This is a genomic window from Streptomyces sp. NPDC058864 (assembly GCF_042742985.1).
Taxonomy (GTDB): domain Bacteria; phylum Actinomycetota; class Actinomycetes; order Streptomycetales; family Streptomycetaceae; genus Actinacidiphila.
The window spans coordinates 1-57,671 of the sequence record NZ_JBHYMQ010000018.1 but is presented as its reverse complement, the minus strand read 5'-3'; the positions used below and the strand labels follow the sequence as shown (position 1 = coordinate 57,671).

48 protein-coding genes and 1 riboswitch (1 of these 49 running past the window's edge) are annotated in these 57,671 nt (G+C 72.4%); of the genes, 32 read left to right on the top strand and 16 right to left on the bottom strand.

The features are described from left to right. The 4 genes from tsf to ACFW3D_RS16695 form a co-directional block, all read left to right on the top strand. A protein-coding gene (tsf, locus tag ACFW3D_RS16710) for a translation elongation factor Ts (protein ID WP_500504880.1) crosses the window boundary here: on the top strand, nt 1-585 show its 3' portion. Its footprint begins 252 nt before the window's first position; only the last 585 of its 837 coding nucleotides appear in the window; the start codon falls outside the window, past its left edge; it ends in the stop codon at nt 583-585. A 161-nt stretch (nt 586-746) separates the two neighbouring features. After that, nucleotides 747-1,511: a UMP kinase gene (pyrH, locus tag ACFW3D_RS16705; RefSeq protein WP_500504879.1), complete on the top strand. Its 765-nt coding sequence runs from the start codon at nt 747-749 to the stop codon at nt 1,509-1,511. 134 nt (nt 1,512-1,645) lie between these two features. After that, nucleotides 1,646-2,203, top strand: a complete 558-nt coding sequence (frr, locus tag ACFW3D_RS16700) for a ribosome recycling factor (RefSeq protein ID WP_326581127.1) — start codon at nt 1,646-1,648, stop codon at nt 2,201-2,203. Between the two features lie 118 nt (nt 2,204-2,321). Beyond that, on the top strand, nt 2,322-3,323 hold the full coding sequence (locus tag ACFW3D_RS16695) for a phosphatidate cytidylyltransferase (RefSeq protein WP_500504878.1): 1,002 nt from the start codon (nt 2,322-2,324) through the stop codon (nt 3,321-3,323). 36 nt (nt 3,324-3,359) lie between these two features. On the opposite strand, the gene ACFW3D_RS16690 is transcribed toward ACFW3D_RS16695, so the two are convergent. Beyond that, nucleotides 3,360-4,199, bottom strand: coding sequence for a sulfurtransferase (locus ACFW3D_RS16690; protein ID WP_500504877.1), 840 nt, complete (start codon nt 4,197-4,199; stop codon nt 3,360-3,362). Nucleotides 4,200-4,383: 184 nt separating this feature from the next. Between ACFW3D_RS16690 and ACFW3D_RS16685 the strand changes: the two genes are divergently transcribed. Continuing rightward, a complete protein-coding gene (locus ACFW3D_RS16685) occupies nt 4,384-4,761 on the top strand; it encodes a DUF6233 domain-containing protein (RefSeq protein ID WP_500504876.1) in 378 nt (125 codons plus the stop codon). A 105-nt stretch (nt 4,762-4,866) separates the two neighbouring features. Here the strand turns inward: ACFW3D_RS16685 and ACFW3D_RS16680 are convergent, their stop codons facing one another. The 3 genes from ACFW3D_RS16680 to ACFW3D_RS16670 form a co-directional block, all read right to left on the bottom strand. Beyond that, entirely contained in the window at nt 4,867-5,367 is a 501-nt protein-coding gene (locus ACFW3D_RS16680) for a hypothetical protein (protein ID WP_500504875.1), read from the bottom strand. Between the two features lie 216 nt (nt 5,368-5,583). Further along, nucleotides 5,584-6,981 (bottom strand): vanadium-dependent haloperoxidase, encoded by a 1,398-nt coding sequence (locus tag ACFW3D_RS16675; protein ID WP_500504874.1) that lies wholly within the window; start codon nt 6,979-6,981, stop codon nt 5,584-5,586. 252 nt (nt 6,982-7,233) lie between these two features. Beyond that, nucleotides 7,234-8,067 carry a hypothetical protein gene (locus tag ACFW3D_RS16670; RefSeq protein ID WP_500504873.1) on the bottom strand — a complete coding sequence of 278 codons (834 nt, stop codon included), beginning with the start codon at nt 8,065-8,067 and terminating at the stop codon, nt 7,234-7,236. Between the two features lie 342 nt (nt 8,068-8,409). Between ACFW3D_RS16670 and ACFW3D_RS16665 the strand changes: the two genes are divergently transcribed. Further along, entirely contained in the window at nt 8,410-9,876 is a 1,467-nt protein-coding gene (locus tag ACFW3D_RS16665) for an APC family permease (RefSeq protein WP_500504872.1), read from the top strand. Nucleotides 9,877-9,936: 60 nt separating this feature from the next. Here the strand turns inward: ACFW3D_RS16665 and ACFW3D_RS16660 are convergent, their stop codons facing one another. Further along, nucleotides 9,937-10,659, bottom strand: a complete 723-nt coding sequence (locus tag ACFW3D_RS16660) for an SMI1/KNR4 family protein (RefSeq protein WP_500504871.1) — start codon at nt 10,657-10,659, stop codon at nt 9,937-9,939. 109 nt (nt 10,660-10,768) lie between these two features. On the opposite strand from ACFW3D_RS16660, the gene ACFW3D_RS16655 reads away from it, so the two are divergent. The 3 genes from ACFW3D_RS16655 to ACFW3D_RS16645 all read left to right on the top strand — a co-directional run bounded on the left by ACFW3D_RS16655 (nt 10,769) and on the right by ACFW3D_RS16645 (nt 12,639). Continuing rightward, nucleotides 10,769-11,329 (top strand): GNAT family N-acetyltransferase, encoded by a 561-nt coding sequence (locus ACFW3D_RS16655; RefSeq protein WP_500504870.1) that lies wholly within the window; start codon nt 10,769-10,771, stop codon nt 11,327-11,329. 232 nt (nt 11,330-11,561) lie between these two features. Beyond that, nucleotides 11,562-11,984 carry a hypothetical protein gene (locus ACFW3D_RS16650; RefSeq protein ID WP_500504869.1) on the top strand — a complete coding sequence of 141 codons (423 nt, stop codon included), beginning with the start codon at nt 11,562-11,564 and terminating at the stop codon, nt 11,982-11,984. Nucleotides 11,985-12,129: 145 nt separating this feature from the next. Beyond that, nucleotides 12,130-12,639 carry a DUF6841 family protein gene (locus tag ACFW3D_RS16645; protein WP_500504868.1) on the top strand — a complete coding sequence of 170 codons (510 nt, stop codon included), beginning with the start codon at nt 12,130-12,132 and terminating at the stop codon, nt 12,637-12,639. A gap of 147 nt (nt 12,640-12,786) precedes the next feature. Here ACFW3D_RS16645 and ACFW3D_RS16640 read toward each other — a convergent pair whose 3' ends face one another. Further along, the gene (locus ACFW3D_RS16640) at nt 12,787-13,731 is read right to left on the bottom strand and encodes a DUF4396 domain-containing protein (protein ID WP_500504867.1); all 945 of its coding nucleotides are present in this window, start codon (nt 13,729-13,731) and stop codon (nt 12,787-12,789) included. Nucleotides 13,732-14,157: 426 nt separating this feature from the next. Between ACFW3D_RS16640 and rlmN the strand changes: the two genes are divergently transcribed. The 4 genes from rlmN to ACFW3D_RS16620 all read left to right on the top strand — a co-directional run bounded on the left by rlmN (nt 14,158) and on the right by ACFW3D_RS16620 (nt 19,226). Beyond that, a complete protein-coding gene (gene rlmN / locus ACFW3D_RS16635; RefSeq protein ID WP_500504866.1) occupies nt 14,158-15,264 on the top strand; it encodes a dual-specificity RNA methyltransferase RlmN in 1,107 nt (368 codons plus the stop codon). Between the two features lie 67 nt (nt 15,265-15,331). Beyond that, nucleotides 15,332-15,436: riboswitch (TPP riboswitch) on the top strand. Further along, entirely contained in the window at nt 15,428-16,519 is a 1,092-nt protein-coding gene (locus tag ACFW3D_RS16630; RefSeq protein ID WP_500504865.1) for a thiamine ABC transporter substrate-binding protein, read from the top strand. It overlaps the preceding riboswitch by 9 nt. 68 nt (nt 16,520-16,587) lie before the next feature. Next, entirely contained in the window at nt 16,588-18,201 is a 1,614-nt protein-coding gene (locus ACFW3D_RS16625; RefSeq protein ID WP_500504940.1) for an ABC transporter permease, read from the top strand. After that, nucleotides 18,201-19,226, top strand: coding sequence for an ABC transporter ATP-binding protein (locus ACFW3D_RS16620; RefSeq protein WP_500504864.1), 1,026 nt, complete (start codon nt 18,201-18,203; stop codon nt 19,224-19,226). The genes ACFW3D_RS16625 and ACFW3D_RS16620 overlap by 1 nt, the downstream gene beginning before the upstream one ends. Before the next feature lie 735 nt (nt 19,227-19,961). On the opposite strand, the gene ACFW3D_RS16615 is transcribed toward ACFW3D_RS16620, so the two are convergent. From ACFW3D_RS16615 to ACFW3D_RS16595, 5 genes are all read right to left on the bottom strand, one after another. Beyond that, nucleotides 19,962-21,083 (bottom strand): LOG family protein, encoded by a 1,122-nt coding sequence (locus ACFW3D_RS16615; protein WP_500504863.1) that lies wholly within the window; start codon nt 21,081-21,083, stop codon nt 19,962-19,964. A gap of 46 nt (nt 21,084-21,129) precedes the next feature. Further along, nucleotides 21,130-22,284: a hypothetical protein gene (locus ACFW3D_RS16610; protein WP_500504862.1), complete on the bottom strand. Its 1,155-nt coding sequence runs from the start codon at nt 22,282-22,284 to the stop codon at nt 21,130-21,132. Continuing rightward, nucleotides 22,266-22,991: an ABC transporter ATP-binding protein gene (locus ACFW3D_RS16605; RefSeq protein ID WP_500504861.1), complete on the bottom strand. Its 726-nt coding sequence runs from the start codon at nt 22,989-22,991 to the stop codon at nt 22,266-22,268. The genes ACFW3D_RS16610 and ACFW3D_RS16605 overlap by 19 nt, the downstream gene beginning before the upstream one ends. A 256-nt stretch (nt 22,992-23,247) precedes the next feature. After that, on the bottom strand, nt 23,248-24,609 hold the full coding sequence (locus tag ACFW3D_RS16600) for an aspartate aminotransferase family protein (protein WP_500504860.1): 1,362 nt from the start codon (nt 24,607-24,609) through the stop codon (nt 23,248-23,250). Between the two features lie 2 nt (nt 24,610-24,611). Next, nucleotides 24,612-25,055: an Lrp/AsnC family transcriptional regulator gene (locus tag ACFW3D_RS16595; RefSeq protein WP_500504859.1), complete on the bottom strand. Its 444-nt coding sequence runs from the start codon at nt 25,053-25,055 to the stop codon at nt 24,612-24,614. 225 nt (nt 25,056-25,280) lie between these two features. On the opposite strand from ACFW3D_RS16595, the gene ACFW3D_RS16590 reads away from it, so the two are divergent. Then, the gene (locus ACFW3D_RS16590) at nt 25,281-26,717 is read left to right on the top strand and encodes a gamma-aminobutyraldehyde dehydrogenase (protein WP_500504858.1); all 1,437 of its coding nucleotides are present in this window, start codon (nt 25,281-25,283) and stop codon (nt 26,715-26,717) included. A gap of 83 nt (nt 26,718-26,800) precedes the next feature. Continuing rightward, the gene (locus ACFW3D_RS16585) at nt 26,801-27,301 is read left to right on the top strand and encodes a hypothetical protein (protein ID WP_500504857.1); all 501 of its coding nucleotides are present in this window, start codon (nt 26,801-26,803) and stop codon (nt 27,299-27,301) included. 68 nt (nt 27,302-27,369) lie between these two features. On the opposite strand, the gene ACFW3D_RS16580 is transcribed toward ACFW3D_RS16585, so the two are convergent. Together ACFW3D_RS16580 and ACFW3D_RS16575 are read right to left on the bottom strand one after the other, a co-directional pair. After that, nucleotides 27,370-28,032: a glycerophosphodiester phosphodiesterase gene (locus tag ACFW3D_RS16580; protein ID WP_500504856.1), complete on the bottom strand. Its 663-nt coding sequence runs from the start codon at nt 28,030-28,032 to the stop codon at nt 27,370-27,372. Then, complete coding sequence (locus ACFW3D_RS16575) at nt 28,020-29,054, bottom strand: adenosine deaminase (RefSeq protein WP_500504855.1); 1,035 nt, start codon at nt 29,052-29,054, stop codon at nt 28,020-28,022. The genes ACFW3D_RS16580 and ACFW3D_RS16575 overlap by 13 nt, the downstream gene beginning before the upstream one ends. A 114-nt stretch (nt 29,055-29,168) precedes the next feature. On the opposite strand from ACFW3D_RS16575, the gene ACFW3D_RS16570 reads away from it, so the two are divergent. Further along, nucleotides 29,169-30,758: a DUF4190 domain-containing protein gene (locus ACFW3D_RS16570; RefSeq protein ID WP_500504854.1), complete on the top strand. Its 1,590-nt coding sequence runs from the start codon at nt 29,169-29,171 to the stop codon at nt 30,756-30,758. Between the two features lie 21 nt (nt 30,759-30,779). Here ACFW3D_RS16570 and ACFW3D_RS16565 read toward each other — a convergent pair whose 3' ends face one another. Beyond that, on the bottom strand, nt 30,780-32,477 hold the full coding sequence (locus ACFW3D_RS16565; RefSeq protein WP_500504853.1) for a PucR family transcriptional regulator: 1,698 nt from the start codon (nt 32,475-32,477) through the stop codon (nt 30,780-30,782). 282 nt (nt 32,478-32,759) lie between these two features. On the opposite strand from ACFW3D_RS16565, the gene ACFW3D_RS16560 reads away from it, so the two are divergent. The 9 genes from ACFW3D_RS16560 (at nt 32,760) to ACFW3D_RS16520 (ending at nt 43,019) form a co-directional block, all read left to right on the top strand. Then, nucleotides 32,760-34,277 carry a gamma-aminobutyraldehyde dehydrogenase gene (locus ACFW3D_RS16560; RefSeq protein ID WP_500504852.1) on the top strand — a complete coding sequence of 506 codons (1,518 nt, stop codon included), beginning with the start codon at nt 32,760-32,762 and terminating at the stop codon, nt 34,275-34,277. Between the two features lie 90 nt (nt 34,278-34,367). Next, nucleotides 34,368-35,597, top strand: coding sequence for a polyamine ABC transporter substrate-binding protein (locus ACFW3D_RS16555; protein ID WP_500504851.1), 1,230 nt, complete (start codon nt 34,368-34,370; stop codon nt 35,595-35,597). A gap of 29 nt (nt 35,598-35,626) precedes the next feature. Further along, a complete protein-coding gene (locus ACFW3D_RS16550) occupies nt 35,627-36,811 on the top strand; it encodes an ABC transporter ATP-binding protein (protein WP_500504850.1) in 1,185 nt (394 codons plus the stop codon). Further along, nucleotides 36,811-37,746 (top strand): ABC transporter permease, encoded by a 936-nt coding sequence (locus ACFW3D_RS16545; protein ID WP_500504849.1) that lies wholly within the window; start codon nt 36,811-36,813, stop codon nt 37,744-37,746. Before ACFW3D_RS16550 ends, ACFW3D_RS16545 begins: the two co-directional genes overlap by 1 nt. Next, nucleotides 37,746-38,546 (top strand): ABC transporter permease, encoded by an 801-nt coding sequence (locus tag ACFW3D_RS16540; protein WP_500504848.1) that lies wholly within the window; start codon nt 37,746-37,748, stop codon nt 38,544-38,546. The genes ACFW3D_RS16545 and ACFW3D_RS16540 overlap by 1 nt, the downstream gene beginning before the upstream one ends. Nucleotides 38,547-38,580: 34 nt before the next feature. Continuing rightward, the gene (locus tag ACFW3D_RS16535) at nt 38,581-39,975 is read left to right on the top strand and encodes an NAD(P)/FAD-dependent oxidoreductase (protein WP_500504847.1); all 1,395 of its coding nucleotides are present in this window, start codon (nt 38,581-38,583) and stop codon (nt 39,973-39,975) included. A gap of 131 nt (nt 39,976-40,106) precedes the next feature. Next, nucleotides 40,107-40,577, top strand: a complete 471-nt coding sequence (locus ACFW3D_RS16530) for a hypothetical protein (RefSeq protein ID WP_500504846.1) — start codon at nt 40,107-40,109, stop codon at nt 40,575-40,577. 153 nt (nt 40,578-40,730) lie between these two features. Next, the gene (locus ACFW3D_RS16525) at nt 40,731-41,423 is read left to right on the top strand and encodes a nucleotidyl transferase AbiEii/AbiGii toxin family protein (protein WP_500504845.1); all 693 of its coding nucleotides are present in this window, start codon (nt 40,731-40,733) and stop codon (nt 41,421-41,423) included. A gap of 90 nt (nt 41,424-41,513) precedes the next feature. After that, nucleotides 41,514-43,019, top strand: coding sequence for a CoA-acylating methylmalonate-semialdehyde dehydrogenase (locus tag ACFW3D_RS16520; RefSeq protein WP_500504844.1), 1,506 nt, complete (start codon nt 41,514-41,516; stop codon nt 43,017-43,019). On the opposite strand, the gene ACFW3D_RS16515 is transcribed toward ACFW3D_RS16520, so the two are convergent. After that, nucleotides 42,991-43,614: a phosphatase PAP2 family protein gene (locus tag ACFW3D_RS16515; protein WP_500504843.1), complete on the bottom strand. Its 624-nt coding sequence runs from the start codon at nt 43,612-43,614 to the stop codon at nt 42,991-42,993. The genes ACFW3D_RS16520 and ACFW3D_RS16515 overlap by 29 nt on opposite strands. Before the next feature lie 352 nt (nt 43,615-43,966). Then, nucleotides 43,967-45,298 (bottom strand): 4-aminobutyrate--2-oxoglutarate transaminase, encoded by a 1,332-nt coding sequence (gene gabT, locus ACFW3D_RS16510; protein ID WP_500504842.1) that lies wholly within the window; start codon nt 45,296-45,298, stop codon nt 43,967-43,969. A gap of 287 nt (nt 45,299-45,585) precedes the next feature. On the opposite strand from gabT, the gene ACFW3D_RS16505 reads away from it, so the two are divergent. The 7 genes from ACFW3D_RS16505 to ACFW3D_RS16475 form a co-directional block, all read left to right on the top strand. Next, on the top strand, nt 45,586-47,796 hold the full coding sequence (locus ACFW3D_RS16505; protein WP_500504841.1) for a type IV secretory system conjugative DNA transfer family protein: 2,211 nt from the start codon (nt 45,586-45,588) through the stop codon (nt 47,794-47,796). A gap of 725 nt (nt 47,797-48,521) precedes the next feature. Next, a complete protein-coding gene (locus tag ACFW3D_RS16500) occupies nt 48,522-50,075 on the top strand; it encodes a PucR family transcriptional regulator (protein ID WP_500504939.1) in 1,554 nt (517 codons plus the stop codon). A 90-nt stretch (nt 50,076-50,165) separates the two neighbouring features. Further along, nucleotides 50,166-51,611, top strand: a complete 1,446-nt coding sequence (locus ACFW3D_RS16495) for an aldehyde dehydrogenase family protein (RefSeq protein WP_500504840.1) — start codon at nt 50,166-50,168, stop codon at nt 51,609-51,611. Between the two features lie 648 nt (nt 51,612-52,259). Then, nucleotides 52,260-54,197: an acyl-CoA dehydrogenase family protein gene (locus tag ACFW3D_RS16490; RefSeq protein WP_500504839.1), complete on the top strand. Its 1,938-nt coding sequence runs from the start codon at nt 52,260-52,262 to the stop codon at nt 54,195-54,197. A gap of 88 nt (nt 54,198-54,285) precedes the next feature. Then, nucleotides 54,286-55,554 (top strand): 1-deoxy-D-xylulose-5-phosphate reductoisomerase, encoded by a 1,269-nt coding sequence (gene dxr / locus ACFW3D_RS16485; RefSeq protein WP_500504838.1) that lies wholly within the window; start codon nt 54,286-54,288, stop codon nt 55,552-55,554. Beyond that, nucleotides 55,551-56,876, top strand: coding sequence for a M50 family metallopeptidase (locus ACFW3D_RS16480; RefSeq protein WP_500504837.1), 1,326 nt, complete (start codon nt 55,551-55,553; stop codon nt 56,874-56,876). Before dxr ends, ACFW3D_RS16480 begins: the two co-directional genes overlap by 4 nt. A 101-nt stretch (nt 56,877-56,977) precedes the next feature. Continuing rightward, the coding region (locus tag ACFW3D_RS16475; RefSeq protein ID WP_500504836.1) for a flavodoxin-dependent (E)-4-hydroxy-3-methylbut-2-enyl-diphosphate synthase at nt 56,978-57,671 on the top strand (694 nt) is incomplete at its 3' end.

The following is a 57,671-nucleotide window of genomic DNA, read 5'->3' as shown; positions in this document are numbered from 1 at the left end:
GTCGCCAAGGGCGACAAGTTCATCGCCACCGCCGACGCGATCGCCGCCCACGTCACCGCCACCAAGCCGGCCGACCTGGAGACGCTGCTCGCCTCCGAGATCAAGGACGGCCAGACCGTCCAGGCCTACGTCGACGAGGCCAACGCCACCCTCGGCGAGAAGATCGTCCTGGACCGCTTCGCGCAGTTCACCGACGGCTACGTCGCCTCCTACCTGCACCGCACCAGCCCGGACCTGCCCCCGCAGGTCGGCGTCCTGGTCGAGCTGGACAAGGAGAACGCCCAGGTCGCCAAGGACGTCGCGCAGCACATCGCCGCGTTCGCCCCCACCTTCCTGTCCCGCGAGGAGGTGCCGGCCGAGACCGTCGAGAACGAGCGTCGCGTCGCCGAGGCCACCGCCCGCGAGGAGGGCAAGCCCGAGGCCGCCCTGACGAAGATCGTCGAGGGTCGCGTCAACGGCTACTTCAAGGAGAACGTCGTTCTCGAGCAGGCCTTCGCCAAGGACAACAAGAAGACCGTCCAGAAGGTGCTCGAGGAGGCCGGCGTCTCGCTGAAGCGCTTCGCCCGCTTCCGCGTCGGCGTCTGAGCGACCAGCCGCGCAAGCGTTTGACCGACGGCCCCGCTAGGGTCGTACGCAGCCGGCCGCTCACCGGCAGGCCGCAGTTGTGACGAGGAGGCCATTGCCCACAGGGAACCATCACGGACCCTCGGCAATGGCCTTCTTCGTACGTGCACGAGGAGATCTCCATGGAACAGGACGCCGACAAGGCACCCACCGCCACCGGCAGCACGCACAAGGGCCGGTACCTGCTCAAGCTCTCCGGCGAGGCCTTCGCCGGCGGAGGGGGGCTCGGAGTCGACCCCGACGTCGTGCACACGATGGCCCGCGAGATCGCCGCGGTCGTCCGCGACGGCTACGAGATCGCCGTCGTCATCGGCGGCGGCAACTTCTTCCGCGGCGCCCAGCTCCAGCAGCGGGGCATGGACCGGGCCCGCTCCGACTACATGGGCATGCTCGGCACCGTCATGAACTGCCTCGCGCTCCAGGACTTCCTGGAGAAGGAGGGCATCCAGTCGCGGGTGCAGACGGCGATCACCATGGGCCAGGTCGCTGAGCCCTACATCCCGCTGCGCGCCGTGCGCCACCTGGAGAAGGGCCGTGTGGTGATCTTCGGCGCCGGCATGGGCATGCCGTATTTCTCCACCGACACCACCGCCGCGCAGCGCGCCCTGGAGATCCACGCCGAGGCGCTGCTGATGGGCAAGAACGGGGTCGACGGGGTCTACGACTCCGACCCCCGCTCCAACCCCGACGCGGTGATGTTCGACGCCCTGGAGTACGCCGACGTCATCTCCCGCGACCTGCGCGTCGCGGACCTGACGGCGATCACGCTGTGCCAGGACAACAAGCTCCCGATCCTCGTCTTCGAGCTGCTCGCGGAGGGCAACATCGCGCGGGCCGTGAAGGGTGAGAAGATCGGCACGCTCGTCAACGACACGGGCGCCCGCTGACGGAGGGCGCCGGCCGCAACCCGGCCGGCGATCCGCCCGGAACGGGGATGGACAAGACGCTGCCGGTCGGACACCGTGCAGGAAAGACGCGCGCAAGGGCCGAGGCTCTGCCTTCTGAATACCAGGAGCACATGGTGATTGAAGAGACCCTCCTCGAAGCCGAGGAGAAGATGGAGAAGGCCGTCGTGGTCGCCAAGGAGGACTTCGCCGCGATCCGCACCGGCCGTGCCCACCCGGCGATGTTCAACAAGATCGTGGCCGACTACTACGGTGCCCCGACCCCGATCAACCAGCTCGCCTCCTTCGCGGTGCCCGAGGCGCGGATGGCGGTGATCACCCCGTTCGACAACTCGGCGCTGCGCAACATCGAGCAGGCGATCCGGGATTCGGACCTGGGTGTCAACCCGACCAACGACGGCCGTATCATCCGGGTGGTCTTCCCGCAGCTCACCGAGGAGCGGCGCCGGGACTACATCAAGGTCGCCCGCGGCAAGGCGGAGGACGCGCGGATCTCGATCCGCAGCGTGCGCCGCAAGGCCAAGGAGACCCTCGACAAGCTCGTCAAGGACGGCGAGACGGGCGAGGACGAGGTGCGCCGCGCGGAGAAGGAGCTCGACGACACGACCCACAAGTACGTGGCGCAGGTCGACGAGCTGCTCAAGCACAAGGAATCCGAGCTGCTGGAGGTCTGATCCGGCGCTCCGCCGGAACCGCTCCACCGCAGCCCGGTCCGTCCGCGGCTGAGCCACCCATCCACCCGACCACCCATCCGACCGACCCGGACCGGACGAAAACGCGAGGCGAAACTCCGTGAACGACTCTTCTTGGGGGCCCTCGCCACATGCCGGTTCCTGGGGAGGCGAGGACGAGGCGGGCACCCGGATGGGCGGCCCCCTGTTCCGCGACGACGCCCCCGAACCCGAGCGGCAATCCGCCCGGCCCGACCGTTCCGTGCCGCCGCCCCCGGCGGCGGGCGGGAACGGCGGCCGGGCGAAGAAGAGCGCGGGGCGCAATCTGCGCGCCGCGATAGGGGTCGGTGTCGGCCTCGGCGTCGTCATCATCGCCTCGCTCTTCATCGTCAAGGCCGTCTTCGTGGGCGTCGTCGCCGCGGCGGTCGTGGTGGGCCTGTGGGAGCTCACCTCGCGCCTGGCCGAGCGCAAGGAGATCCGGATCCCGCTGGTGCCGCTGGCCGTCGGCGGCGCCGCCATGGTGGTCGCGGGCTACGTGCGCGGCGCCGAGGGCGCCTGGGTGGCGATGGCGCTCACCGCGCTCGCCGTCCTGGTCTGGCGGATGACGGAGCCCCCGGAGAACTACCTCCGTGACGTCACGGCGGGTGTCTTCGCCGCGTTCTACGTGCCGTTCCTGGCCACGTTCGTGGTGATGATGCTCGCTGCGGGCGACGGCCCGTGGCGGGTCTTCGTCTTCCTGCTCCTCACGGTGATCAGCGACACCGGTGCCTACGCCGTCGGGTGGCGCTTCGGCACGCACAAGCTCGCTCCCCGCATCAGCCCCGGCAAGACCCGTGAGGGCCTGGTCGGCGCGATCACCTTCGCGATGGCCGCGGGCGCCCTGTCCATGCAGTTCCTGATCGACGACGGCCAGTGGTGGCAGGGGCTGCTGCTGGGCCTCGCGGTGGCCGCCAGCGCCACCCTCGGCGACCTGGGCGAGTCCATGATCAAGCGGGACCTCGGCATCAAGGACATGGGCAAGCTGCTGCCCGGCCACGGCGGCATCATGGACCGCCTCGACTCGCTGCTGCCGACCGCGCCCGTGGTCTGGCTGCTGCTCGTCGTCTTCGTCGGCTCGGGCTGATCCTCACCGCCCCCACAGGGCCGGGCCGCCGGGCGCTCAGCCCGGCTGCGGACCCGTCGCCACGGGCCGGGCGGGGTCGGAGCTCCACTCGCTCCACGAGCCGACGTACAGCGCGGCGTCGATCCCCGCGACGGCCAGGGCCAGCACCTGCTGCGCCGCCGAGACCCCCGAGCCGCAGTACACGCCGATCCCGCCGCCGTCCGCGGTGACGCCCAGGGCGGCGAAGCGGCCGGCCAGTTCGGCGGCCGGACGAAAGGTGCCGTCGGCGGTGACGTTCCCGGCGGTGGGAGCCGACACGGCTCCCGGGATGTGGCCGCCCACCGGATCCAGCGGCTCGACCTCCCCGCGGTAGCGCTCGGCGGCACGTGCGTCCAGCAGCACCCCCGTACGGGCCAGGGCCGCGGCGTCGTCCGCGCTGAGCACCGGCAGTGTGCCCGGCACGGCCTGGAAGTCGCCGGGCTCCGGTACCGCGCCCCGTGTGGTCAGTCGGCCTCCGGCGGCCGTCCAGGCGGGCAGCCCGCCGTCCAGCACGCGTACGTTCCCGTGGCCGGCCCAGCGCAGCGTCCACCAGGCACGTGCCGCGGCCCAGCCCTGGCCGCCGTCGTGGACGACGACCCGGCTGTCCCCGCGTACCCCGGCCCGCCGCATCGCGGCGGCGAACACCCCTGCGTCCGGCAGCGGATGCCGGCCGGCCGGGCCGGCCGGTCCCGCGAGGTCGGCCTCCAGGTCGACGTACACCGCGCCCGCGATGTGTCCCGCCTCGTGGGCCGCCCGGCCGGACGGCCCGCCGCGCTCGTACCGGACGTCGAGGATGACGGGCGCTGCGCCCTCGCGCAGGGCGGCGGCGAGCTCCGCGGCGCTGATGATCGTGTCCACCGGCCCATCCTGGCGCAGCGCGGCCGCGCCGGGAAGCCGGCCGTGCGCGCCACGGCGGCCCGGAGGGGCCCGCGGTCGGCCACGTCCCCGACCTGCACCGTCGCCGCTTGGCGTGACGGCGGTCGCAGGGCGCGGGGAGCCGCGACGCTGGTCGGCGGTCCGTCCGCCGCATACACTCGAACGTGTGTACGAGCTTCCTCCGGATCCGCAGCGCCTGCGGGTGATACGCCTCTATCTGCAGATGCAGATCGCCGCAGTCGACGCCAAGATCCAGGAGGCGGAAGCCGGTTCCGCGGCCGCGGCGGAGGCGGCCGCGGAGGCCGAAGGAGGCGCTCCGCGGCGGGGTGAGGGGAGGGGTGGAGTCCACACCCCGGTCCGCGCCTGGCGGCTGCAGAGTGTGCCCGATCCGCGGGGCGGCGCGGGCCGGGGCGTCCTCCATCGTGACGACTGCCGCGTCCCCGGGGGCGGCCGGCTGAACCGGCAGGAGTTCGAGGTGGCGCTCGGCATGCCGGATGTCACGCCGTGCGGGATCTGCAACCCGCAGCCGGAGCGCACCCCCTGAGGTCCGGCACACCCAGGACCATGCCCGCCCCGACGTACCACGCCATGGGACCGTCCCCCTTCCCCCGCTGGAGAGGCCGGCCTTCCGGCCGGCCGAGACGGCACTCTAGTACCCGGAACCGCTCGGGGCGCCGGCCGGTTCCTGCAGGGCCCGGCGCTCCGATTCGAGCGCGGCCGCGCCGGCGCACACGACCGCGGTCAGGGCCAGGCCCAGTACGGCCGGGTTGACGTAGCCGGGGACGGTCGCGGAGGTGTGGGAGCTGCCGTCCGACGCCGTGCAGACGAACCGCAGGGGCACGTAGTCCACGGCGTAGTCGACGACGCCGACCGTCTGTCCCCACCGGTCCGGTGCACTGCAGGGCCGCAGCGGTGCCGAACCGGCGCCCCCGTCCTCCGCCTGTATGACCGCCCCGGCGACGTGGAGCAGCCCCCACGTGTACAGGGCCACGGAACCGGCCCCCAGCAGGGCCGCCAGGGTGCGGAGCCGCACGTCACGTCCGCTGCAGCGGACGTCCGGCCGGCGGAGCGCACCGAGGGCGTGACCGGTGAGCGCGATGGCGGTGACCAGCCCGGTCAGGAGCAGCACGAGGGGGAGCAGGAACAGCATTCGCCGAGTCCACCAGGGCAAGATCGCCCGGGCTGTGGCGGAACCCACAGTTCCGGCAACAGGACTGTCACACCCTCCGCGCGGACCGGGTACGTGCCCGAACCCCCGGAGAAGCACGTGGGGAGCTTCCGGCGGGACTGATCGGGGCCCCGCCGGCCGGCTGCCGGGCGCCCTCCCGGGGTGCGCGGTGGGAGGTCGCCCGGCGGTGAGGGTGGGTCAACTCGCCGCTTCCTGCGGGCACGTTCGCGGGAGGGGCGGTGAGGAGTGGGGCCGCGCCGGGTGGAGCGGCCGGAAGTAGTGCGCGAGGGTCCAGCGGGCGACGCGGGCTCCCGCGAGACAGCCTTCCGTGTCCGCCGTGCGGGTGTGGATGCCGGCCCAGACGCGGGCGTCGATCATGTCCTGGTTGAACCGCACGGCGTCGTCGTAGTGCCGTGTGGTGCCCGTGAGATCGGAGGGGAAGGTGAGGTCGAGACGGGTCGTGCCGAAGAGCCCCGCCAGGGTCTGGGCCACCGCGCCGGCGACCGCCGCGTGCCCGCTGATGTGGTCGGGGTGCGGAGGCGTGACGAGCAGCGGCTGCCACTGCGGATCCGGCTCGGTCGCCGGGTTGCCGTCGGTGCCGGCGAGGTGGACGGCCGTGATCGGCCGCCAGGCCCCGTAGTGCAGCTTGGCGTCCCACGCGGTGATGACGGCGTCGGTCGCCGCCGTGTTCGCCGCGGCGAACAGGCGTGCCGTGTCGGCGATGTCCAGGCGGTGGCGGGCGCTGTGGTCGCGGAACGCGGACTGGAGCTGTACGGCCAGGTTGCCCCCGAAGAACAGGGCCGTCTCGGTCTGCTGCGCGGTGCGCGGCGAGCCCGTCCGTGCGCCCATGATCCGCACCTCGTCCACGTCCCGGGCGTAGCGGGCCGAGGTCAGGGCGGGCGGCGGACCGGGCCGGAACTGGGAGGGCGAGGTGAGCGCCAGCGGGCGCAGCCGGGCGAGCCAGGTGTCGATGAAGGGCAGGTTCCCCGGCGGGGTGGGCCGCCATACGCCGGGTGCGGGCGGGGTGGTGAACTCCACGGTCGCGAACCGGCCGTCTCCCGCACGCAGTCGGATGACGTGGTCGGCGGCGCGCGCCCCGAACGCCACGCCCTGACGCTTGGCGGTGCCGTCGGGGATCCGGGCGAGGGAATCGGCGTACGCGGCGTCGAGCAGCTCCCGAGAGGCGGGGAAGTCGGAGAGCAGGACGTCGTGCGCGGCGGTCACGGCCGCCGCTTCCGATGATGCGCCGGCGGGCCCGCGCGCGTGCCACTTGTACGGCGCGTAGCGGCCCTCGATGCCGACCACGGCGTTGTGGACGGCGACCGAGACGAACCCGTGCCAGACGACCGCCTGCCCGGAGGGCCGGGTCGTGCCGAGGTTGGTGCCGATGACGTCCGTGGCGATGGCGTTCCACTCGCGGACGGCGGCCGGATCCGCCGCGGGCTGCCGCTCCCTGCCCGAGGCGTGCGCCGGGGCGAAGGCGGCGGCCGATACCGCGCCGGCCACGAGGGCCACGGGCACGACCGTGCCGGCGAGCCGCCGGTACCACCGCGAGAGCCGTCCGGGGGGCGGAGCGGTCCTGTCTGAAGGGCTCATGGGGAGACTCCTCGTCGACGTCGGGCCCGAGCCGGACCGGAGGGAATTCCCGCCCGGTTCGGGCCACATCGACGTCGTTCCTACCCATGGCCGGCCGGGACCGCCGCCCGGTTCGTCAGGTGCGCGGCCGGTTCCCGCTCTCCGCCTCACACGCGGGACCCGTCCGAGGACCACGGTCCCTCGTACGGCCGGCCACACCGGTGCCCGCCGTCCGGCGGGCGACCACTGCGACGGGCCGTCGACGCGGACCGGTCAGGGGATGGAGATCGGCGGCGGCGGAGGCTGCAGGGGCCCCTGCAGCGGGTTCCAGGAACCGCAGACCGGGAGGGTCCCGGCGGTGGTGCAGCGGTTCTCCGCCACGTCGCCACGGAAGGTGACGACCTTGACCGACACTTCCGTCGTCGAGGAGGCGCTCACGCTCGCGCCGCACACCCCGGTGACGGGGTATCCGGGGAGCCCGCTGAGGTCCTGCCAGGTGTAGGTGCCGCCGCCCACCGGGGTGGTGTCGCGCTGCCCGACGAACGTCCGCCCGCGGAGGACGGCGACGGAGAAGTCGCGGCTGGTCGCGTTGGCCTCACCGGCCGAGTCGATGTCGCACCCCGAGAGCCTGCCGGGGCCGGGGAAGGGGGCCACGAAGGGTCCGCGGCCGGGGCCGAGGAGAGGAGCGGCGGGGTCGAGGACGGGACCGGCACCGGAGTCGACGATCGGACTGGTGCCGGGGCCCAGGAGGGGCCCGCGACCGGGGTCGAGGAGGGGGCCGGAACCCAGGAGGGGGCCGGAACCGAGGAGAGGCCCGAGACCCAGCCCGGGGCCGGTACCGGGGTCTCCGCCGGGGTACCCGTACGGGTAGTCGTCATACGGGTAGTCGTCGTACGGGTAGTCGTTGTACGGGTCGGGCCACGGGAAGCTCGACGCCGATGCCGCAGGGGCGCTCCCGCCGTCCGTGTCGGCGGCCTGAGCCGTCGTCAGGGACGCCGCGGATATCGCGGTGGCGATCAGGGTCGCCGGCACCACCGTGCCCGCGAGCCGTCCGAACCGTCGAAGGGACCGCCCTGAGGGCGGCGGGGTCCTGTCTGCAGGACGCATGGAGACTCTCCTCGTCGATCTCTGGCCGGCACCGAACCGGAGGGCCTTCCGGCACGGCTCGGGCCCCTGTCGACGGGATCCGTACCCGCGCCCACCGGCGTCCGGCGCCAAGGTCATCCCAGTGGCGCAGCCCGTTCCCTCCCGCCGGGCCGCGCTCACCCGATCGACACCCCGTGTCTCGACAGACCTGACCCTCCGTGAGCCGTACAGCGCTGGCCAACGTTCGCGGAGTGCCGACAGCCGAGAGGGCCTCAAAGTGCAGTATGGGCAACATTTATGACATACATGTGGAAAACGGATGGGATCGCGGTACGGGTCCGGAGCGGGGACGAGGTGACCGAGGTGGCGGAAGCCCCGGCGGACGAGTCGGCCGGCGAGAGGTCCGTCGAGGAAGGGGGCTACCAGCAAGAACTGAAACGGACGCTCGGCTCCTTCCAGGTGTTCGCGATCTCGTTCGCGTTCATCTCCGTGGCCGTCGGCATCTTCTCGACCTACGACGACGTGCTGCAGAACGCGGGCCCCGTGGGCATCTGGCTCTGGATCCTCGTCGCGGTCGGGCAGTCCCTGGTGGCCCTGGTGGTCGCGCAGCTCGCGGGGCGCATCGCCCTCAGCGGCTCCTCGTACCAGTGGGCCTCACGGCTGGCCGACCCGAAGGTGGGCTGGGGGTTCGGCTGGCTGACGTTCTGCTATCTCGCGATCGCCGTGGTCGCGATCGACAACGCCCTCGCGAGCCAGGCCTTCATGCCGCTCGCGGGCATGAGGCCGGACGAGGACACGGCGCGGGTCATCACGCTCGTGGTGCTGCTCGTCCAGGCCGTGCTCGCCGTGGCCTCGACCCGCCTCGTCAGCCTGATCAACACCGCGGCCGTCGACCTGGAACTCGCGCTCGTCGTGGTGATGGCGGTCGCGCTCGTCATCGCCGCGGCGGTCACGGGGAACGGCGCCGCCGGCAACCTCACCTCACGCGGCATCACCGAGGACGCCCCGCACTACTTCGCCCTCGGCGGCGGGCTCATGATCGCGATGATCATGGGTCTGGCCACGCTCGTCGGCTTCGACTCCGCCGCGAACCTCGCGGAGGAGGCCAAGGACCCCTACCGCAGCGTCCCCCGCGCGATCGTCGGCTCGGTCGTGGCCGCGGGACTGCTGGGCATGCTCTTCCTGATCACGCTCACCGTCGCCATCGAGGACGTCCCCCGGATCAGCCGCGACGGCTCCCCGGTCGCCACGATCATGCGGGACCAGCTCGGTCCGGTCATGGAACGGACGCTGCTGGTCGCGATCACCTTCGCCTTCTTCGGCGCGGGGATGGTGGTGATGGTCGCGTGCTCGCGGATCATCTTCGCGATGTCGCGCGACGGGCGCTTTCCCGCGCACCGGCTGATGCGCCGGGTCAACCCGCACACCCGGACCCCGGTCCCGGCCACCGTGCTGATCTTCGCCATGGGCGTCGTCCTGATGGTGGCGCTCCCGGGTGCCGCGCTGCTGGAGCTCATCACGGCGTCGACGATCCTCCCGGCACTCATCTACGGCTCGACGATCGTCCTCTACCTCGCGGTCCGCAAACGCCTGGGCCGCCGCAAGGGCGCCTTCGACCTCGGACGCCTGGAACTGCCCGTCGCCCTCGCCGCCCTGGTGTGGACGGTCGTCGCGCTCGTCGCCCTGGTGACACCGGAGGAGGCGGTGGTGCCCCTGGTGATCGTGGTGGGGCTGCTCGTCGTGGGCGGGCTGTTCTTCCTCGGCATGCTCATCTTCGACCGCCGGTCCCTGGAGGCGGAGCCCGGCGGGGTGGACGTCTTCAAGCACTGAGCCGCCGCGAACGCGTCCGCGGTGACATGCGGTTCCGCACGACGCGGCTCGTCACCACGGTCAGCCGACCCATCGGGTCGGCAGGTCCTCGCGGATCCGCTCGAGATCCGCGGCCGTGCGTCCGCGGGCGTGGAGCCAGCAATGGTCGAGCACGCCGTCGCGGCGCAGCAGACGGCCGGGGGCCGCGTACCAGCGCAGCGGTGAGTCCTCCGCGCCGACCCACATCGGGTGGTCGGGCAGGTCGACTCGCGAGTAGCGCGCCTCGAGGTCCGGCACGAGCGAGTCAGGCAACTCGCAGGCGTCGTACAGGCTTTCCGCCCCGAGCAGTGACTCGCTCAGCACCGGTTCCACCCAGGCCACGGACATGTGGTCGAGGAAGGGGATCCATCCCTCGTGCGACTCCACCACGACGGGGGGATCGTCCTGCTCGACCCCGTCCAGTGGGATGCCCCACGCGGCGCAGTCCTGGTTCTCGACGCGGAAGACCAGGACGCCCCCGAAGCCGTCGTCCACATGGAGCCCCATCGGCGGCACCAGTGGGTCCTGCTGCATGGTCAGGTCGTCGCGCCGGCCGAGCAGCGCGTAGCCCTCGCGCAGGGCGACGGGGAGCTCGAAGCCCAACTCGGCCTCGACGGCGTCCAGTTCGGCGGCGGTGCAGCCGTCCTCGGGCCGCAGGGGGCGGCCCGTCCACTCGTCGGCGAACCGGCGCAAGAAGTCCCAGGCCTGGGAGCGGCTGGTCACGCCGCCCCGCAGGGCCGCTGCCACGTCGAGGGCGTCGGACATGACGCAGACGCTACCGCCCGCGTTCCCGGCGCCGGCGAGGGTGGGCGCGGCCGGCCCGGCAGGGAAAAATGCCGGGCCTGCGTCGCCGCCGCGTTCCTATACTCGGCCCGTGATCCGTGTTGCCGTTCCCGGGGACGCACATGCCATCGGCTCCCTGAAGGTCCACGCGTGGCGGGCTGCGTACGCCGGGTTCATGAGCCCGGAATTCCTCGACGGGCTCGACCCCGTGAGCGACGCAGAGAACTGGGCCGAATATCTGGCCGAACTCCCGGGCGAGCACCGTCTGTGGGTCGTGCAGGAGGGCGACTCCGTGGCCGGATTCTGCCGCACCGGCCCGGCCGATCGGGCCCAGGACCCGGATCTCGGCCCCCGCGCCGCGGAGGTCTTCGGCCTGTACGTGGAACCCGGTCGCATCGGCACGGGCCTGGGCCGCCGGCTCTTCGCCCACGCGGTGGCCGACCTCGAAGGGCGCGGCCACGCCCCGCTGTGCGTCTACGCGTACGTTCCCAACGCTCAGGCGCTGCGGTTCTACGAACGGGCCGGTTTCGTGCGCGACGGCACGACCCGCACGGCCGACGAGGGCGGCACCGGCCTCGTCGAAGCGCGGCTGGTGAAGCCGGACAGCGCCGGAAATTCCCGGGCGGCCGTGGCCTCGATGCGCCGTGAGTGACGTTCCGTACGCTTGACGTCGCCGAGGAGGCGCGCCGGAACCGGCAACCTCCGGGGCTCGTTCACTTCGGGGTGCGGGCCTGTCGGTCACGTGAGCACGATCGTAGGGTCCTGCCATGCGATCCAGGAGCACGGCCAGAGGTCCCGCCCGGGCCGGTGCGTACTGGGACACGTCCGCGTTCCCGAACAGCGGCCCCGACGACGGCGATTGGTTCTGGCGCAACCCGGCCGCCGTGCTGGTGGTCGGCTTGCTGATCGCGACTGTCGGAGCGTGGCTCACGGCCACTGCGGCACCGATCGCGGTCGAACTGCGACACGGCGTCCACACCACCGGGACCGCACAGGACCGGGGAACGGGCGGCGACGCCGAGTGGTGGGTGACCTTCACAGCCGCCGGGAGGACCGAGACCCACCGTCTCCTGCCGGAGAACGCCGGCCGCAGACCGCTCGGCGACGGTGATCGGACCGAGATCGTCTACAACCCGGCCGACCCCTCGCATGTCGCGACAGAAGAGGTAACCGGGTTCCGTTACCTCTTGGTGCCCTTCGGAATCCTGGTCGTCGGGCTGATCTTCCTGGTGATCTCCGGTGTCACCTGGTTTCGCCACCGCGATGGCCGCCATGTGCGCGCACCGCGGTCCGGGCCGGCTTCGTGAGCATCATGGTGGATCGCGACGACCCGGTCCACGTGGAGTCTCCCGACCGCGTCGCCGGTGTGCGGCCGGTACGGCGGCGATCGGAGAAACGGAAGGCGTCGGCGGGTCGGGTCCCTCAGGTCTGACGCCTTGTCAGAATGGAGTCGTGGACGACGAAGTGGACCTCGAGCGGTACAAGGACGACGTGGCGCGTGCGGCCCTGGAGGCCCGCGACTGGTTCTTCCACCAGTACCTCCCCGCCTGGACCGCCGCGGCGGCGGACCCGTCCGTCGGTCCCCGGTCCGTTCTGAGCTACTGGGTCCCTCCGCTCAGCGTCTCATCGGACGACCCCGACCCGGCTCGCGGCATGCACGGCTGGTGCCCCGACCCGGACGCGGTACTGGGCTACCTCGCCGCGCAGCAGGAGCCGTTGAAGGCCGCCGGATACACCCACACCGATGTGCCCGACAGCCGAGTGACCGCCTACAGCTCGCACTCCGCCGGGATCGACGTGATCTGGTCGCGTCGCACCGCCGACGACACCGAGATCGAGCGCCGCGGAGTCCACTTCGAGGTCCGCCGTGACGACTCCGGTACCTGGCGCATCATCGCCATCGCCGCCCACCCGACCGACGCCGACCGCATCGCGGACACCTTTGTCACCGTGACCCCCTGATCCGCGGTGCGCGGTGCGCCTGACATAGACGGCAGGCCCGCAATCGCCGCGGGCCCTTCATCTCGTACCGCCCCTGACCGGCGACTTCGCCCATGGTGGCGGTCAGGGCCGTGGACCCGTCGCGCCGAGGGCACCGGCGGTCGATCACTACGTCATCGCCAGGTCTCCGAACAGACCCGCGATGAGGAAGCCCGCACCGAAGATCGCAAAACTGACCAGGGTCATCATGGCGAGTCGGCCCCGGCTGATCCCCGGTTCCATCTGGTGCGTGCTGCCGGTGGACGGCGCTGTGGCATCGTGCTCAGGGGCTGGTTCTGCGGAGCCGTTCGCATCGTGGCCAGGCGTCGGAGTGCGGTGGACGAGCGCGGGCGAGTGCTGCTCGCGGCCGCTGAGCGTGGCGCCGGCAAGGGCGAGTGCCGCGACCTGGGGGACCGGGCGGGTGTCGTCGCGGACCGTCATCATGCCGTGTTTGAGACCGTGGCCAACCAGCCACCAGTTCATCGGCAGCGCGACGAGGAACCCCGCGCACAGCGCGATGGACATGACGAACCAGAGCCGTGGGCTCGTCGGGTCCGTGGCTGCCATGTCGTGTGACAGCCACGGGACCATGACTGCCGTCATCCCGCCCATTACGGCGTTCATGGACAACAGCTCTGCGATGAAGGTCTTGGACAGGGACCTGCGGTACGAGCCGAACATGCTCTTCATGAACAGTGCCTGGAACACGGTCCAGCCGAACAGGAATCCGAGTGCGTACTCGCACAGGACCTCGGCCCACATCGCCAGGCCGGCCCCCGACGTGAGGGCCTTCGCGGCGAGGATGCCGATCCCGTCGCCGGCCACGCAATGCATCGTGGAACCCACCACCTGCCGCCACTTCGCAGAGACGTACTGCTCATGGGTGCCCGGCAGCGGTTCCCGGCAGCTCAACACGTACAGCAACGCCCCGAACAGCCCGCTGAATGCGGTGACGATCACAAAGCCCCACTTCATGACCGTGGACTCCGGTGTCGTGCGGATGTCGATGGCCACGAACAGCACACCGATCGCGACCTGGATGAACCACAGGAGCATGACGCCCTCGATGAGCATCGTCGCCTCCTCCCGAGCTGTCCTCGGCGCTTCATCTCGCGGAACGGCCGAGCACTGCCCGGGCCGATTCCGGCCTTCGTCAGCAGCTCCGGGTCACCGGACAGCTCATGCCGTTCCGAGTCCTCTTTGCACGCTTGCACGCGTACACAGCTCGCGCCACGCGGCATCCGACCCGGGACCCCCGGCCTCTTCATTTGCCGTCGTGCAGAACGCGGAGATCACGACGCCGATGTTCGTGGAAGCCTGCCCACGTGAAAGGCGACGGTGGCGGCAGCCTGCCGCCGTCAGGTCCGGGAAAGCGCACGAGGCCGGGCCGTACCCGGGCCGTGGACGGGTGCCGGCGTCGCCAGGGGACGTCTGAGGGTGACGGGAGCCTCACGCATCCGACCTGGGGCCGCCCAATCGATCTGCGACACTGGACGCACCATGCCTGCACCCGGAGAACTCACATTCGTCGCGCCGCGCGGAGCCAAGAGGCCGCCGCGGCACCTTGCCGATCTCTCGCCCGAGGAGCGCCGGGAGGCGGTCGCGGAGCTGGGGGAGAAGCCGTTCCGCGCCAAGCAGCTGTCGCAGCACTATTTCGCGCGGTACGCGGACGACCCCGCCGCCTGGACGGACATCCCGGCGGCGGCGCGGGGGAAGCTGGCGGAGGGGCTGCTGCCGGACCTGATGTCGGTGGTGAGGCACAGCAGCACCGACAACGACACGACGCGCAAGACGCTGTGGCGGCTGTTCGACGGGACCCTGGTCGAGTCGGTGCTGATGCGCTACCCGGACCGGGTGACGATGTGCATCAGCTCCCAGGCGGGCTGCGGCATGAACTGCCCGTTCTGCGCCACCGGCCAGGCCGGGCTGGACCGGAACCTGTCGACCGGGGAGATCGTGCACCAGATCGTGGCGGGCATGCGCTCGCTGCGGGACGGGGAGATCCCGGGCGGCCCGGCGCGGCTGTCGAACATCGTGTTCATGGGCATGGGCGAGCCGCTCGCGAACTACAAGCGTGTCGTCGGCGCCATCCGCCGGCTGACCGACCCGGAGCCGGACGGGCTGGGGCTGTCCCAGCGGGGCATCACCGTGTCGACGGTCGGGCTGGTCCCGGCGATGCTGCGCTTCGCCGACGAGGGCTTCAAGTGCCGGCTCGCGGTGTCGCTGCACGCGCCCGACGACGAGCTGCGCGACACCCTGGTGCCGGTGAACACCCGCTGGAAGGTGCGCGAGGTGCTGGACGCCGCCTGGCACTACGCGGACGTGTCCGGGCGCCGGGTCTCCATCGAGTACGCGCTGATCAGGGATATCAACGACCAGGCGTGGCGGGCCGACCTGCTGGGCCGGCTGCTCAAGGGTCGCCGGGTGCACGTCAACCTGATCCCGCTCAACCCGACCCCCGGCTCGAAGTGGACGGCCTCGCGGCCCGAGGACGAGCGGGCGTTCGTGGCGGCGCTGGAGGCGCACGGCGTGCCGGTGACCGTCCGGGACACCCGGGGGCAGGAGATCGACGGCGCCTGCGGTCAGCTGGCGGCTTCCGAGCGCTGACCTGCGCTTGCTATGGTGACGGTCGTTTGCGGCCGTTTGCCGCGACATCACGCACATCACACAAAAGAACATCCGACAGGGGAGCGCACAGAGCGCTGAGAGTGCGGCACGGCCGCAGACCCTCGGACCTGATCCGGGTCATACCGGCGTAGGGAGTCACCACATGAGCACCACCCGTCGGCGTGTGGCCGGCACCGCACTGGCCGTCGCGCTCGGAGCGAGCGCGCTCGCCGCCTGCGGCAGCGACAGCGGGGACACCGCCAAGGACAAGGGCGGTGCCACCTCCAAGACCGTCACCCTGGTCAGCCACGACTCCTTCGCCGCGTCGAAGGACGTGCTGAAGGCGTTCACCGAGCAGACCGGCTACACCGTCAAGGTGCTGCGCGGCGGCGACGCCGGCGCCGCGGTCAACCAGGCCGTGCTGTCCAAGGGCAACCCGCAGGGCGACGTCTTCTTCGGCGTCGACAACACCCTGCTGTCCCGGGCCCTCGACAACGACCTGTTCGAGCCCTACGAGGCCAAGGACCTCGACAAAGTGCCCACCGCGCTCCAGCTGGACGCCGCGAAGCACCGCGTCACCCCGATCGACTTCGGCGACGTCTGCGTCAACTACGACCGGAAGTACTTCACCGAGCACAAGCTCCCCGTGCCGGAGAGCCTCGACGACCTCGTCAAGCCCGCGTACAAGGACCTGCTGGTCACCGAGAACGCCGCCACCTCCTCCCCGGGGCTCGCCTTCCTCCTCGCCACCACCGCGAAGTACGGCGACGGGGGCTGGGAGGACTACTGGAAGAAGCTCAAGGCGAACGGCGTCCAGGTCGTCGACGGCTGGGAGCAGGCGTACTACGACACCTTCTCCGGCGCCGGCGGCGGCAAGGGCGACAGGCCGCTGGTCGTCTCGTACGCCTCCAGCCCGCCCGCCGAGGTGCTCGGGCTGAAGACGCAGCCCGAGCAGGGGCCGACCGGTGTCGCGACCGGCACCTGCTTCCGGCAGGTGGAGTTCGCCGGGCTGCTGAACGGCGCGAAGAACACCGAGGGCGGAAAGGCGCTCGTCGACTTCCTGCTGAGCCGCGCCTTCCAGGAGGACATGCCGCTCAACATGTTCGTCAACCCCGCCCGCGGCGACGCCAAGCTGCCCGAGGTCTTCACCAAGTACGCGCCGGTCGTCGCGGAACCGGCCACCGTCGCCCCGGAGAAGATCGCCGGGAACCGGGAGCAGTGGGTCAAGTCGTGGTCCTCGCTCGTGCTGAAGTAACGAAGACCGCCGGGGGCAGGCGCGCCCGGGCCGCGGCCGTCCGGCCGCTCGCCGTACGGCTCGGCCTGATGGCCGTGCCGGTCGCGTTCTTCGGGCTGTTCTTCGGGTACCCGGTCGCCGCCATCGTCGCCCGCGGGCTTCGCGAGGGCGGGCGGTGGCGGTTCGGCCGGTTCGCTGAGGTCCTGGGCGACCCCGACGTCCTGCACGTGCTGTGGTTCACCTGCTGGCAGGCGGCCGCCTCCACCGCGCTCACCTTGGTGATCGCACTGCCCGGCGCGTACGTCTTCGCCCGCTTCGACTTCCCCGGCAAGCAGCTGCTGCGCGCGGTGGTGACGGTGCCCTTCGTGCTGCCGACGGTGGTCGTCGGCTCGGCCTTCCTCGCCCTGCTGGGGCGCGGAGGGCTGCTCGACGAACTGTGGGGGGTGCGCCTGGACACCACGGTCTGGGCGATCCTCCTCGCGCACGTCTTCTTCAACTACGCCGTGGTCGTACGGACGGTGGGCGGCCTGTGGGCGCAACTCGACCCCCGGCAGGAGGAGGCCGCGCGGGTGCTGGGCGCCGGACGCCTCGCGGCCTGGCGGAAGGTGACGCTGCCCGCCCTCGCCCCGGCGGTCGCCGCGGCCGCGCTGATGGTCTTCCTCTTCACCTTCACCTCCTTCGGCGTCGTCCAGATCCTCGGCGGCCCCGCCTTCTCCACCCTGGAGGTGGAGATCTACCGCGAGACGGCGCAGTTGCTGGACCTGCCCACGGCGGCCGTGCTGACCATCGTCCAGTTCGCCGCCGTCGCGGCGATCCTCGCCGTGCACGCCGGGACCGTGCGGCGCAGGGAGAGCGCGCTGCGACTGGTGGACCCGGCCCGCACCGCGCGGCGGCCGCGCGGCGCCGGCGAGTGGGGTCTGCTGGCGGGCGTGCTCGGCGTGGCCGCGCTGCTGATCCTGCTGCCGCTGGGTGTGCTGGCCGAGCGCTCGCTGCGCGGACCCGACGGCTACGGCCTCGGCCACTACCGGGCGCTGGGCTCGGTGGCCGGCAGCGGCGGGACCTTCCTGGTGGCGCCGGTCGCCGCGATCTGGAACTCGCTCGAGTACGCGGCCGCCGCCACCGCGATCGCCCTGGTCGTCGGCGGTCTTGCCGCCGCCGCCCTCACCCGGCGGGCAGGGCGTCTCGTGCGGGGCTTCGACGCCCTGCTCATGCTGCCGCTCGGCACCTCGGCGGTGACCATCGGCTTCGGCTTCCTCATCACCCTCGACGAGCCGCCGCTCGACCTGCGCTCCTCGTGGATCCTGGTTCCGCTCGCCCAGGCGCTGGTCGGCGTGCCCTTCGTGGTGCGCACCATGCTGCCGGTGCTGCGCGCCGTGGACGACCGGCTGCGCGAGGCGGCGGCGGTGCTCGGTGCCTCCCCGCTGCGGGTGTGGCGAGAGGTGGATCTGCCGATGGTGCGGCGGGCGCTGCTGGTGGCGGCGGGCTTCGCCTTCGCCGTGTCCCTCGGCGAGTTCGGCGCCACCGTCTTCATCGCCCGCCCCGACAACCCCACCCTGCCGGTCGCGGTCGCCCGCTTCCTCGGCCGGGCCGGGGAGCTCAACTACGGCCAGGCGATGGCGCTCAGCACCGTGCTGATGCTGGTGTGCGCGGGTGCGCTGCTGGCGCTGGAACGTATCCGCATCGACAGGTCGGGGGAGTTCTGATGACCCTGCTGCGCCTGGACGGCGCCACCGTGCGCTTCGGCGGGCACACCGCCCTGGACGCCGTGGGCCTGGAGGTCGCCGAGCACGAGACGGTCTGCGTGCTCGGGCCCAGCGGCAGCGGCAAGTCCACGCTGCTGCGGGTCGTCGCCGGGCTGCAGCCGCTGCACGCCGGGCGCGTCCTGTTGGGCGACCGCGACCAGACGGGGGTGCCGGCGCACCGGCGCGGCGTGGGCCTGATGTTCCAGGACCACCAGCTCTTCCCGCAGCGCGACGTGGCCGGGAACGTCGACTTCGGTCTGCGCATGCGCGGCGCCGGTCGAGCCGAACGGGAACGCACGGTCGAGGAGTTGCTGGAGCTCGTCGGGCTGCCCGGCGCGCAGCGGCGCGCCGTCGCGTCCCTGTCCGGCGGTGAGCAGCAGCGCGTCGCCCTGGCCCGGGCGCTGGCACCGGGACCGCGGCTGCTCATGCTCGACGAGCCGCTCGGCCAGCTCGACCGGGGCCTGCGCGAGCGCCTGGTGGTCGAGTTGCGCGGGCTCTTCCGGCGGCTGGGCACCACGGTGCTGGCCGTCACGCACGACCAGAGCGAGGCCTTCGCGCTGGCCGACCGTGTCGTCGTCATGCGCGACGGCCGTGTCGAGCAGGCCGGCACGCCGCTGGAGGTGTGGCAGCGGCCCGCCTCCGAGTTCGTGGCGCGTTTCCTCGGCTTCGACAACGTGGTGCAAGCCACCGTCACCGGCGACACCGCAGACACCGCCTGGGGCAAGGTCCCCGTCCCCCTGGGCTCCCCGCAGGGCGCCGGGCGGCTGCTCGTCCGGCCCGCCGGCGTACGGCTCGTCCCGGCCTCCGACGGGCTGCGCTGCGACGTCGTCGCCCGCACCTTCCGCGGCGACCAGGTCACCCTGCTCCTGCGCCCCGACGAGGGCCCGCGGCTGGAGGCGGGTTGCGCCCTGCGCGACGCCCCCGCCGAGGGAGACACGGTCGGCGTCTCCTTCACGGCGGACGAAGTAGTGGTGCTGGGCGGGTAGACCCCGTTGAGCGGCGGGGGCCGGCGGGGCGGGGCGCGGTGGTACGGGTGGGCTGACGGGTGCGGGCGGGTGGTTCGGCTGTTCCGCCGTCTCGCGCCCTTGGGCGCAAAGCGGCGGGCTGCGGACGGGGAGGGTTGGGGCCGCTCTCGTCGGCGCGGTGCGGTTCGGTTCGTGGCCGGGGTTCAAGCGCCGGAGCGGTTCGCCTGCTCGGTGGCGGGGTCTCGTTGCAGTCCGCGGGTGCAGATGGCCGGTGGCCACGCCCACTCATGGTGGGTGGCGCGCCTGCCGTAACCTGCGTCTGCGGGTGCTTCCCCGACATCGGGCTCTGTTCCGCTGACATGTTCGGCGAAAGCAGGCCCGATCTGCCCCCGTTCGAAGACCGGGCTCTGTTCCGCCGACTATGTCGGCGAAAGCGAGCCCGATCTCTCGCAGACCGCCCAACAGCACCCCGAATCAGCCGCAGACGCCGGTAACGGCGGGCGCGCCCACCACTCACCGAAGGCGTGGAAGCGGCCATCTGCACCCGCGGACGGCGACGAGACCCGCGCCATCCCCGAGGCAACCCGCTCCGGCGCCTGAACACCGCCGACAACCGGCCCGCACACCGCCGAGGAGAGGCGCCCCCGCCCTCCCCGTCCGCAGCCGGCATCCTTGCGCCCGAAGGGCGCGAGACGGCACGACAGCAGACCGCGGTGGGAGCCCCGCCCCGGTGCCGTGCGGACCCCCGAGTACGCCCTAACCCCGCGTCAGACGTTCCAGGGCCTCCGGGGCCTCCTCGACGGAGTCGACGAGCGCGATGCGCGACTCCATGGAGCGGCCTTCGGCGAGCGCCTGGAGGAGGGGCCACGCCGGCAGGCGCCGGGTCCAGTGGTCGCGGTCGACCAGCACCATGGGGCGCGGGGTGCCGTTGGACTCGTAGTAGTTCGGCGTGGTGTTGTCGAAGATCTCCTGGACGGTGCCCGCGGCGCCCGGCAGGAAGACGACCCCGGCGTTGCAGCGGGCCAGCAGCCCGTCCTCGCGGGTGGCGTTGGCGAAGTACTTGGCGATGTGCGCGGCGAAGGCGTTCGGCGGCTCATGGCCGTAGAACCACGTCGGCACACCGATGGAGGCGCCGCCGTTTCGCCAGCGGTCGCGCACGTCGAAGGCGGCGCGCGCCCAGTCCGTGACGGAAGGGCGGAAGGAGGGGACCTTGGCCACCGTCTCCAGGGCCTCGGCGAGCATCGCGTCGTCGAAAGGCGCGGCGTAGGCGCCGAGGTTGGCCGCCTCCATCGCGCCGGGCCCGCCGCCCGTGGCCACGGCCAGGCCCTTGCGGGCCAGCGCCCGGCCGAGGCGGGCGGCGCCCGCGTACGCGTCGGTGCCGCGCTCCATGGCGTGACCGCCCATGACGCCCACGACGCGGGCGCCCATGACGAGTTCGTCGAAGGCGTCGGAGACCGCGTCGTCGTGAATGCTGCGGAGCATCGACGCGTAGATGTCGCGGCTGCCCCGGGTGCGCAGGAACCACTGGTAGGCACGGGCGTCCGGCGTCGCCTCGTAGCCGTCGTCGAGGAGGCCCTCGAACAGCGCGTCGGGGCTGTAGAGCGAGCCCCGGTACGGGTCGAAGGGCAGGTCCGGCACCGGGGGGAAGACCGTGGCGCCGGCGGCGCGGACGTGGGCGGCGGCCTCGGGTTCCATCGGGCAGCCCAGGAAGACGGTCTCGGCCGTGTCGGCGGACGTCAGGTCGGGCGTACGGGTCGTCAGGTCGACGGACTGGACGCGGTATCCGCGCAGCGAGCCCGACGCGGCGACGCGGTCGAACTCCTCGAGGGTCTCTATCTCGTGATCGTTCGGATCGTTCGGCGACAGCACGCCCGTCACCCTAGCGCCCGCGGCGGGGGCCGCCGCCGCGGGGTTCCGCAGGGAGCTACGGCAGGGGCAGGGTGCCCAGGTGGGCGACGAGCAGGGTCAGCGGCAGTACGACGCCGAGGATCGCGAGGGACCGAACGGCGGCCGCGTTGCGCAGAAGGGCGGCGGGTGCGCCGAGCCGGGTGAGGGCGGCGGTGGCCGGACGGCGGGCGCGCTTGGCGTCCACGGTCGCGGTCAGGGCGGTCGCGACCGCCGACAGGACGACCAGGACGGCGCCCAGCGCGGTGAGCGGTCCGACGGGGTGGGCCACGGCCCCGAGCCGGTCGCTGCCGGCGAGGGCGGTGGCGGCCACCGCGCACAGCGCGCCCAGCGGACGGCCCACGAGCGTCGCCTCCTCCTGGAGCGCGCGGCCCGCCAGCAGCCGCAGGGCACCGGGCCGGTACGCCGCCAGCAGCCGTCCGCACAGGTGGACCAGGCCCGGCATGGCCAGCACCATGCCGGTGGCCGTCAGCAGCCAGCCGCCGACGACGGGCGCGGCGGCGTGGCCGAGGCCGCCCGGCAGCGGGAGCGTGCCGCCGGCAACGGGGGCGCCGGAGTCCCCGGCCGAGGAGATCTGCACGGCCAGGCCGATCGACACGAGCGCGACCCCCCACGGCAGGCCGACCGGCGTACGGCCTTCACGGGCGGCGGACTCCTTCTGACGGGATCGCCGCGGCCGCAGCACGACCGCGGCCGAGACCGCCGCGGCCAGCGGCAGCGTGGCCAGCAGCGTCAGCGCGCCCGCGAGCGGCAGCTCCCGGTCCGCGCCCAGCGCCTCGGCGGCACCGGTGACGTGCGGGCCGGGCAGGTCACCGCGGAGGAAGAGGAAGCCCGCGAGCGCGATCAGCACGCCCAGGCCGCAGTTGAGGGCGGAGCTCGCCGCGGCCAGCAGGGGCAGCCCGTGCCGGCCGAGCCCGGCGGCGGCCAGGCCCGCGTGCAGCCGTCCGCTCGGCTCCGTACGGGCCACGAGCACCGACAGGTGCACGGTGGCGGCGAACGGCACAGCGCACCACAGCAGCCGCAGCAGGCCGTCCGGGGCGTCCTCGGGGTGCGCGAGGGCGTGCCCGAGCACGGCGAGCAGCAGGAACCCGCTGCCCGCGGCCGCGGCCACGACCAGCAGCCGGCGCAGCAGCACCTCCGGCCGGGAGCCGAGGGCTACACGGAGGCTGAGCACGAGTCGGCGTCCTCCCGCTCCTGTTGGGGCATGCCGGCGACGAAGCGGCCGTCGACGAGGCTGACGACCCGGTCGGCGAGGGAGACGACCTCGGGTTCGTTGGAGGCCAGTACGACGGTGATGCCGTGCGAGCGGGCGGCGCTCGTCAGCATGCGCAGCACCTGGGCGCGGTCGGCGCGGTGCAGCGGCGCGGTCGGCTCGTCGGCGAAGACCACCGACGGCCGGTTGACCAGGGCGCGGGCGATCGCCACCCGCTGCCGCTCGGCCTGCAGCAGCCGGCCGGGCCGCTTGCGGGCGGCCCCGCCGATGTCCAGCCGGTCCAGCCACTCCTGCGCTTCTGCCCGGGCCGTGCGGTACGGGACGCCGCACAGCAGGAGCGGCAGCGCGGCGTTCTCCCGGACGGTCAGTTCGGGCAGCAGCTGCGGGCTGCTGTCGATCCAGCCGAAGCGCTCACGGCGCAGCCGCTCGCGGGCCGTCACGCCCAGGGTGTGCACGGGGGAACTGTTGAACCACACCTCGCCCTGCTCGGGGAGCAGTTCGCCGGACAGGCAGCGCAGCAGGGTGGTCTTCCCGGCGCCGTGCGGGCCGAGGACGCCGAGGATCTCGCCCTCCCGCACGCCCAGGGACACACCGAGCAGGGCGGGTGAGCGGTCGTGCGTGTGGCGCAGGCCGCGGGCCCACAGCACGTCGTTGTCGGGTGGGTTCACGTTGGCCTCTAACGAACGCGGGGAGTCCGGGTCACTGCGGCACCGTACGTGCCGCGGGGCCCCCGTCCGCGGTCACCGGGGCGCGTTTCCCCGCCGCGGCCACTCGTGCGGCGTAGCGCACGAGGCGCGTCGTCCGGGGTTCCCGCCCGCCTCGCCGGGAACGCCGGCGGGCCGGGGCACGCGGTGTGCGTGCCCCGGCCCACAGGTGCTTTCGGCGAGCGGCCCGCAGGCGAACCGAGCCCTCACACAGGAAGGCTCAGAGCTTGGTCCAGGCCTCCGTGAGGACGGTGCGCAGGACGCCCTCGATCTCGTCGAACGTCGACTGGTCGGCGATCAGCGGCGGCGCGAGCTGGACGACCGGGTCGCCGCGGTCGTCGGCGCGGCAGTAGAGGCCGTTCTCGAAGAGCGCCTTGCTGAGGAAGCCGTACAGGACGCGCTCGGTCTCCTCGTCGGTGAAGGTCTCCTTGGTGACCTTGTCCTTCACCAGCTCGATCCCGTAGAAGAAGCCGTTCCCGCGGACGTCGCCGACGATCGGCAGGTCGTGGAGCTTCTCCAGGGTGGCGCGGAAGGCGCCCTCGTTGTCGAGAACGTGCTGGTTGAGCTGCTCGCGCTCGAAGATGTCGAGGTTGGCCAGGGCGACCGCCGACGACACCGGGTGGCCGCCGAAGGTGTAGCCGTGCAGGAAGGTGTTGTCGCCCTTGTAGAAGGGCTCGGCGACGCGGTCGGAGATGATGCAGGCGCCGATGGGGGAGTAGCCCGAGGTCATGCCCTTGGCGCAGGTGATCATGTCCGGGACGTAGCCGAACTTGTCGCAGCCGAACATCGTGCCGAGCCGGCCGAAGGCGCAGATGACCTCGTCGGAGACGAGCAGCACGTCGTACTGGTCGCAGATCTCGCGGACCCGCTGGAAGTACCCGGGCGGGGGCGGGAAGCAGCCGCCGGCGTTCTGCACCGGCTCCAGGAAGACGGCCGCGACGGTGTCGGGACCCTCGAAGAGGATCTGCTGCTCGATCTGGTCGGCGGCCCAGCGGCCGAAGGCCTCGGGGTCGTCGCCGAAGAGCGGAGCGCGGTAGATGTTGGTGTTGGGCACCTTGTGGGCGCCGGGGACCAGCGGCTCGAAGGGGGCCTTCAGGCCCGGCAGGCCGGTGATGGACAGGGCGCCCTGCGGGGTCCCGTGGTAGGCGACGGCGCGCGAGATGACCTTGTACTTGGTCGGCTTGCCCTTGAGCTTGAAGTACTGCTTGGCGAGCTTCCAGGCGGTCTCGACGGCCTCGCCGCCGCCGGTGGTGAAGAAGACCTTGTTGAGGTCGCCGGGGGCGTAGTCGGCCAGGCGCTCGGCGAGCTCGACCGCCTTCGGGTGGGCGTAGCTCCACACCGGGAAGAAGGCGAGCTCCTGGGCCTGCTTGTAGGCCGTCTCCGCGAGCTCCACGCGGCCGTGGCCGGCGTTGACCACGAACAGCCCCGCGAGGCCGTCGATGTACCGCTTGCCCTTGTCGTCGTAGATGTACGTGCCCTCGCCGCGCACGATGGTCGGCACAGGGGCGTTCTCGTACGACGACATGCGGGTGAAGTGCATCCACAGGTGGTCGTACGCGGTCTTGGAAAGGTCCGCGCTCATGGCTATCTGGTTCCCCAGGTGTAGGTCTGCTTCCGGAGCTTGAGGTAGACGAAGCTCTCGGTGGACCGCACGCCGGGCAGCGTGCGGATCCGCTTGTTGATCGTCTCCAGGAGATGGTCGTCGTCCTCGCAGACGATCTCGATCAGCAGATCGAAGGAGCCCGCGGTCACGACGACGTACTCGACCTCCGTCATCTCCGCGAGAGCGTCGGCGACGTGTTCGATGTCGCCCTCGACGTTGATGCCGACCATCGCCTGTCGCCGGAACCCCACGGTGAGCGGGTCGGTGACGGCGACGATCTGCATGACGCCCTGGTCGAGCAGCTTCTGGACGCGCTGGCGCACGGCCGCCTCCGACAGGCCCACGGCCTTGCCGATGGCGGCGTACGGACGCCTGCCGTCCTCCTGGAGCTGTTCGATGATCGCCTTGGAGACGGAATCGATCACGAAGGCACCGTTGGCGCCCCTGTGATCCGGAGTACGAGTGGCCACGCACCCCACTGTGCACGAGAGGTCAGCCGTCACGCAACCCCCGATCGATGAAATCCGTGGTTTGGGGGCCTGAATCTCACGGAATCCATTGTTTCGGAGTTTCGGCTATGTCGAATACGGCAGTGCTGCAGGTAGGCTGGTGGCCGTCTCACACATCGGACAGGAACAGGGAGAGGTGCAGTGAGCGAGCTCCGTACCTTGCGCAACCACATCAACGGAGAATTCCGCGACGCCGCCGACGGGCGCACCACCGACGTGGTGAACCCCGCCACCGGCGAGGTCTACGCGACCGCGCCGCTCTCCGCCGCCGCCGATGTCGACGCGGCCATGGCCGCGGCCGCGGCCGCCTTCCCGGCCTGGCGCGACACGACGCCCTCCGAGCGCCAGAAGGCGCTGCTGAAGATCGCCGACGCCTTCGAGGCGCGCGCGGACGAGCTGGTGGCCGTCGAGAGCGAGAACACCGGCAAGCCGATCGGGCTGACGGCCAGCGAGGAGATCCCTCCGATGGTCGACCAGATCCGCTTCTTCGCGGGTGCCGCCCGCCTGCTCGAGGGCCGCTCGGCCGGCGAGTACATGGAGGGCATGACCTCGATCGTGCGCCGCGAGCCGGTGGGCGTCTGCGCCCAGGTGGCCCCGTGGAACTACCCGATGATGATGGCCGTGTGGAAGTTCGCGCCGGCCATCGCCGCGGGCAACACGGTCGTGCTGAAGCCCTCGGACACCACCCCGGCCTCCACCGTGCTGATCGCCGAGATCATCGCCGGGATCCTGCCCAAGGGCGTCTTCAACGTCGTCTGCGGCGACCGCGAGACGGGCCGGCTGATGGTCGAGCACCCGACCCCGGCGATGGCCTCCATCACCGGCTCGGTCCGCGCCGGCATCCAGGTGGCCGGCAGCGCCGCCAAGGACGTCAAGCGGGTCCACCTGGAGCTCGGCGGCAAGGCCCCGGTCGTGGTCTTCCAGGACACCGACATCGCCAAGGCGGTCGAGGACATCGCCGTCGCCGGCTACTTCAACGCCGGCCAGGACTGCACCGCCGCCACCCGCGTCCTGGTGCACGAGTCCATCCACGACGAGTTCGTCTCCCAGCTCGCCAAGGCCGCCGCCGACACCAAGACCGGCGCCGCGGACGACGAGGACGTGCTGTACGGCCCGCTGAACAACGCCAACCAGCTCGCCCAGGTCACCGGCTTCATCGAGCGCCTCCCGGCGCACGCCAAGGTCGAGGCGGGCGGCCACCGGGTCGGCGAGAAGGGCTACTTCTACGCCCCGACCGTCGTCTCCGGCCTCAAGCAGGACGACGAGATCATCCAGAACGAGGTCTTCGGGCCGGTCATCACCGTCCAGTCCTTCTCCGACGAGGACCAGGCCGTCGAGTGGGCGAACGGCGTCGAGTACGCCCTGGCCTCCTCGGTGTGGACCAAGGACCACGCCCGTGCGATGCGCATGTCCAAGCGCCTCGACTTCGGCTGCGTGTGGATCAACACCCACATCCCGCTCGTCGCCGAGATGCCGCACGGCGGCTTCAAGAAGTCCGGTTACGGCAAGGACCTCTCCGCCTACGGCTTCGAGGACTACACCCGCATCAAGCACGTCATGACGTCCCTGGACGGCTGACGCCGCAGGGCGCGAGCCCACGCCACGGCCCCGGCGCGACCCCCGTGTCCGGGGCCGCGGCATGCGCGCGTACGCTCCGGACCATGGAGGATCGAAGATCTCTTGAACAGCGCATTCGCGCCTGGCTCGTTGTCTTCGTGGTGTGCCTGGTGCTGAGCGGCGCGACGGCGTTCCCGCTGGTGCACGAGGTGCGTTGGGTGGACGGCTGGGGTCTGCCCGGGGCCGTCGGCGACTGGATCTCCCGCGTGCGGGAGGGGCTGGACGCCACCGACGCGAAGTACCCGTTCATGCTCTACGGCACGGACTGGCTCGCCTTCGCCCACCTGGTGATCGCCGTCGCGTTCTACGGCGTCTGGCGCGACCCGGTGCGCAACGTGTGGATCGTGGAGTGGGCGATGATCGCCTGCGTCGGGATCATCCCGCTCGCCGCGATCTGCATTCCGCTGCGCGGCCTGCCGCTGTGGTGGATGCCGGTCGACATGGCCTTCGGCGTCTTCGGGATCGTGCCGCTGCTGGTCCTGCGTCGGATGATCAAGAGGCTGGAGCGTTCCGGTACGGTGTCGGCCGTGCCGGCCGGGGCCTGACGGGCCGTCGGCCACGACGTCGAGGGGGTGCGGCCCCGCGGCCGGACCCCCCGCCGTGTGCCGGAGGCTCAGCGGGCGCCGAGCTCCGCGCGCAGCACGTCGATGCGGTTGCTCGTGACCGCGTCCACGCCGAGCCGCTCCAGCCGCCGCATCGTCCGGCGCAGGTCCACCGTCCACGCGCCGACCAGCAGCCCCTCGCCGCGCGCCCACTCCACCAGGGGCGCGCGCACCAGCCCGAAGCGCAGGTTGATCCAGCGCGGCCGCAGCTCCGCGAGCAGCAGCGGGGGCACGGGCGCCGAGGTCTTCCAGGTCAGCGCGATCTCGGCGGCCGGGTCGCGGTCCCGGACCGCCAGCACGGCGGCCGCCTCGCCGCAGTAGTACGTACGGTCCCCGGCGCCCGCGTCCCGGACCGCGGAGAGCACCGGGCCCGCGGACTCCGGCAGGGTGAGGTCGACCAGGGCGCGACAGCCGTCGACCGCGGCCAGCGCCTCGTACAGCGTCGGGACGTCCGGCGGCAGCCGGTCGGCGGCGAGGCCCGCGACGGCGGACTCCACCCCCCACAGCCGCTTGAGCGTGGGGTCGTGGAGCAGCACCGGCACCCCGTCGCGGGTCAGGCGCACGTCCATCTCCACCGCGTCCGCCCCCGCGCGCAGCGCGCTGCGCAGCGAGGGCAGGGTGTTCTCGCGGTGGCGGTACGGGTCGCCCCGGTGGGCGATCGCTAGCGCTGCCATCCCGCCAGGTACGAGTCGATCTCGGCGGTGAGCTTCGCCTTGCCGGGGGCGTCGAGGAAGGATGCCTCGACGGCGTTCCTGGCGAGCTGGGCCAGGCCGCCCTCGTCGAGCTGCAGCAGCCGCGCGGCCACCGCGTACTCGGTGTTGAGGTCGGTGCCGAACATCGGCGGGTCGTCGCTGTTGACGGTGACGAGCACGCCCGCGGCCACCATCTCCTTGATCGGGTGCTCGTCGAGCGTGGCCACGGCGCGGGTGGCGATGTTGGAGGTCGGGCAGACCTCCAGCGGGATGCGGTGCTCGGCCAGGTGGTCCAGCAGGCGCGGGTCCTGGGTGGCGCTGGTGCCGTGGCCGATGCGCTCGGCGCCCAGCTCACGCAGGGCGTCCCAGATCGTCTGCGGGCCGGTGGTCTCGCCCGCGTGCGGCACGCTGTGCAGGCCCACGGCGCGGGCCCGGTCGAAGTACGGCTTGAACTGCGGCCGCGGCACACCGATCTCGGGCCCGCCCAGACCGAAGCTGACCAGCCCGTCCGGCTGCAGCTCGGTGGCGATGCGCGCGGTCTCCTCGGCGGAGGCCAGCCCGGCCTCGCCCGGGATGTCGAAGCACCAGCGCAGCACGATGCCGAACTCCGCCTCGGCCGCCTTGCGGGCGTCCTCGATCGCCTCCACGAACGCCCGGTCCGGGATGCCGCGGCGGACCGAGCTGTACGGGGTCACGGTCAGCTCGGCGTAGCGGATGTTCTGCCGCACCATGTCGCGGGCGACCTCGTACGTCAGCAGGCGCACGTCCTCCGCGTCGCGGATCAGGTCGACGACGGAGAGGTAGACCTCGATGAAGTGGGCGAAGTCCCGGAAGCTGAAGTACTCGGCGAGGGCGGCGGGGTCGGTGGGCACCTTGGAGTCCGGGTGCCGCGCGGCCAGCTCCGCCACGATGCGGGGTGAGGCCGAGCCGACGTGGTGCACGTGGAGCTCGGCCTTCGGGAGCCCCGCGATGAAGGCGTCGAGGGGTGACGCGTTGTCGGACATGTGGTGATCCTCCTGCGGGCTGGTCGGCGACCGCCATCGTAAACACGAAATTGCCTCTGTCCGGTGTCTTCGCAGGCCATAGCATTGCCCGACGTAGCCACCAGGAAGGCAGCGATGTCCCACGACCCCGAGAACCCGACGCCGCGCGATGCCGCGAGCGACACCCCCGCAGCGGCGGCCCCGTCGTCCTCGGCGGCCCCGGCGGCGGACGCACACCCCGCCTCCGACTTCGAGCTGCCCGCCCCGGCGCCTGTGGCGCCGCACGACACCCCGGTGCCGGGGCCTGCGGACGCCTCGCCCGCGGACGCCGTGCCTGCGGAGGACGGCGTGGCGGTTGCCGACGACGGCGGCACGGAGGTTTCGGGGAGCGTGGCTCCGGCGGATGCCGCGCCGTCCGCCGGCGCGACGGTTGCCGACGTACCGGTCGCGGACGCCGGGGACGAGGGAACGAAGGCGCCGGGAACAGCGGCTCCCGCTCCCGTGGATGCCGCCCCCTCCGCTGACGTGCCCGGCGCCGCCGCGGCGGTGACCGATCCTTTCGCCGCCCAGGCCGCCCAGGCAGAGCCTGTCGTGCCGCCCGTGGCGGTGCCCGGGCCGCGCGATCCGTGGGCGCCGCCGGTACCGGTCGCTCCCGGGTACGGGCAGCCCGGTGCGCCGGCCGGGTACAACCCCTGGGCGCCGCCCGTCCCGCAGCCGCCGCAGGAGAACGTGACGCTGACCAAGCGCCCGGTGCCCGAGGACGCGCCCGCGCCCGGTCCGGCGGATCAGCCGCGCGATCCATGGGCCCCGCCCGCCCCGGACGCGGCGGCGACCGTGCCCCCGCAGCCGCCCCACACCACCTTCCCCGGTTACGCCGGACCCCCCGGGCCGCCCGGTTACCCGGCATACCCGGCGTACCCCGGATACCCCGCGCAACCCGGATTCCCCGCGCAACCGGGCTACCCCGGATACCCCGCCCACCCCGGCTACGCGATGGGCCCGTACGGCGGATGGGCGCCGCCCGTCGCCCGCAACGGCATCGGGCTGACGGCGATGATCCTGGGCATCGTGGCCGCCGTCCTGGCCGTCTCCTGCTTCGGGTCCTTCCTCGGCCTCCCGCTCGGCATCGCGGCCCTCGCCTGCGGCATCGTCGGTCTGCGGATCGCCCGCCGCGGCGAGGCGACCAACCGGCCGCAGGCGATGACCGGTCTGATCCTCGGGATCATCTCCGTCCTCCTGTCGGGCGCCATGATCGCCCTGCTGGTCGGCGGGATCGACGACGGCTGGTTCGACGGACGGGGCGACGACCTCATCACCTCGCGGAACGGCGACTGGGAGGAACCGCTGGACGTCGACGGCACCGCGGTCTACGACGACGGGGTCCACGTCACGCTGACGGACGTCGAGCGGACGACCGTCCTCCCGAACAGCGAGCTCGAGGGCGGGGCCGCCGTCACCTTCTCCATCGAGCTGGAGAACACCGGCGACGTCACCGCCGACCTGGGCGACAGCGAGATCTCGGCCTACGCGGACGACTCCGGGGAGGAGACCCTGCGCGACCTGACCACCGGCGTGGGCCTGCCCGAGGAACTGGAGCCGGGGGAGCGCGCGACGAGGGAGATCACCGTGGTCGTGCCGGAGGACGACGAGGACGGCACCTTCCAGGTCGAGGTCGCCCCCGGTTTCGACTACGACTACACCTACTGGAACCTGGACGTGCCGTAGGCCCCGCACCGCCGTGCGGGCTCAGCGCCGCACGGCGTCCAGCGCCAGCAGGGCCACGTGCAGCGACAGGCAGGACTCGACCTGGTCCAGGTCGATGCCGAGGACGCGCTCGACGCGGTGCAGCCGGTCGTAGAAGGAGGGCCGCGACAGGTGCGCCGCGTCGGCCGCGGCCGACTTGTTGCGGCCGGCGTCCAGGTAGACGGTGAGGATCCGGACCAGGTCCGTGCCGTGCTCGGCGTCGTACGCGAGCAGCGGCCCGAGCTCGCGCTCGACGTACGTCTGCAGCCGCGCGTCGTCGCGCAGCAGGTGCAGCAGGCCGCGCAACCGGACGTCCGGCAGCCGGTAGTAGGCCCGCCCGCCGCCCGCCACCATCCTCTTCTCGGAGGGCTGCGCCCTGCCGCCCTCGCCGCGGCCGCCGTGCATCGCGGCGTCCGCGACCTGGGCCGCCTCCAGCAGGGTGCGGCGGGCGTCGCGCAGCGAGCCGACCGAGGAGCCGGCCGCCATGACGAAGGCGGGGCCGCCGTCGGGGGCGGGCTCGGTCAGCCGGGTGAGCGCGGCGGCGAAGTCCTCCAGCGCCGTGTGCTCGTGGTCGGACGGGCCGAGGGAGACCAGCACCCCGACGCCGCCGTCGTCGAGGGTGCCGGTGAGCGCGGTCAGCCCCCGCTCGCGTACGGCCTGGGCCGCCGTCTCGGTGAAGTCCCGCAGCCGGGCCTGTGCCTCCAACGCGGCCGAGACCGGACCGCCGCGCAGCCGCAGCATGACGCCGACCAGCCGCCTGCCCTCCAGCGGCACGCCCAGCGCCCGGGCGCGCAGCGCCACGTCGGAGACGGTCAGGGCGTGGGTGAGGATGCCGGAGAGCAGGGTGCGGTGGGTCTGCCGTTCCAGGGACTCCCGGTCGCGTTCCAGCAGCCGGTTGAGCGCGAGGGTGGCCGCGCCCCGCTCCAGCAGCACGCTGTGCCGGTGCGGGCGTTCGTCCGGTGCAGGCCCGTCGTCGGGCGCGGGCTCGGCGACGATCACCAGCCTGCCCCAGTCCCGGCCGCGCGCCCCGACGGCGGTGACCAGCCAGCCGGTTCGCGGGTCGTGGCCGGTGCGCCCGGCCGGGTGGACGCCGCGGCTGCGCCGCTCCCAGCCGTCGAGCAGGGCCTCGGGGTCGTGGCCCGCCGGGTCGAAGGCGAGCACCTGGTGGGAGAGGTTCTCCAGCACGACGGGCGCGCCCGCCATCCGGGCCACCTCGCGGACGACCTCGTCGGGCTCCGCGCCCTCGACGGACAGTTCGTTGAAGGTCTGGTGCACCGCCTCCGAGGCGCGCAGCTCGGTCAGCTGGGCGTCGACGACGTGGGCGTGCACGGCCTCGGTCACCGCGACGAAGCGCACCTCGGTACGGAGGGCCACCAGCGGCAGCCCGCGCCGTTCCGCGGCGCGGACCAGGGGGCGGGGGAGGACGTCCGCGTAGCGCCGGCCGAGCTCGACGACGAGGCCCGCGGCGCCGACGTCGGCGAGGCCGTCGATGTAGTGCGCCAGGGACTCCTTGTCGTCGGGCAGCATCACGCCCGTGGTGAGGACCAGCTCGCCCCCGCGGAGCATGCCGGCGATGTCGGCCAGCTCGCTGATGTGCACCCAGCGGACCGGGCGCTGCAGCCCTTCGGAGCCCGCGACGACCTGCGGCGAACCGCGCCTGAGCACGTCCAGTTCCAGGACCTCGGCGACGGTGGGGAACACGGGTGACCTCCGGGGCGGAACGGGGCGGTACGTCGTGCCACCGTAACTCCAGGGTGTAAAGGCCCCCGTGGCACGGCATGCGATGTGTCGGTTGCCCCGCGTACGCGGGGCCCGGCATCGTCCATCGTGACGATGTGGTGCGTGCCGCCAGGCGAACACAGAATTCGTCGCGTAACCAAAAGGCAACAACGGAATCACTTGTTGGGGCGAGCCTACTCTGTCAGGATCGTCCACCAATCCAAGCTTTGGCCACGCCGCCGAGCGGAGTGCGAGGAGAAGACGATGGACCTCAGCGCGAACGGCGAGTTCGATGTGCGGGAGCGTTTCGCCGAGGGGGCCCAGTACATCGGCGGAACCCTGCGGAGCGGCACTTCGGGCCGGCCGCACCCCGTGGTCGACCCGGCCACCGGCGGGACCGTGTACTCCTTCGAACTCGCGGGCACCGCCGACGTGGACGCCGCCGTCGCCGCCGCCGCGCGGGCACTGCCCGGCTGGGCCGGTGCCACCCCCGGTGAGCGCTCCGACGCGATGCACCGCTTCGCCGCCGTCCTCGCCGGGCGGGCCGCCGAGTTCGCGTACGCCGAGTCGCTGCAGTGCGGCAAGCCGCTCCGGCTGACCACGGAGTTCGACGTGCCGGGCACGGTCGACAACACGGCCTTCTTCGCGGGCGCCGCCCGCCACCTGGAGGGCAGGGCGGCGGGGGAGTACTCCGGCGACCACACCTCCTACGTGCGGCGCGAGCCCGTCGGCGTCGTGGGCTCCATCGCGCCGTGGAACTACCCGCTGCAGATGGCCGCCTGGAAGGTCCTCCCGGCGATCGCCGCGGGCAACACCATCGTGCTCAAGCCGGCCGAACTGACCCCGCTGACCTCGCTGATGTTCGCCCAGGCGGCGACCGAGGCGGGCATCCCGGCGGGCGTGGTCAACGTCGTCACCGGCGCGGGGAAGGAGGCGGGCGAGCACCTGGTGGGGCACCCGGACGTCGCGATGACCTCCTTCACCGGCTCCACGGCGGTGGGCAGGCGCGTGGCGGAGATCGCCACCGCCACCGTCAAGCGGCTCCACCTGGAGCTCGGCGGCAAGGCGCCCTTCGTCGTCTTCGACGACGCCGACCTGGAGGCGGCCGTCCACGGCGCGGTCGCCGGCGCCCTGATCAACACCGGCCAGGACTGCACCGCCGCGACGCGCGCCTATGTGCAGCGTCCCCTCTACGAGGCCTTCGTCGCCGGTGTCGCCGACCTCTTCGCCGGTATCCGGGTGGGCGACCCGTTCGACGCCAAGACCGATCTCGGGCCGCTCATCTCCCACGTCCAGCGCGACCGCGTCGCCGGTTTCGTGGAGCGCGCCCGCTCCTACGCCACCGTCGTCACCGGCGGCGAGGCCCCCGCCTCGCCCGGCGCGTTCTACCGGCCCACGCTGGTGACCGGCGCCGCGCAGGACAGCGAGATCGTCCAGTCCGAGATCTTCGGGCCGGTACTGGTCGTGCTGCCGTTCGACAGCGATGATGAGGGCCTGGCCCTGGCCAACGACACGCCGTACGGCCTGGCCGCGTCCGCATGGACCCGTGACGTCTTCCGCGCGGGCCGTGCCACCCGGGAGATCAAGGCGGGGTGCGTCTGGGTCAACGACCACATCCCGATCATCAGCGAGATGCCGCACGGGGGGTACAAGGCCTCCGGGTACGGCAAGGACATGTCGGCGTACTCCCTGGAGGAGTACACGCAGGTCAAGCACGTGATGTACGACAACACCGCGGTCGCCAGGAAGGCCTGGCACCGCACGATCTTCGGCGACCGCTGACCCCTCGGCCGCTCGCCCCTCCGGGACCGCCCCCACCGGCCCGACAGTCCGTCCGTCCCACGCACCACCGCCCCTGGAGGCCGCACCGCAATGGAGATGTTCGAGGGCCTGTCCGAGCCCGTACGCAAAGCGTGGGAACGCAGCCTGACCAACGGGAGGGCCTCCCTGAGCCGGCGCCGGGTGCTCGGCGCCGGTCTCGGCGTCGCGGGCGCGGGGGCGCTGTCCGCCTGCGGCATCCCGGCCGCGACCAACAACCAGGGCGGTGTCAAGAGCGACGACCTGTCCGACAAGGACAAGTCGCTGGTCTTCTCGAACTGGCAGCTCTACATCGACATGAGCGACGACGAGAAGCACATGCCGACCCTGGAGGCCTTCGAGAAGAAGACCGGGATCAAGGTCAAGTACAGCGACGACATCACCGACAACGTCGAGTTCTTCGCCAAGATCAAGCCGCAGCTCGCCGCCGGCCAGTCCACCGGCCGCGACCTGGTCGTCCTCACCGACTGGATGGCCGCCCGGATGATCCGCCTGGGCTGGGCCCAGCCGCTGGACCCCACCTACCTGCCGAACGCCTTCACCAACCTGGAGCAACGTTTCCGAAACCCCGACTGGGACCCCGGACGCGCCCACTCCTACCCCTGGCAGGGCATCGCCACCGTCATCGCCTACAACGAGAAGGCGACCAAGGGGAAGAAGGTCGGCAGCGTCTCCCAGCTGCTGGACGACCCCGACCTCAAGGGCCGCGTCGCGATGCTCAGCGAGATGCGCGACACCATAGGCATGACCCTGCTCGACATGGGCAAGCGGCCGGAGTCCTTCACCGCGGACGACTTCGACGCGGCCGTGGCCCGCGTCCAGAAGGCCGTGGACGGCAAGCAGATCCGCCAGTTCACCGGCAACGAGTACACCGACGGCCTCGCCTCGGGGAACATCGCCGCCTGCGTCGCCTGGGCCGGCGACCTGGTCCAGCTCCAGGCCGACAACCCCGAGATCAAGTTCGTGATCCCGCCTGCCGGATACATCTACTCCACGGACAACATGCTGGTCCCGGCCGGTTCCAAGCACCGCAAGAACGCCGAGCGGCTGATCGACTGGTACTACCAGCCCGCGATCGCCGCCGAGCTCGCGGCATGGGTCAACTACATCACGCCCTGCGCGGGCGTCTACGAGGAACTCCTCAAGATCGACAAGGACGTGGCCAACAACCCGCTGATCATTCCCAACGCGGAGATGAAGGCGAAGGCCCATCCCTTCCGGTCGCTCTCCGCCAAGGAGGAGACCGCCTTCGAGGACAAGTTCGCCAAGCTCATCGGCGCCTGACCGGCCACCGCAGTTAGGGATCTGACGACATGACCCAGCAGACCGCACCCCGCACCGACGAGCCGGCCGGAGCCAAGAACCCCGCCTCAGCGGGCGGCGCCGTGACCCTCACCGGCATCGGCAAGGACTACGGCGACTTCACCGCCGTCCACCCGCTCGACCTGACCATCCCCGAAGGCTCCTTCTTCGCGCTCCTCGGTGCCTCCGGCTGCGGCAAGACCACGACGCTGCGCATGATCGCGGGCCTGGAGGACCCCAGCAGCGGCACCGTCCGCATCGGCGACCAGGACGTCACCGGACTGCCGCCGTACAAGCGCCCGGTCAACACGGTCTTCCAGAACTACGCGCTCTTCCCGCACCTGGACATCTACGAGAACGTCGCCTTCGGCCTGCGCCGCCGCGGCATCAAGTCCGTCAAGGGCCAGGTCGGTGACATGCTCGACCTCGTCGAGCTCGGCCACCTCGCCCGCCGCAAGCCGCACCAGCTCTCCGGCGGCCAGCAGCAGCGCGTCGCCGTCGCCCGAGCCCTGATCAACCACCCCAAGGTGCTCCTCCTCGACGAGCCGCTGGGCGCCCTGGACCTGAAGCTGCGGCGCCAGATGCAGCTGGAGCTCAAGCGCATCCAGACCGAGGTAGGCATCACCTTCGTGCACGTCACGCACGACCAGGAAGAGGCCATGACCATGGCCGACACCATCGCCGTGATGAACGCCGGCCGCATCGAACAGCTTGGCGCGCCCACCGACCTGTACGAGAACCCGCGCACCACCTTCGTCGCCAACTTCCTCGGCCAGTCCAACCTCATCGAGGCCGAGGTCGCCGGCACCGGCGGCGACGACCTGCTGCTCAGCGTCGGCGACGGCCGCCTCGCGATGCCCACCGCGCGCTGCGTCCCCTCGGTGCGGGCCGGGGACAAGCTGCTCGCCGGGGTGCGGCCGGAGAAGATATCCATCGTCCACGCCGACGACGCGGCCGAGGTCCCCGAGGGCCGCAACAAGATCACCGGGCGGATCGTCGACGCCAGCTTCATCGGCGTCTCCACCCAGTACGTCGTCAACAGCCCCTGGTGCCCCGAGCTCGCCGTCTTCGCGCAGAACGTGGAGCGCGACGGCCGCCTCGTCCCCGGCGCCGAGGTGGTGCTGCACTGGAGCCCCGCGCACACCTTCGGTCTCGACGCCGCTCAGGACATCGAGGCCGGGGAGGTCAACGCGTAATGGCCGCCCTCTCCACCGCCCCCACCGGGGCACCGGCGCAGACCCCGCCGGTGCCGCCCGGCGCCGCCGCCCGGCGGCGCAGACTCGTCCCGTACTGGCTGCTGCTGCCCGGCATCCTGTGGCTGCTCGTCTTCTTCGCCGCCCCGATGGTCTACCAGGCGTCGACCTCCGTGCAGACCGGCTCCCTGGAGACCGGCTACCGCGTCACCTGGCACTTCGCCACCTACTGGGACGCGTTCAAGGAATACGACGTCTTCTACCTGCGGTCGCTGATCTACGCCGGCATCGCCACCGTGCTGTGCCTGGCGATCGGCTACCCGCTGGCGTACACCATCGCCTTCAAGGCGGGCCGCTGGCGCAACGTGCTGCTGGTCATGGTCATCGCGCCGTTCTTCACCAGCTTCCTGATCCGCACCCTGGCCTGGAAGACCATCCTCGCCGACGACGGCTACGTCGTGAGCGTGCTCGACAAGCTGCACATCCTGAACGTCACCGCGTCCCTGGGCATCACCGCCGACGACCGCGTGCTCGCCACCCCGCTGGCGGTGGTGTGCGGTCTGACGTACAACTTCCTGCCCTTCATGATCCTGCCGCTCTACAGCTCGCTGGAGCGCATCGACCCGCGGCTCCACGAGGCGGCCGGCGACCTGTACGCCCGGCCCTTCACCACCTTCCGCAAGGTGACGTTCCCGATCTCGCTGCCCGGCGTCGTGGCCGGCACGCTGCTCACCTTCATCCCGGCCTCCGGCGACTACATCAACGCCGAGCTGCTGGGCAGCCCGAGCGAGCAGATGATCGGCAACGTCATCCAGTCCAAGTTCCTGACGGTGCTCGACTACCCGACCGCCGCCGCGCTGTCCTTCATGCTCATGGCCGCGATCCTGGTGATCGTGTCCGTCTACATCCGCAAGGCGGGGACGGAGGAACTGGTCTGATGCCCGTGCTGAACTGGGTGCGACGGCACCTCGTCGTCTTCGCCGGCGTGGCCGCCCTTGCCTACATGACGATCCCCAACGTGATCGTCCTGATCTTCTCCTTCAACCAGCCCAAGGGCCGCTTCAACTACTCCTGGAACCACTTCTCGCTCGACGCCTGGGCCAACCCCTGCGGCGTCGGCGACATGTGCGACTCCGTGTCGCTGTCCCTGGAGATCGCCGTCCTCGCCACCCTCGGCGCCACGATCCTAGGCACCATGGTCGCCTTCGCGCTCGGCCGCCACCGCTTCCGCGGCCGCGGCCCGGTGACCGGCCTGATCTGGCTGCCGATGGCGATGCCCGAGATCGTCATGGGCGCCTCGCTCGGCACCCTCTTCCTCAACATGCGCATCCAGTTCGGCTTCTGGACCATCCTCATCGCGCACATCATGTTCTGCCTCAGCTTCGTGGTGACGGCGGTCAAGGCGCGCGTGATGAGCATGGACCCGCGACTGGAGCAGGCCGCCCAGGACCTCTACGCCACGCCGTGGTCGACGTTCTGGCGGATCACCTTCCCGATCGCCGCGCCCGGCATCGCGGCGGGCGCGCTGCTGAGCTTCGCGATCTCCATCGACGACTTCATCATCACGCAGTTCAACGCCGGCCCGGCCACCGTGACCTTCCCGATGTTCGTCTGGGGCGCCGCCCAGAAGGGCCTGCCCGTCCAGGTGAACGTCATCGGCACGCTGATGTTCGTCGCGGCGGTGCTCTGCGTCGTCGTCGGACAGCTGCTAAGCCGCCGCAGGAAAGCCCATAGTTAACCCGCCGACCGCATCCGCAAAGGTGTGAGACCCCATGGACCCAGCCCGTTCGCTCGCCGACGCGCAGCCGACACCGTTCTGGCTGGAGGACCCCGGCAGGCCGCGGGCGGGGTCCGCCCTCGTCGGCGACGAGCACTGCGACCTGCTGGTGGTCGGCGGCGGTTACACCGGACTGTGGACCGCGCTGCTGGCCAAGGAGCGCGACCCGGGCCGCGACGTCGTCCTGGTCGAGGGCAAGGAGGTGGGCTGGGCGGCGTCCGGACGCAACGGCGGCTTCTGCTCCGCCAGCCTCACCCACGGCCTGGCCAACGGACTCGCCCGCTGGCCCGAGGAGTTCGGGCGACTGGAGGAGCTGGGCAACCGCAACCTCGACGGCATCGAGGAGGCGGTCGCCCGCTACTCCATCGACTGCGACTTCGAACGCTCCGGCGAGATCGACGTCGCCACCGAGCCGTACCAGCTCGACGGCCTCCGGGAGTCCGCCGAGGAGGCCGCCCGGCACGGCGTCGAACTGGAGCTGCTCGACCGCGACCAGGTCCGCGCCGAAGTCGACTCGCCCACCTTCGTCGGCGGCCTCTGGGACCGCCGCGGCGTCGCCATGCTGCACCCCGCCAAGCTCGCCTGGGGGCTGCGGCGGGCCTGCGAGGAACTGGGCGTACGCGTCTACGAGCACACCCGCGCCACCCAGCTCGCCCGCAACGGCTCCGGCATGGCCGTACGCACCCCGTACGGACGTGTCTTCGCCCGGCACGTCGCGCTCGGCACCAACGTCTTCCCCTCGCTGGTGCGCCGGGTGCGCCACTACATCGTCCCCGTCTACGACTACGCGCTGGTGACCGAACCGCTGACGCCGCAGCAGCTCGGCGCCGTCGGCTGGAAGAGGCGCCAGGGACTGGGCGACAGCGCCAACCAGTTCCACTACTTCCGGCTCACCGCGGACAACCGCGTCCTGTGGGGCGGCTACGACGCCATCTACCCGTACGGCGGCCGCCTGGACGCCGCCCGGGACGAACGCCCGGAGACCTACCTGAAGCTCGCGGAACACTTCTTCCGCTGCTTCCCGCAGCTGGAGGGTGTGCGCTTCACCCACTCCTGGGGCGGCGCGATCGACACCTGCTCGCGCTTCTCCGCCTTCTACGGCACCGCCCACGAGGGAAGGGTCTCCTACGCCGCCGGCTACACCGGCCTCGGCGTCGGCGCCACCCGCTTCGGCGCCGATGTCATGCTCGACCTGCTCTCCGGCGAGTCCACCGAGCGCACCGGACTGCGGATGGTGCGCACCAAACCGCTGCCCTTCCCGCCCGAGCCCCTGGCGTGGGCGGGCATCGGCCTGACCAAGTGGTCCCTGGACCGCGCCGACCGCAACGCCGGCCGGCGCAACCTGTGGCTCAAGGCGATGGACCGGCTCGGCCTCGGCTTCGACAGCTGACCGGCCCCCGCACGTGCCCTGTGATCCGGTTCACCCCATCGGGCGTGGTGAAACCCGCGTAATGATCCGCGCCCGGCCTCCTCTCTCCGCGTGACAGCACGACAGCGCACACACGGAACGGAGGAACCGGCATGGTGGGCACAGACGCGCGGGGCGCGGTCGAATGGCTGGTTTCCGTGGCACCCGACCCCGACGCCGCCCGGTGGGAATGGGAGCGCCACCCCCTCGGGGTGACGCTCCTGCCCGCCGGGCGGCTGTGGGACGTCCTCATCCTCACCGGCGAACTGGGCTACCCGACGCTCGACGTCCTCACCCGTCTCGTCGACCGCCCGGGGCCGGTCCTGGCCGACTTCGGCGACTCCCGCATGGGCTACTTCGTGCCCCCGGGCACCGCCGCCCGCTGGATCGGCACCGGGGTCCGCACCGCGGGCCCCGGCACCTGGATCGTGGTCCCCTACCCGGGCCGTGCCACCGGCGGTGTCCGCTGGCTCGTGCCGCCCGACGGCACCGGCAACCTCACGGACCCCGGCGTCCTTGAGCTGGCCATGCACGAGGCGGCCGCCCACCTGGCGGGACGGCGCGGGCGTGATCCGGGCGAGTGATCGCGCGACCGGGAGCGGGCCGTACGTACGCCCCCGTGCGCGACACTGGTTCCATGATCCCGACGGAACGCGGCCGGCCCCGGAGCGGCCGCGGATACCCGGGCGCGCCACGGCGCGCCCCCGCTCCCGCGCCCCTCGCCGCGGCGGGCTGACATGGACCTCACGCCCGGCCTCGCGCACCTCGTGGAGACCGCCCTGCCCGTCTGCGGGCGCCACGGCCTCGCCGTGGCGGGCGGCCTCGCACTGATCGCGCACGGCTTCGACCGCCGCCCGTCACGCCACCTGGACCTGGTGACCTTCAGCTCCACCCCGGTCGGCGACATCGGCGCCGCGCTCGCCGCGGCGTACTCCGGGGCCGGCTACGAGGTGTCCCCGCTGCCCGGCACGCCGCTCGTCGCCCACCTAGGGGTCACCCCGCCGGGCGGGGCCGGCCGCGCGGTGCACGTGGCCAAGCAGCCGCTCTCCCGTCCCCCGGTCGCTGTCGGACTCGGACTGTCCGGGCCCGTGCCGGTGGTGGCCCTGGAGGACTGCGCCGCGCTGAAGGTGGCCGCCGTCGCCGACCGCGCCACGGTCCGCGACCTGGTCGACGTCCACGCCCTGACCGCCTGGTTCACGCCGGGGGAGCTGCTCACGATGGCCGTCCACCTCGACGAGGACCTCCAGCCGCGCCTGCTCGCCGACCGCCTCGACAGGCTCGTCGAGGCGGACGACGCGGCGTACGCGGCACAGGGACTGGACGGCGCCGGAACCGCCGCGGTCAAACGCTGGGCCTTCGACTGGGCGCAGGACATCCGGCTGGACCTCATGGAGGGCATGGAGCACCCCGACGAGCTCTACGACCTGTAAAGCGCCCGGCCCCGGCGCCGACACCTTGGTGCTTGAGGGTGCCCTCCCCGCTGACGACACTGGCAGGAGACGAGGAGAGGAAGGTCCGCCGTGACCGACAAGCACATCACGCACTGGATCGCCGGACAGTCGTGGTCCGGCACCACGGAGCGGCACGGGGACGTGTACGACCCCGCCACCGGGGCCGTGACCGGGCGGGTGGACTTCGCGTCGATCGCCGAGGTCGACCAGGCCGTCGGCGCGGCCGCCGCCGCGTTCAGGGAGTGGCGCCACGCCTCGGTGGCCAAGCGCACCACGGTGCTCTTCGCCTTCCGCGAGCTGCTCAACGCCAAGCGCGAGGAGCTGGCCGCGATCATCGTCTCCGAGCACGGCAAGGTGCACTCGGACGCGCTCGGCGAGATCGCCCGCGGCCTGGAGGTCGTCGAGTACGCCTGCGGCATCCCGCAGCTGATCAAGGGCGGCTTCACCGAGCAGGCCTCGACCGGCATCGACGTCTACTCGATCCGCCAGCCGCTCGGCCCGGTCGCGATCATCTCGCCCTTCAACTTCCCGGCGATGGTGCCGATGTGGTTCTTCCCCATCGCCATCGCCGCGGGCAACACCGTCGTCGTCAAGCCCTCCGAGAAGGACCCGTCCGCCGCCAACTTCCTCGCGGAGCTGTGGAAGCAGGCCGGACTGCCGGACGGCGTCTTCAACGTCGTGCACGGCGACAAGGCCGCCGTCGACCGCCTCCTGGAGCACCCGGACGTCAAGTCCGTCTCCTTCGTCGGCTCCACCCCGATCGCCCGCTACGTCTACGAGACCGGCACCCGCTACGGCAAGCGCGTCCAGGCCCTGGGCGGCGCCAAGAACCACATGCTGGTGCTGCCGGACGCGGACCTGGACCTCGCCGCCGACGCGGCCGTCAACGCCGGGTTCGGCGCGGCCGGCGAGCGCTGCATGGCGGTGTCCGTCCTGGTCGCGGTCGACCCGATCGGCGACACGCTGGTCGAGAAGATCAAGGAGCGGATGGCCCGCCTCACGGTCGGCCCCGGCTGCAACGCCGCCTCCGAGATGGGCCCGCTGGTCACCGGCGCCCACCGCGACAAGGTGACGTCCTACCTCGACGCGGGCCTCGCCGACGGCGCGACCCTCGCGGTGGACGGCCGCACCCACGCCGTCACCGGCGAGGACACCGAGGACGGCTTCTGGCTCGGCCCGACCCTCTTCGACGACGTCAAGCCCGGCATGTCCGTCTACAACGACGAGATCTTCGGCCCGGTCCTGTCCGTGGTCCGCGTGGGCTCGTACGACGAGGGCCTGGAGCTGATCAACTCCAACCCGTACGGCAACGGCACGGCGATCTTCACCAACGACGGCGGCGCCGCGCGCCGCTTCCAGCACGACGTCGAGGTCGGCATGGTCGGCATCAACGTGCCGATCCCGGTGCCCGTGGCGTACTACTCCTTCGGCGGCTGGAAGGCCTCGCTGTTCGGCGACACGCACGCCTACGGCCCGGACGGCGTCCACTTCTTCACCCGCGGCAAGGCCGTCACCCAGCGGTGGCTCGACCCGAGCCACGGCGGCATCAACCTCGGTTTCCCGACCAACAACTGACCGCCAGGGCGGCGCCCGCGAGCAGGGCGCCGCACAGCAGCCAGCTCCCCACGACGTCGAGCGGCCAGTGGTAGCCGCAGCGGACCAGGGCGACCCCCACCGCACCGTTGAGCAGCACGGCGGCCGCGACCAGCAGCCGCCGTGCCGCCGCGCGCACCAGCCACGGCAGCAGCAGGAGCACGGCGCCGCCGTACGCGGCGGCCGCCGTGGCCGTGTGGCCGGAGGGGTAGAGCCCGGGATAACCGGGGGAGAGGGTCAGCGAACCGGGGCCGGCCCGGCCGATCAGCGGCTTCACCAGGGCGACCAGCAGCGGCGCGACGGCCATCACGAGCGCGTACGCCAGCGGCGGCAGCCAGGGGCGGGGCAGTCCGTACCGGCGGTGGCGCCAGGTGGTGCAGACCATCGCAAGCAGCAGCACGGGCACGGCGACCTGCCAGTTGCCCAGGTCGGCGAGGAACTGTGCCACGGCGGGGCGGTCCGCGGGGTGGGGGGAGGGTCCCGCGAGAGTGGTACGCACCGGCCCGTCCAGGGCCAGCAGGCGCCCTCGTAGTGCCTCCTGCCAGGTCAGCAGTCCGAAGAGCGCCGTGCACACCACGGCCACCAGAGAAGTTGGCCGCCCCGGAACAGGGGGGAGAGTTCCGGGGCGGCCAGAGCGATCGCCGTACCGCCCGCCCCGGGGGGTTTGGGGCAAGCGGCCGACCGATCGGCGAGGATTGCCGGAGCCTTCGGCTTCGGCGCTGTGCGCGAGGGCACTGCTGTGCCGGTGATGGGGAGTCATCGGCAAAGTGTCGCCCGCGGACTTCCGCAGACGGGGTGTTTCTTCCATCTGCGGAAACCGTACGTCACCGGCGGGCCGCCGGGCAGGGGTTGCACCCTCCCGCCATCAGGCCCGCACACGTTCTTCACGCTCTGTGTCGTAGCCGCTCGGTCACGGGCGAAGCACCAGGTCACAGCCGGGCGAGCGCGCCCTCGATGATGTCCAGGCCCTCGTTCAGCAGGTCCTCGCCGATGACCAGCGGCGGCAGGAACCGCAGCACGTTGCCGTAGGTGCCACAGGTCAGGACCACCAGGCCCTCGGCGTGGCAGGCCTTGGCCACGGCGGCGGTGGCGGCGGCGTTCGGGTTCTTGCTCCCCGGCTCCACCAGTTCGATCGCGATCATGGCGCCGCGGCCGCGGACCTCACCGATGACCTCGAACTTCTCCTGCATGCCGCGCAGCCGGGCCAGCATGATCTCGCCGATGCGGCGGGCCCTGGCGTTCAGGTCCTGCTCCTTCATCGTCTCGATGGCCCCGAGCGCACCGGCGCACGCCACCGGGTTGCCGCCGTAGGTGCCGCCCAGACCGCCGGAGTGCGCGGCGTCCATGATCTCGGCACGGCCGGTCACCGCGGCCAGCGGCAGACCGCCCGCGATGCCCTTGGCGGTGGTGATCAGGTCCGGGACGATGCCCTCGTCCTCGCAGGCGAACCACTGACCGGTGCGGCAGAAGCCGGTCTGGATCTCGTCCGCGACGAACACGATGCCGTTCTCCCGCGCGAACTCCACCAGCTTCGGCAGGAAGCCCTTGGCCGGCTCGATGAAGCCGCCCTCGCCCTGGATCGGCTCGATCACGATCGCGGCGACGTTCCCGGCCCCGACCTGCTTGGTGATCATGTCGATCGCCTGGGCCGCCGCCTCCTCCGCGCAGTTCTCCGGGCCGGTCAGCCAGCGGTAGGGGTAGGCCAGCGGCATGCGGTAGACCTCGGGCGCGAACGGGCCGAACGAGTGCTTGTACGGCATGTTCTTCGCCGTCAGCGCCATCGTGAGGTTGGTCCGGCCGTGGTAGCCGTGGTCGAAGACGACCACGGCCTGGCGCCCGGTGTACGCGCGGGCGATCTTCACCGCGTTCTCGACGGCCTCGGCACCGGAGTTGAACAGCGCGGTGCGCTTCTCGTGGTCGCCCGGGGTCAGCTCGTTGAGGGCCTCGGCCACCTCCACGTAGCCCTCGTACGGCGTCACCATGAAACAGGTGTGGGTGAAGTCGGCCAGCTGCGCCGACGCACGGCGCACGACCGCCTCGGCGCTGTTGCCGACCGAGGTCACCGCGATGCCGGAACCGAAGTCGATCAGGGAGTTGCCGTCCACGTCCTCCAGCACGCCGCCGCCGGCGCGGGTGACGAAGACGGGCAGGGTCACGCCGACGCCGCTCGCGACCGCCGCCGTCTTGCGCGCCAGCAGCTCCTGCGACTTGGGGCCGGGGATCGGGGTGACGAGGCGACGCTCCTGGGCCAGATCGGTCATGGCGGACGTACTCCTTCGAACCGTGGTCTTTTCTCGCAGGCTAAGCCCGTACGGCGGAGCCCCGCACACTCCGATAGGGCGCACTGCGGAACGCCTCTTCGACGTGGCGGACATGAGCGTGCCAAGATCCTTCAGACTGCGGTGGCCGCTCGACTACATTGAGTGCGGACCTGCGAGGGGTGGCACACGCGATGGAACGCGACGGTACGCACGAGAAGCCCGCGGCGCCTCCGCCCGGAGGACCCGGCCCGCAACCGGGCACGCCGCCGGTACCCGGTGCCCGGCCGATGCCGGGCGCGCACCCCGGACCGCCCCCCGTGCCCGGTGCCCGGCCCGGCCCGGCCGCCCCCGGCCGCGCCCCCAGGGCCGTCCCGGCCACGCCCCCGCTGCCCCCAGGGCCACCGCCGCGGCCGGGGACCCGACCGGGCGCCGGCTCCTGGCGCGCGCCCGCGGAGTCCGCGCCGTCCGCCACAGCGGACGGCTCCGGCCTCCTCGCCTGGCTGCGGGCCCCGCGCCCGGCCGCCGCACCCGGCGTCTGGCGCCTCGGCCACCGCCCCCGCCCCGCCGCCGACCCGGACGCCGTACCGGGCCGCCAGCTCGTCGCCGGCGCCCTCATCTCCTTCCTCGGCGGCTGGCTGCTGTGGTCCCTGCTGTGGAACGGCTACCTCGGCAGCTACTGGCTCTGGCCGCTGCTCGCGCTGACCCCCGACTCCTGGCGCCGGGCGGGCGGCAACCAGACCGCCTACCTGTGGGCCTCGTACCTCTACTACGCGCTCATCGGCGGCGCCCTGCTGGTCTTCTTCGCCCGCATCGGCCGCTGGGCCGAACTGTGGCGCCGCTCCATCACCGCCCCGCTCCGGCGCGCCCGCGAGGACGAGCGCACGGCCACCGGCCGCGAACCCGCCGACCCCGCCCAGGACCCGGCCGCCTTCCCCGCGCTCCGCCAGGGCGGCGCCGCCGACGCCGCGGACCGGCTCGCCGACGACGCCCGCTCCGGGCTGATGAACGACGTCGACTTCGCCCGCCTCTCCCGCGCCTGGCAGTCCGTACGCTCCGAACCCGGCCGGCTGACCGCCTTCACCGACACCGTCCTGCGGTACGGGGCCGCCGCCTGCGCCCACCCGTCCGGCGCCCGCGACCTGCCCGCACGCACCGCCCGGTACGACCTGCTCGTCGGCCAGGTCCGCATCGGCGCCGCGCCCGACGACGAGCGCAACCCCCGCACCCACCGCGGCGCGGACTACGCCCTCGACCCGTCCGTCCTCGGCACCTCCCTGCTGGCCGTCGGGCCGCCCGGCTCCGGCAAGACCGTGCGCTTCGTGCGGCCCGCGCTGGAACTCATGTGCCTGCAGGCCCTCGCCGGGCGGGCGGCCGTCGTCGTGGTCGGCACCGACGGGGCACGGCTCGCGCCGGACGAGTCCTTCGACGTCGTCGTGAAGATCGGCCACCCCGACTCCGCGTACGACCTCGACCTGTACGGCGGCACCGCCGACCCCGACGAGGCCGCGGGCTTCCTCGCCGAGGCGCTCGTCGGCGACCTCGCCGCCGCCCTGCCCGGCGGTGACAGCCGGCGGGCCGCCACCGCACTCGCCCAGATCCTCGGGCCCTTCCACGCCGCCCACGGCCGCTTCCCCTCCGTCCCCGAACTGCGCGAACTGCTCGACGGCACCCCCTCGGCACTGGCCGCGCTGCGGTCCGCCCTCCAGACCCGGGGCGCCGCAGCCCAGGGCCAGCTGCGCGAACTCGACGCCCGCGAACGGCAGTCCGCCCGGTCCGGCGACGCGGGTCCCCTGCTGGCCGACCGCATCGCACTGCTCGACCGGCCCGCGTTCGCCGGGTTCTTCGACACCACCGGCGGCAGCCACCCCTTCTCCCTGCGGGGCCTCGAACACCCCCTGCGGGTCCGCATCGACCTCCCGGAACGGGGCCACGCCGAGGTCTCCCGGATGCTGGCGCGGCTCGTCCTCGCCCAGTTCGCCGAGTGCGCCGCGGCCCGGCAGGACCGCTCCCTGTTCGCCTGCCTCGTCCTCGACGACGCCTCCCACACGGTGACCGCGGAGTCCGTCCGCGGCCTGCAGCGCATGCGCTCCGCCAACGCCGGCGCGGTCCTCACGCTCCGGACCCTCGACGACGTCCCCGAGACCCTGCGCGGCGCCCTCCTCGGCGCCGTCGGCTGCCGGGCGGCCCTCGCCGGGGTCACCGCCTGGGACGGCGCCCGGTTCGCGGAGGTGTGGGGCAAGGAATGGGTCGACGTCCACGACGTCACCAACCGTCAGATCATCGCGGACGAACCGCTCACGCGGGTGCTGCATGCCGTGCGGCGCCTGGTGACGGGGAAGGCCGTCACGGCGGAGTCGGTCACGGTGCGGCGCGTCGAGCGCGAGCGGTGGTCCGCGTCCGACCTCGCCCACGCGGTCCCTGCGGGGCACGCCGTCGTCTCCCTCACCGCGGTCGACGGGGAGCACGCCCCTCCGGTGCTCGTGGATTTGCGCGCCTGAGCGTTCGTGTGCGGGCCGGTTGTTTGTGTGCGGGTCGTTTGCGCCTGCGGCGGGGGTTTTCCCCCGCCGCCCGCCCTCCCCCAGCCTTCGGCCGGGGGGACCCCCATCCCGGTTGGTCAGTGACCGCCTCGCTGCGTGCGTTGGGGGTCGGGGCCGCGCCGGCGCACTCCCCCAGCCTTCGGCCGGGGGGACCCCCACAGCGCTCGCGGATTTGCCGGGCCATTGCATCACCGGCATCACCGCTCGTCTCCCCCAGCCTTCGGCCGGGGGGACCCCCATGGGCGCACCCCGCCACACCCCCTCCCGTCGGTTGGGGCGACTGACGGCCGGAGGGGGGTGAGGAAGCGGTCCGGGGTTGCCGCACATGCCCTACTGACCCCCCACCGGGCGTTGGTCGCGCAGCTCGCGGAGGGGGTGGGGTCGTAGGGGTGGGCGTTCTGGACGCTGACGTGTATTTGTTGTGCGGCAGAGCGGCACCTATCCGGATTGCCCGCCATGCACATAAATATGCGGTACAGAATGCCCACCCCGGAGGCCCCGCCCCCGGCCCACCAACCGAACCGGGCGAGACCCGCACCAACGTCCCGGGGCAATCGGGAGGGCGGGCGGGGGAAAAACCCCAACCGCAACCACAACGGACCCGCACACGGACAAACGGCCCGCACCGCAGGTATACGGTGAGGCAGAATCGGATGTGAACGCACTCCGAGATGGAGAAAAAGCCCGTGCCGCCCACGCTCGCCTCGCTGCTGCGGAACCCCGCCCTGAAGCTGGCCGTCCTCGCCGGAGGCGACCGCCTGGGGGAGGCCGCCGTCCGGTGGGTGCACACCAGCGAGCTGGACGACCCGGCGCCGTACCTGGAGGGCGGCGAGCTCCTGCTGACCACGGGCCTCAAGCTGGACGTCGGCTCGCCCGAGGCACTCGGCGAGTACGTGGCGCGCCTGGCCGGTGCCGGCGTCGTGGGCCTCGGGTTCGGCGTGGGGGTGAGCCACGACAGCGTGCCGCAGGCGCTCGTGGACGCGGCGGCGGCGCACCGGCTGCCGCTGCTGGAGGTGCCGCACAAGACCCCGTTCATCGCGATCAGCAAGGCCGTCTCCGCGGAGCTCGCCGCCGACCGGTACAAGGCGGTGACCGCGGGCTTCGAGGCGCAGCGGGAGCTGACCCGGGCGGCGCTCGCGCCGGAGGGGACGACGGCGCTGCTGTCCCGGCTGGCGGCGCACCTGAACGGCTGGGCCGCGCTGTACGACGCGTCGGGCGCCGTGGTGGCCGCGGCACCGGAGTGGGCGGGGCGGCGGGCGGGGCGGCTCGCCGCGGAGGTGGAGCGGCTGCGGGGCAGGCCCGCCCCGGCCAGTGCCGCGGTCGCGGGCCCGGCCGGCACGGAGGACCGCGTCGAACTGCAGTCGCTGGGCACCGGCCGGCGCCCCCGCGGGTTCCTCGCCGTCGGCACGGAGGAACGGCTCGACACCTCCGCCCGGTACCTCGTGCACGCCGCCGTCGCGCTGCTGACGCTGTCCCTGGAGCAGTCCCGGGCGCTGCAGGACACCGAGCAGCGCCTGGGCGCCGCGCTGCTGCGGATGCTGCTGGTCGGGGAGCCGGAGCACGCCCGGACCGTGGCGGGCCGGCTGTACGGCGGGCTGTTCGACGCTCCGGTGCGCGTGCTGGTCGCGGAGCGCGCGGAGGCCGCGGCGGACGCGGCGGACGCGGCGGACGCAGTGGGGTTGCTGGGCGAGCGGGTGGAGACGGCCGCGATGCGGGCCGCGGAGCCCGTGCTGGCGGTCCGGGACGAGGACCGGCTGACGGTGCTCGCGGCCGCGGACGGCGAGGTGGTGCCGGCCTGCGTGGCGGCGGTCGACGGGAGTGACGATCTGGTGGCCGGGCTGTCCGCCGCGGTGGGTACCGCGGGCGTCCCGGGCGCCCACGAGCAGGCCGAGCGGGCGCTGGCGGTCGCCCGGCGGCGCGGCCGCAGTCTGGTCGAGCACGACGAGGTCGGTTCCGGCTCGATGCTGCCGCTGCTGGGTGACGACGCCGTACGGGCCTTCTCCGACGGCCTGTTGCGGCCGCTGCGCGAGCACGACGCCACCGCCCGCGGTGATCTGGTCGCGTCGCTGCGGGCGTGGCTGTCCCGGCACGGGCAGTGGGACGCCGCCGCGGCGGACCTGGGGGTCCACCGGCACACGCTGCGCTACCGGATGCGGCGCGTGGAGGAGATCCTGGGGCGCTCGCTGGACGATCCGGACGTCCGTATGGAGCTGTGGCTGGCCCTCAAGTCCGGTGGCTGAGCGGGTTCTGCCAAAACGTCGCATCGGTGCCGGCCCGTAGGACTCACTGGACAAGACCGGCCGGGTGCCGCCCGCCCTACCGTGGTCCGCATGAGCACCCCCACCGCCTTCTGGCTCGCCGGTCGCCCCGCCACCGGCGAGGACACCTTCGATGTCGTGAACCCGTACGACGGCAGCGTCGTGGCCTCCGTCGGCGTGCCGACCCCCGCCCAGGTGGAGGAGGCGGTCGCCGCGGCGAAGTCCGTCGAGGCGGAGTTCGCCGCGACCCCCGCCCACGTGCGGGCCGCCGCCCTGGACCACGTGTCGAAGCGGCTGGCCGAGCGCGCCGAGGAGATCGCCCGGCTGATCACCGCGGAGAACGGCAAGCCGGTCAAGTGGGCGCGCGGCGAGGTCGGCCGTGCCGTGTCCGTCTTCCGCTGGGCGGCGGAGGAGGCGCGCCGCTTCAACAGCGGTGAGGCCCAGCGCCTGGACACCGACGCCGGCGGCACCGGCCGGCTCGCGCTGACCCGGCGCTTCCCGCGCGGCAGCGTGCTCGGCATCGCCCCGTTCAACTTCCCGCTGAACCTGGTGGCCCACAAGGTGGCCCCGGCGATCGCGGTGGGCACCCCGATCATCCTCAAGCCGGCGCCGGCGACCCCGCTGTCCGCGCTGGTGCTCGGCGAGATCCTGGCCGAGACCGACCTGCCGGCCGGTTCGTGGAGCGTGCTGACCGTCCCGAACGACCGCATGCCCGCCCTGGTGCAGGACGAGCGGCTGCCGGTCGTCTCCTTCACCGGCTCCGACCGGGTCGGCTACCAGATCATGGACTCGGTGCCGCGCAAGCACACCACCCTGGAGCTGGGCGGCAACGCCGCCGCCGTCGTCCTGGCCGACTGGTCCTCCGAGGAGGACCTGGAGTGGGCGGCGAACCGCATCGCCACCTTCGCCAACTACCAGGGCGGCCAGTCCTGCATCTCGGTGCAGCGGGTCGTCGCCGACGCCACCGTGTACGACCGGCTGGTGGAGAAGGTCGTCGCCAAGGTCCGGGCGCAGGTCACCGGCGACCCCTCGGACGACGCGACCGACGTCGGCCCGCTCGTCGACGGGAACGCCGCCGCGCGCGTGGCGTCCTGGGTCGACGACGCCCTCGCCAAGGGCGCCAAGCTGCTCACCGGCGGCAAGCGCGACGGCGCCGCCTACGAGCCGACCGTGCTGGCCGACGTTCCCGCGGACGCGGTCCTCGCCACCGAGGAGGTCTTCGGTCCCGTCCTGTCCCTGCACAGGGTGGACGGCGCCGACGAGGCCTTCGCGGTCGTCAACGACTCGCGGTTCGGCCTGCAGTGCGGTGTGTTCACCCACGACCTGCAGACCGCCTTCCGCGCCCACCGCGAGCTGGAGGTCGGCGGCGTCGTCATCGGCGACGCCCCCTCCTACCGCGCCGACCAGATGCCCTACGGCGGCGTCAAGGACTCCGGCGTGGGGCGCGAGGGCGTCAAGTACGCCATGGACGACTACACCTACGAGCGGGTCCTGGTCCTGACCGGTCTCGCCCTGTAGTCCCCACGGCAGGAGGAGCCACCCCTTCCAGCGGCCGGGGCGCATGTGCGGTGCGTCCCGGCCGCGCCGTGCTCGCTGTCGGCATGCGCACGTAAAGTGACGCTCTCGCGGACGGCGAGGAGCACCTCCGGTCGCGAGCCGGGCGTTCACCCGAGTGGAGTGGAGCGCCCTCGCGGATCCGGCGGCGCCCGCCGTGCCCGCCGGGAACGCTGCGCCGCCGCTGCCCGCCGCGGGGACCGGGCCGGCCGTGGCGGCCCCGCTCGACGCCGTCGACCAGGGCCGTCTCCCGCCCCGGAGCGGAGGCAGCCCGGGGGCGTGGTCCACATCGGGGCCGCCGCTCTCCCGCCCGCCGAATCCGGCCCGTCCAGCCGGAACTGACATGGGATCAGGATGTCCGTCCGGTGCCGGCCGGCGGCACCGGCGAGGGGGAGTCCGGCACGGCAGCCGAGGCCCAGGCCGGCCTGTCGCCGAGGGCGGCTCCGCCCCGGACGCCGCTCCGCTGCGCAAGCTGCTCGCGTCGGCCTGAATCGCCGTCGGAGAGGTCACCGGGCCGCCGCGCCCCGTGCGCGAGGGCTGGTGACCAAGCCGGAACCGGGGTACTAACGAACAAGTAGCACCGGTCGGTAACCGACGCGAGGTGACGCCCCCATGTCCGCAGCATCCGCCCGCCCCACCGTTTCCGAACGCGAAGCGCGCCAGGTCGCAGAGGCCGCCCGCGAACAGGAATGGCGAAAGCCGAGCTTCGCCAAGGAACTGTTCCTGGGCCGCTTCCGGCTCGACCTGATCCATCCCCACCCCACACCGTCGACCGACCAGGTCCAGCGCGGCGAGGCGTTCCTGGCCAAGCTGCGCGACTTCGTCGAGACGAAGGTGGACGGGGCCCTGATCGAGCGTGAGGCGAGGATCCCCGACGAGGTCATCACCGGGCTGAAGGAGCTCGGCGCCCTCGGCATGAAGATCGATCCCAAGTACGGCGGCCTCGGCCTCACCCAGGTGTACTACAACAAGGCGCTGGCCCTCGTCGGCTCCGCCAGTCCCGCCATCGGCGTGCTGCTCTCCGCGCACCAGTCGATCGGCGTGCCCCAGCCGCTGAAGATGTTCGGCACCCCGGAGCAGAAGGAGCGGTTCCTGCCGCGCTGCGCCCGCACCGACATCTCGGCCTTCCTGCTCACCGAGCCCGACGTGGGGTCCGACCCCGCACGCCTGGCGACCACGGCCGTACCCGACGGGGACTCCTACGTCCTCGACGGCGTGAAGCTGTGGACCACCAACGGCGTCGTCGCCGACCTGCTGGTCGTCATGGCGCGGGTGCCGAAGAGCGAGGGCCACAAGGGCGGCATCACCGCCTTCGTCGTCGAGGCGGGCTCGGAGGGCATCACCGTCGAGAACCGCAACTCCTTCATGGGGCTGCGCGGCATCGAGAACGGCGTCACCCGTTTCCACCAGGTGCGTGTCCCCGCGGAGAACCGCGTCGGCCCCGAGGGCGCCGGGCTGAAGATCGCCCTGACCACCCTCAACACCGGCCGCCTGTCGCTGCCCGCGTCCTGCGTCGCGGCCGGCAAGTGGTGCCTGAAGATCGCCCGCGAGTGGTCCGCCGCCCGCGAGCAGTGGGGGCGGCCGGTCGCCCGCCACGAGGCCGTCGGCGCGAAGATCTCCTTCATCGCGGCGACCACCTTCGCCCTCGAGGCCGTCATGGACCTGTCCAGCCAGATGGCCGACGAGGACCGCAACGACATCCGCATCGAGGGCGCCCTGGCCAAGCTCTTCGCGTCCGAGATGAGCTGGACCATGGCCGACGAACTGATCCAGATCCGCGGCGGCCGGGGCTTCGAGACCGCGCAGTCCCTCGCCGCCCGCGGCGAACGGGGCGTCCCGGCCGAGCAGTTGCTGCGCGACCTGCGGATCAACCGGATCTTCGAGGGCTCAACGGAGATCATGCACCTGCTGATCGCCCGTGAGGCCGTCGACGCCCACCTGTCGGTCGCCGGGGACCTGATCGACCCCGACAAGGCGCTCGGCGACAAGGCCAGGGCCGGAATGAAGGCCGGCGGCTTCTACGCCCGCTGGCTGCCGAAGCTGGTGGCCGGCCCCGGCCAGATCCCCGGGGCGTACTCCGCCTTCCACCCGGCGGGCCACCCCGACCTCGCCGCCCACCTGCGCTACGTCGAGCGCAACTCCCGCAAGCTCGCCCGCTCCACCTTCTACGCCATGTCGCGCTGGCAGGGCCGGATGGAGACCAAGCAGGGCTTCCTGGGCCGCGTCGTCGACATCGGCGCGGAACTGTTCGCCATGAGCGCCGCCTGCGTCCGCGCCGAGATGCTCCGCACCCGGGGCGAGAACGGACGCGAGGCCTACCAGCTCGCCGACGCCTTCTGCCGCCAGTCGCGGATCCGCGTCGAGGAGCTCTTCGGCCGCCTGTGGACCAACACCGACGCCATCGACCGCAAGGTCGTCGACGGGGTCCTGGGCGGCGCCTACACCTGGCTCGAGTCCGGCATCGTCGACCCGTCCAGCGACGGCCCCTGGATCGCCGACACCACACCGGGCGCCTCTCGCAAGGAGAACGTCCACCGGCCGATCCGCTGACCGGACGGGGACGCGCCCCCGGCGCGCGGGGCACCGCCTTCCCGGAGGCGGTGCCCCCGCCGTGCCGGCGACCGGACACAATGGGGGGATGACGGACTCTCTCGCCGACCCCCACCTGCGGCTGCCCGGACCGGACGCGGCCGGCGGCGCCCACGACGGCCCCCGCGACATCGTCGTCCTGGGTTCGACCGGATCGATCGGCACCCAGGCCATCGACGTCGTCCTGCGCAACCCCGACCGCTTCCGGGTGGTGGCCCTGTCCGCCGCGGGCGGCCGGGTCGGGCTCCTGGCCGACCAGGCGCTGCAGCTCGGCGTCTCCGCGGTCGCCGTCGCGGACGAGGCCGCGGAGGGCCCGCTGCGGGCGGCCCTGGCCGAGCGCTACGGCACCGAGCCCCTGCCGGAGGTCCTGGTCGGCCCGGACGCCGCGACCGAGCTGGCCGGCCGTCCGTGCCACTCCGTCCTCAACGGCATCACCGGCTCGATCGGGCTGCGCCCCACGCTGGCCGCCCTGGAGGCGGGACGGATCCTGATCCTCGCCAACAAGGAGTCGCTGATCGTCGGCGGCCCCCTGGTGAAGGCCGTGGCCAAGCCGGGCCAGATCGTGCCCGTCGACTCCGAGCACTCCGCGCTCTTCCAGGCCCTCATGGGCGGCTCCCGCGCCGAGGTCCGCAAGCTCGTCGTGACCGCCTCCGGCGGCCCGTTCCGCGGCCGGGTCAAGGAGGAGCTGGCAGGCGTCACCCCCGAGCAGGCGCTGGCCCACCCCACCTGGGACATGGGCCCGGTGGTGACGATCAACTCGGCCACCTTGGTGAACAAGGGCCTGGAGGTCATCGAGGCCCACCTGCTCTTCGACATTCCCTTCGACCGCATTGAGGTCGTCGTCCACCCGCAGTCGTATATCCACTCGATGGTGGAATTCACGGACGGCTCCACGCTGGCCCAGGTCAGCCCGCCCGACATGCGGATGCCGATCTCGCTGGGCCTCGGCTGGCCCGAGCGGGTGCCCGACGCCGCGCCCGGGTGCGACTGGACCAAGGCGGCCACGTGGACCTTCTTCCCGCTGGACGACGAGGCGTTCCCGGCGGTGGCGCTCGCGCGCCACGTCGGTAGCCTCGGGGGTACCGCCCCCGCGGTGTTCAACGCGGCCAACGAGGAGTGCGTGGCCGCGTTCCTCGCGGGCACGCTGCCCTTCACGGGCATCGTGGACACCGTCGCACGGGTGGTAGAGGAGCACGGCACTCCCGCCGAAGGAACCTCCCTCACCGTGGAGGACGTCCTCGAGGCGGAGGACTGGGCGCGGGCCCGCGCCCGGGAACTGGCTGCGGAACAGGCGACGACGGAGGCGGCACACGTATGACGGGACTCATGTGGGTACTGGGAATCGCCGTCTTCGCGGTCGGTCTCCTCGTCTCCATCGCCTGGCACGAACTGGGTCACCTCTCCACGGCCAAGCTCTTCAAGATCCGGGTGCCGCAGTACATGGTCGGCTTCGGGCCGACCATCTGGTCCCGGCACAAGGGCGAGACCGAGTACGGCATCAAGGCGATCCCGCTCGGCGGCTACATCCGCATGATCGGCATGTTCCCGCCCGGCGACGACGGCCGGGTCGCCGCCCGCTCCACCTCGCCCTTCCGCGGCATGATCGAGGACGCCCGCTCCGCGGCGTACGAGGAGCTCAAGCCCGGCGACGAGACCCGGATGTTCTACACGCGCAAGCCCTGGAAGCGCGTGATCGTCATGTTCGCCGGCCCGTTCATGAACCTGATCCTGGCCTTCGGGCTCTTCCTGGCGCTCTTCATGGGCTTCGGCATCCCCACCCAGACCACGACGGTCGGCTCGGTCTCGGACTGCGTCATCCCCGCGTCCGACACCCAGGCACTCAAGGCCAAGGACCCCTGCGCCCGCGGCGACTACCCGGCCGCTCCCGCCAAGGCGGCCGGCCTCCGGCAGCGCGACCGGATCGTGGCCTTCAACGGGGTGAAGGTCGACGACAGCCAGTGGACGGTGCTGCAGCAGGAGATCCGCAAGACCATCGGCCCCGCCACGATCACCGTCGTGCGCGACGGCAAGACCGTCGACCTGCACGCGAACCTGATCGCCAACAAGGTCGTCAAGACCGACGGGCACGGGGGCATCGTCAAGGACCAGTACGTCCAGGCCGGATTCCTCGGCTTCACGCCCGCGGACGGCGTGGTGAGGCTGGACTTCGGACAGTCGATCGACCACATGGCCACCACCGCCGAGGACGGCGCCCGCTCCCTGGCGGCGCTCCCCGGCAAGATCCCCGGCCTGTGGGACGCGGTCTTCAACGGCGCCGAGCGGCAGCCCGACTCCCCGGTCGGCATGATCGGCGCGGCTCGTCTGGGCGGCGACATCTTCTCGCTGCCGCTGCCGGCCACGCAGAAGATCGCCACGATGGTGAGCCTGCTCGCCGGGGTCAATCTGGCCCTCTTCCTGTTCAACATGCTTCCGCTGCTCCCGCTCGACGGCGGGCACATCGCGGGCGCCCTGTGGGAGTCCGTCAGGCGGAACATCGCCAAGGTCCTCCGGCGGGCCGACCCCGGTCCCTTCGACGTGGCGAAGCTGATGCCCGCCGCCTACGTCGTCGCCGGAATCTTCATCTGCTTCACCGCGCTGGTCATGGCCGCGGATCTCATCAATCCGGTGCGTTTGACATAGGCGCGATGTCGGAGGCGTGGGTGGGGTGACGTAGTCTCGTTCAACGGAGCCCGCCCACGCCGCCGGGACCTCGATTCGCGTACTTTGGGGATGCCACGCACATGACCGCGATTTCGCTCGGGATGCCGTCCGTTCCGATCAAGCTCGCCGACCGCCGCAAGAGCCGCCAGATCCAGGTCGGGTCGGTCGCGGTCGGCGGCGACGCCCCGGTCTCCGTCCAGTCCATGACCACCACCGTCACGGCCGACATCGGCGCCACGCTGCAGCAGATCGCCGAGCTCACCGCGTCCGGCTGCCAGATCGTCCGGGTGGCCTGCCCCTCGCAGGACGACGCCGACGCCCTCGCCACCATCGCCAGGAAGTCGCAGATCCCGGTGATCGCGGACATCCACTTCCAGCCGAAGTACGTGTTCGCGGCGATCGACGCGGGCTGTGCGGCGGTGCGGGTGAACCCGGGCAACATCCGGCAGTTCGACGACAAGGTGAAGGAGATCGCCAGGGCGGCCTCGGACGCCGGGGTGCCGATCCGGATCGGTGTGAACGCCGGGTCGCTGGACAGGCGGCTGCTGGAGAAGTACGGCAAGGCCACCCCCGAGGCGCTGGTGGAGTCGGCGCTGTGGGAGTGCTCGCTGTTCGAGGAGCACGGCTTCCGGGACATCAAGATCTCGGTGAAGCACAACGACCCGGTGGTGATGGTCAACGCGTACCGTCTGCTGGCGGCGCAGTGCGACTACCCGCTGCACCTGGGTGTGACCGAGGCGGGTCCGGCGTTCCAGGGGACGATCAAGTCGGCGG

Excerpts from the sequence above, each read along its gene's own strand:
- ACFW3D_RS16480 (WP_500504837.1), top strand. The coding sequence starts at position 55,551 with ATGACGGGACTCATGTGGGTACTGGGAATCGCCGTCTTCGCGGTCGGT.
- ACFW3D_RS16620 (WP_500504864.1), top strand. The coding sequence starts at position 18,201 with ATGACCCTGCTGCGCCTGGACGGCGCCACCGTGCGCTTCGGCGGGCAC.
- ACFW3D_RS16535 (WP_500504847.1), top strand. The coding sequence starts at position 38,581 with ATGGACCCAGCCCGTTCGCTCGCCGACGCGCAGCCGACACCGTTCTGG.
- ACFW3D_RS16570 (WP_500504854.1), top strand. The coding sequence starts at position 29,169 with ATGTCCCACGACCCCGAGAACCCGACGCCGCGCGATGCCGCGAGCGAC.
- ACFW3D_RS16630 (WP_500504865.1), top strand. The coding sequence starts at position 15,428 with ATGAGCACCACCCGTCGGCGTGTGGCCGGCACCGCACTGGCCGTCGCG.
- ACFW3D_RS16675 (WP_500504874.1), bottom strand. The coding sequence starts at position 6,981 with ATGAGCCCTTCAGACAGGACCGCTCCGCCCCCCGGACGGCTCTCGCGG.
- ACFW3D_RS16545 (WP_500504849.1), top strand. The coding sequence starts at position 36,811 with ATGGCCGCCCTCTCCACCGCCCCCACCGGGGCACCGGCGCAGACCCCG.
- ACFW3D_RS16550 (WP_500504850.1), top strand. The coding sequence starts at position 35,627 with ATGACCCAGCAGACCGCACCCCGCACCGACGAGCCGGCCGGAGCCAAG.
- gabT (WP_500504842.1), bottom strand. The coding sequence starts at position 45,298 with ATGACCGATCTGGCCCAGGAGCGTCGCCTCGTCACCCCGATCCCCGGC.
- ACFW3D_RS16660 (WP_500504871.1), bottom strand. The coding sequence starts at position 10,659 with ATGTCCGACGCCCTCGACGTGGCAGCGGCCCTGCGGGGCGGCGTGACC.
- ACFW3D_RS16525 (WP_500504845.1), top strand. The coding sequence starts at position 40,731 with ATGGACCTCACGCCCGGCCTCGCGCACCTCGTGGAGACCGCCCTGCCC.
- ACFW3D_RS16560 (WP_500504852.1), top strand. The coding sequence starts at position 32,760 with ATGGACCTCAGCGCGAACGGCGAGTTCGATGTGCGGGAGCGTTTCGCC.
- ACFW3D_RS16530 (WP_500504846.1), top strand. The coding sequence starts at position 40,107 with ATGGTGGGCACAGACGCGCGGGGCGCGGTCGAATGGCTGGTTTCCGTG.
- ACFW3D_RS16580 (WP_500504856.1), bottom strand. The coding sequence starts at position 28,032 with ATGGCAGCGCTAGCGATCGCCCACCGGGGCGACCCGTACCGCCACCGC.
- rlmN (WP_500504866.1), top strand. The coding sequence starts at position 14,158 with ATGCCTGCACCCGGAGAACTCACATTCGTCGCGCCGCGCGGAGCCAAG.
- ACFW3D_RS16575 (WP_500504855.1), bottom strand. The coding sequence starts at position 29,054 with ATGTCCGACAACGCGTCACCCCTCGACGCCTTCATCGCGGGGCTCCCG.
- ACFW3D_RS16555 (WP_500504851.1), top strand. The coding sequence starts at position 34,368 with ATGGAGATGTTCGAGGGCCTGTCCGAGCCCGTACGCAAAGCGTGGGAA.
- ACFW3D_RS16505 (WP_500504841.1), top strand. The coding sequence starts at position 45,586 with ATGCCGGGCGCGCACCCCGGACCGCCCCCCGTGCCCGGTGCCCGGCCC.
- ACFW3D_RS16600 (WP_500504860.1), bottom strand. The coding sequence starts at position 24,609 with ATGAGCGCGGACCTTTCCAAGACCGCGTACGACCACCTGTGGATGCAC.
- ACFW3D_RS16495 (WP_500504840.1), top strand. The coding sequence starts at position 50,166 with ATGAGCACCCCCACCGCCTTCTGGCTCGCCGGTCGCCCCGCCACCGGC.
- ACFW3D_RS16670 (WP_500504873.1), bottom strand. The coding sequence starts at position 8,067 with ATGCGTCCTGCAGACAGGACCCCGCCGCCCTCAGGGCGGTCCCTTCGA.
- ACFW3D_RS16540 (WP_500504848.1), top strand. The coding sequence starts at position 37,746 with ATGCCCGTGCTGAACTGGGTGCGACGGCACCTCGTCGTCTTCGCCGGC.
- ACFW3D_RS16490 (WP_500504839.1), top strand. The coding sequence starts at position 52,260 with ATGTCCGCAGCATCCGCCCGCCCCACCGTTTCCGAACGCGAAGCGCGC.
- pyrH (WP_500504879.1), top strand. The coding sequence starts at position 747 with ATGGAACAGGACGCCGACAAGGCACCCACCGCCACCGGCAGCACGCAC.
- ACFW3D_RS16680 (WP_500504875.1), bottom strand. The coding sequence starts at position 5,367 with ATGCTGTTCCTGCTCCCCCTCGTGCTGCTCCTGACCGGGCTGGTCACC.
- dxr (WP_500504838.1), top strand. The coding sequence starts at position 54,286 with ATGACGGACTCTCTCGCCGACCCCCACCTGCGGCTGCCCGGACCGGAC.
- ACFW3D_RS16585 (WP_500504857.1), top strand. The coding sequence starts at position 26,801 with ATGGAGGATCGAAGATCTCTTGAACAGCGCATTCGCGCCTGGCTCGTT.
- ACFW3D_RS16640 (WP_500504867.1), bottom strand. The coding sequence starts at position 13,731 with ATGCTCATCGAGGGCGTCATGCTCCTGTGGTTCATCCAGGTCGCGATC.
- ACFW3D_RS16625 (WP_500504940.1), top strand. The coding sequence starts at position 16,588 with ATGGCCGTGCCGGTCGCGTTCTTCGGGCTGTTCTTCGGGTACCCGGTC.